The organism is Streptomyces sp. NPDC002701 (assembly GCF_042889045.1).
GTDB lineage: Bacteria > Actinomycetota > Actinomycetes > Streptomycetales > Streptomycetaceae > Streptomyces.
In genome coordinates, this window is record NZ_JBIAQL010000036.1 from 1 (window position 1) to 40,514 (window position 40,514).

Annotated in this window: 39 protein-coding genes and 5 pseudogenes; 27 read left to right on the plus strand and 17 right to left on the minus strand. The window is 67.6% G+C overall.

Going from position 1 to position 40,514, the window contains the following annotated elements:
* Nucleotides 1–146 precede the first annotated feature (146 nt).
* Nucleotides 147–590, plus strand: a pseudogene (locus ACFYXC_RS39270) (transposase); the annotation flags it as partial.
* A 47-nt stretch (nucleotides 591–637) separates the two neighbouring features.
* On the opposite strand, the gene ACFYXC_RS39275 reads toward ACFYXC_RS39270, so the two are convergent.
* Nucleotides 638–1,876: an NADH:flavin oxidoreductase/NADH oxidase family protein gene (locus tag ACFYXC_RS39275; protein ID WP_389557609.1), complete on the minus strand. Its 1,239-nt coding sequence runs from the start codon at nucleotides 1,874–1,876 to the stop codon at nucleotides 638–640.
* 120 nt (nucleotides 1,877–1,996) lie between these two features.
* On the opposite strand from ACFYXC_RS39275, the gene ACFYXC_RS39280 reads away from it, so the two are divergent.
* From ACFYXC_RS39280 to ACFYXC_RS39305, 6 genes are all read left to right on the plus strand, one after another.
* Entirely contained in the window at nucleotides 1,997–2,428 is a 432-nt protein-coding gene (locus ACFYXC_RS39280) for a MarR family winged helix-turn-helix transcriptional regulator (protein WP_389557611.1), read from the plus strand.
* Complete coding sequence (locus ACFYXC_RS39285) at nucleotides 2,385–2,888, plus strand: transposase (protein WP_389557673.1); 504 nt, start codon at nucleotides 2,385–2,387, stop codon at nucleotides 2,886–2,888. The genes ACFYXC_RS39280 and ACFYXC_RS39285 overlap by 44 nt, the downstream gene beginning before the upstream one ends.
* A gap of 329 nt (nucleotides 2,889–3,217) precedes the next feature.
* Complete coding sequence (locus ACFYXC_RS39290) at nucleotides 3,218–3,988, plus strand: response regulator transcription factor (RefSeq protein WP_389557613.1); 771 nt, start codon at nucleotides 3,218–3,220, stop codon at nucleotides 3,986–3,988.
* Nucleotides 3,975–6,050: a sensor histidine kinase gene (locus ACFYXC_RS39295; protein ID WP_389557615.1), complete on the plus strand. Its 2,076-nt coding sequence runs from the start codon at nucleotides 3,975–3,977 to the stop codon at nucleotides 6,048–6,050. Before ACFYXC_RS39290 ends, ACFYXC_RS39295 begins: the two co-directional genes overlap by 14 nt.
* A 123-nt stretch (nucleotides 6,051–6,173) precedes the next feature.
* A complete protein-coding gene (locus ACFYXC_RS39300) occupies nucleotides 6,174–6,563 on the plus strand; it encodes a sortase-dependent protein (RefSeq protein ID WP_389557617.1) in 390 nt (129 codons plus the stop codon).
* Nucleotides 6,564–6,664: 101 nt separating this feature from the next.
* The gene (locus ACFYXC_RS39305; protein ID WP_389557619.1) at nucleotides 6,665–7,288 is read left to right on the plus strand and encodes a class F sortase; all 624 of its coding nucleotides are present in this window, start codon (nucleotides 6,665–6,667) and stop codon (nucleotides 7,286–7,288) included.
* 58 nt (nucleotides 7,289–7,346) lie between these two features.
* Here the strand turns inward: ACFYXC_RS39305 and ACFYXC_RS39310 are convergent, their stop codons facing one another.
* Nucleotides 7,347–7,721 carry an ATP-binding protein gene (locus tag ACFYXC_RS39310; RefSeq protein WP_389557621.1) on the minus strand — a complete coding sequence of 125 codons (375 nt, stop codon included), beginning with the start codon at nucleotides 7,719–7,721 and terminating at the stop codon, nucleotides 7,347–7,349.
* Nucleotides 7,722–8,262: 541 nt separating this feature from the next.
* Here ACFYXC_RS39310 and ACFYXC_RS39315 point away from each other — a divergent pair.
* The 3 genes from ACFYXC_RS39315 (at nucleotide 8,263) to ACFYXC_RS39325 (ending at nucleotide 12,052) form a co-directional block, all read left to right on the plus strand.
* Entirely contained in the window at nucleotides 8,263–8,922 is a 660-nt protein-coding gene (locus tag ACFYXC_RS39315) for an HNH endonuclease family protein (protein ID WP_389557623.1), read from the plus strand.
* Between the two features lie 95 nt (nucleotides 8,923–9,017).
* Entirely contained in the window at nucleotides 9,018–10,685 is a 1,668-nt protein-coding gene (locus ACFYXC_RS39320) for an FAD-binding oxidoreductase (RefSeq protein WP_389557625.1), read from the plus strand.
* A gap of 299 nt (nucleotides 10,686–10,984) precedes the next feature.
* Nucleotides 10,985–12,052 (plus strand): C45 family autoproteolytic acyltransferase/hydolase, encoded by a 1,068-nt coding sequence (locus tag ACFYXC_RS39325; protein ID WP_389557627.1) that lies wholly within the window; start codon nucleotides 10,985–10,987, stop codon nucleotides 12,050–12,052.
* A gap of 30 nt (nucleotides 12,053–12,082) precedes the next feature.
* On the opposite strand, the gene ACFYXC_RS39330 is transcribed toward ACFYXC_RS39325, so the two are convergent.
* A complete protein-coding gene (locus ACFYXC_RS39330; RefSeq protein ID WP_389557629.1) occupies nucleotides 12,083–12,304 on the minus strand; it encodes a hypothetical protein in 222 nt (73 codons plus the stop codon).
* A 425-nt stretch (nucleotides 12,305–12,729) separates the two neighbouring features.
* On the opposite strand from ACFYXC_RS39330, the pseudogene ACFYXC_RS39335 reads away from it, so the two are divergent.
* Nucleotides 12,730–12,963 (plus strand): annotated as a pseudogene (locus tag ACFYXC_RS39335) (transposase); the annotation flags it as partial.
* A 56-nt stretch (nucleotides 12,964–13,019) separates the two neighbouring features.
* Complete coding sequence (locus ACFYXC_RS39340; RefSeq protein WP_389557631.1) at nucleotides 13,020–13,487, plus strand: HIT family protein; 468 nt, start codon at nucleotides 13,020–13,022, stop codon at nucleotides 13,485–13,487.
* Nucleotides 13,488–13,630: 143 nt separating this feature from the next.
* Here the strand turns inward: ACFYXC_RS39340 and ACFYXC_RS39345 are convergent, their stop codons facing one another.
* On the minus strand, nucleotides 13,631–14,191 hold the full coding sequence (locus ACFYXC_RS39345; protein ID WP_389557633.1) for a helicase associated domain-containing protein: 561 nt from the start codon (nucleotides 14,189–14,191) through the stop codon (nucleotides 13,631–13,633).
* A gap of 132 nt (nucleotides 14,192–14,323) precedes the next feature.
* Between ACFYXC_RS39345 and ACFYXC_RS39350 the strand changes: the two genes are divergently transcribed.
* The gene (locus ACFYXC_RS39350) at nucleotides 14,324–14,764 is read left to right on the plus strand and encodes a ricin-type beta-trefoil lectin domain protein (RefSeq protein WP_389557635.1); all 441 of its coding nucleotides are present in this window, start codon (nucleotides 14,324–14,326) and stop codon (nucleotides 14,762–14,764) included.
* A 212-nt stretch (nucleotides 14,765–14,976) separates the two neighbouring features.
* Here the strand turns inward: ACFYXC_RS39350 and ACFYXC_RS39355 are convergent, their stop codons facing one another.
* Complete coding sequence (locus tag ACFYXC_RS39355) at nucleotides 14,977–15,069, minus strand: flagellin (protein ID WP_389557674.1); 93 nt, start codon at nucleotides 15,067–15,069, stop codon at nucleotides 14,977–14,979.
* A gap of 122 nt (nucleotides 15,070–15,191) precedes the next feature.
* On the opposite strand from ACFYXC_RS39355, the gene ACFYXC_RS39360 reads away from it, so the two are divergent.
* Entirely contained in the window at nucleotides 15,192–15,851 is a 660-nt protein-coding gene (locus ACFYXC_RS39360; protein WP_389557636.1) for a hypothetical protein, read from the plus strand.
* A 151-nt stretch (nucleotides 15,852–16,002) separates the two neighbouring features.
* Here ACFYXC_RS39360 and ACFYXC_RS39365 read toward each other — a convergent pair whose 3' ends face one another.
* Nucleotides 16,003–16,410, minus strand: a complete 408-nt coding sequence (locus ACFYXC_RS39365) for a YidB family protein (RefSeq protein WP_389557638.1) — start codon at nucleotides 16,408–16,410, stop codon at nucleotides 16,003–16,005.
* Between the two features lie 8 nt (nucleotides 16,411–16,418).
* Here ACFYXC_RS39365 and ACFYXC_RS39370 point away from each other — a divergent pair.
* A pseudogene (locus tag ACFYXC_RS39370) lies at nucleotides 16,419–16,670 on the plus strand (transposase family protein); the annotation flags it as partial.
* A gap of 33 nt (nucleotides 16,671–16,703) precedes the next feature.
* Nucleotides 16,704–17,534, plus strand: coding sequence for a transposase (locus ACFYXC_RS39375; protein ID WP_389557676.1), 831 nt, complete (start codon nucleotides 16,704–16,706; stop codon nucleotides 17,532–17,534).
* A 639-nt stretch (nucleotides 17,535–18,173) separates the two neighbouring features.
* Here ACFYXC_RS39375 and ACFYXC_RS39380 read toward each other — a convergent pair.
* The 3 genes from ACFYXC_RS39380 to ACFYXC_RS39390 form a co-directional block, all read right to left on the minus strand.
* Complete coding sequence (locus tag ACFYXC_RS39380; protein ID WP_389557639.1) at nucleotides 18,174–18,797, minus strand: transposase; 624 nt, start codon at nucleotides 18,795–18,797, stop codon at nucleotides 18,174–18,176.
* A gap of 100 nt (nucleotides 18,798–18,897) precedes the next feature.
* Complete coding sequence (locus ACFYXC_RS39385) at nucleotides 18,898–19,935, minus strand: SWIM zinc finger family protein (RefSeq protein WP_389557641.1); 1,038 nt, start codon at nucleotides 19,933–19,935, stop codon at nucleotides 18,898–18,900.
* A 299-nt stretch (nucleotides 19,936–20,234) separates the two neighbouring features.
* On the minus strand, nucleotides 20,235–22,964 hold the full coding sequence (locus ACFYXC_RS39390; protein ID WP_389557643.1) for a DEAD/DEAH box helicase: 2,730 nt from the start codon (nucleotides 22,962–22,964) through the stop codon (nucleotides 20,235–20,237).
* Between the two features lie 1,075 nt (nucleotides 22,965–24,039).
* On the opposite strand from ACFYXC_RS39390, the gene ACFYXC_RS39395 reads away from it, so the two are divergent.
* The 5 genes from ACFYXC_RS39395 (at nucleotide 24,040) to ACFYXC_RS39415 (ending at nucleotide 26,951) form a co-directional block, all read left to right on the plus strand.
* Nucleotides 24,040–24,294: a type II toxin-antitoxin system Phd/YefM family antitoxin gene (locus ACFYXC_RS39395; RefSeq protein WP_389557645.1), complete on the plus strand. Its 255-nt coding sequence runs from the start codon at nucleotides 24,040–24,042 to the stop codon at nucleotides 24,292–24,294.
* Nucleotides 24,291–24,542, plus strand: coding sequence for a type II toxin-antitoxin system RelE/ParE family toxin (locus ACFYXC_RS39400; protein ID WP_389557646.1), 252 nt, complete (start codon nucleotides 24,291–24,293; stop codon nucleotides 24,540–24,542). Before ACFYXC_RS39395 ends, ACFYXC_RS39400 begins: the two co-directional genes overlap by 4 nt.
* A gap of 34 nt (nucleotides 24,543–24,576) precedes the next feature.
* Entirely contained in the window at nucleotides 24,577–25,053 is a 477-nt protein-coding gene (locus ACFYXC_RS39405; RefSeq protein ID WP_389557648.1) for a transposase family protein, read from the plus strand.
* Between the two features lie 305 nt (nucleotides 25,054–25,358).
* Complete coding sequence (locus tag ACFYXC_RS39410) at nucleotides 25,359–25,964, plus strand: lytic polysaccharide monooxygenase (protein WP_389557650.1); 606 nt, start codon at nucleotides 25,359–25,361, stop codon at nucleotides 25,962–25,964.
* Between the two features lie 381 nt (nucleotides 25,965–26,345).
* Complete coding sequence (locus tag ACFYXC_RS39415) at nucleotides 26,346–26,951, plus strand: class I SAM-dependent methyltransferase (RefSeq protein ID WP_389557652.1); 606 nt, start codon at nucleotides 26,346–26,348, stop codon at nucleotides 26,949–26,951.
* A gap of 236 nt (nucleotides 26,952–27,187) precedes the next feature.
* Here the strand turns inward: ACFYXC_RS39415 and ACFYXC_RS39420 are convergent, their stop codons facing one another.
* The 6 genes and pseudogenes from ACFYXC_RS39420 to ACFYXC_RS39445 all read right to left on the minus strand — a co-directional run bounded on the left by ACFYXC_RS39420 (nucleotide 27,188) and on the right by ACFYXC_RS39445 (nucleotide 31,355).
* Nucleotides 27,188–27,466 carry a DUF6207 family protein gene (locus ACFYXC_RS39420; RefSeq protein ID WP_389557653.1) on the minus strand — a complete coding sequence of 93 codons (279 nt, stop codon included), beginning with the start codon at nucleotides 27,464–27,466 and terminating at the stop codon, nucleotides 27,188–27,190.
* Between the two features lie 28 nt (nucleotides 27,467–27,494).
* Nucleotides 27,495–28,321, minus strand: a protein-coding gene (locus ACFYXC_RS39425; RefSeq protein WP_389557655.1) for an IS5 family transposase whose coding sequence is annotated in 2 segments (ribosomal slippage) — nucleotides 27,495–27,961 and nucleotides 27,961–28,321 — 828 coding nt in all. Because the reading frame shifts where the segments join, the coding sequence is not laid out codon by codon here.
* Nucleotides 28,322–28,339: 18 nt separating this feature from the next.
* Nucleotides 28,340–28,891, minus strand: a pseudogene (locus tag ACFYXC_RS39430) (HAD domain-containing protein).
* A gap of 28 nt (nucleotides 28,892–28,919) precedes the next feature.
* On the minus strand, nucleotides 28,920–29,615 hold the full coding sequence (locus ACFYXC_RS39435; RefSeq protein WP_389557657.1) for a class I SAM-dependent methyltransferase: 696 nt from the start codon (nucleotides 29,613–29,615) through the stop codon (nucleotides 28,920–28,922).
* Nucleotides 29,616–30,530, minus strand: coding sequence for an aminoglycoside phosphotransferase family protein (locus tag ACFYXC_RS39440; RefSeq protein WP_389557659.1), 915 nt, complete (start codon nucleotides 30,528–30,530; stop codon nucleotides 29,616–29,618).
* Between the two features lie 75 nt (nucleotides 30,531–30,605).
* Entirely contained in the window at nucleotides 30,606–31,355 is a 750-nt protein-coding gene (locus ACFYXC_RS39445; RefSeq protein WP_389557661.1) for a hypothetical protein, read from the minus strand.
* Between the two features lie 230 nt (nucleotides 31,356–31,585).
* On the opposite strand from ACFYXC_RS39445, the gene ACFYXC_RS39450 reads away from it, so the two are divergent.
* From ACFYXC_RS39450 to ACFYXC_RS39460, 3 genes and pseudogenes are all read left to right on the plus strand, one after another.
* Nucleotides 31,586–32,941, plus strand: coding sequence for a helix-turn-helix domain-containing protein (locus ACFYXC_RS39450; protein WP_389557662.1), 1,356 nt, complete (start codon nucleotides 31,586–31,588; stop codon nucleotides 32,939–32,941).
* A gap of 24 nt (nucleotides 32,942–32,965) precedes the next feature.
* A complete protein-coding gene (locus tag ACFYXC_RS39455) occupies nucleotides 32,966–33,484 on the plus strand; it encodes an NUDIX domain-containing protein (RefSeq protein WP_389557664.1) in 519 nt (172 codons plus the stop codon).
* A 415-nt stretch (nucleotides 33,485–33,899) separates the two neighbouring features.
* Nucleotides 33,900–34,787 (plus strand): annotated as a pseudogene (locus ACFYXC_RS39460) (IS3 family transposase); the annotation flags it as partial.
* A 294-nt stretch (nucleotides 34,788–35,081) separates the two neighbouring features.
* Here the strand turns inward: ACFYXC_RS39460 and ACFYXC_RS39465 are convergent.
* Both ACFYXC_RS39465 and ACFYXC_RS39470 read right to left on the minus strand, forming a co-directional pair.
* A complete protein-coding gene (locus ACFYXC_RS39465) occupies nucleotides 35,082–35,267 on the minus strand; it encodes a hypothetical protein (protein WP_389557666.1) in 186 nt (61 codons plus the stop codon).
* A 1,246-nt stretch (nucleotides 35,268–36,513) separates the two neighbouring features.
* Nucleotides 36,514–37,104, minus strand: a complete 591-nt coding sequence (locus tag ACFYXC_RS39470; protein WP_389557668.1) for a TetR/AcrR family transcriptional regulator — start codon at nucleotides 37,102–37,104, stop codon at nucleotides 36,514–36,516.
* Nucleotides 37,105–37,254: 150 nt separating this feature from the next.
* Between ACFYXC_RS39470 and ACFYXC_RS39475 the strand changes: the two genes are divergently transcribed.
* The 3 genes from ACFYXC_RS39475 to ACFYXC_RS39485 all read left to right on the plus strand — a co-directional run bounded on the left by ACFYXC_RS39475 (nucleotide 37,255) and on the right by ACFYXC_RS39485 (nucleotide 40,066).
* Entirely contained in the window at nucleotides 37,255–38,274 is a 1,020-nt protein-coding gene (locus ACFYXC_RS39475; protein WP_309032744.1) for an aldo/keto reductase, read from the plus strand.
* A 231-nt stretch (nucleotides 38,275–38,505) separates the two neighbouring features.
* Nucleotides 38,506–39,348: an IS5 family transposase gene (locus ACFYXC_RS39480; protein WP_389557669.1), complete on the plus strand. Its 843-nt coding sequence runs from the start codon at nucleotides 38,506–38,508 to the stop codon at nucleotides 39,346–39,348.
* Nucleotides 39,349–39,490: 142 nt separating this feature from the next.
* A complete protein-coding gene (locus ACFYXC_RS39485; protein ID WP_389557671.1) occupies nucleotides 39,491–40,066 on the plus strand; it encodes a peptidase inhibitor family I36 protein in 576 nt (191 codons plus the stop codon).
* Nucleotides 40,067–40,514: the final 448 nt, after the last annotated feature.

Here is a 40,514-nt window from a genome sequence, read left to right on the forward strand (position 1 = left end):
GCAACGTCGTGGAGCGGTGCTTCAACCGGTTGAAGCAGTGGCGCGGCATCGCCACCCGCTACGAGAAGACCGTCGAGACCTACCAGGCAGCCGTCGCTCTCGCCTCGCTGCTGATGTGGGCGCGACACTTTGACGACACCGCCTAGATCCACCTCGCCGGGGATGGCGGGCGACGGCCACTCGCGTTCCTGATCACGCCGGGCCAGTGGGGAGATGCCCCGCAGTTCGTCCCCGTCATGGAACGGATCCGGGTGGGCCGAGTCGATGGTGGTCGGCCTCGCGCCCGCCTCGACCACCTCGGCGACAGGGCGTACTCCTCCCGCCGTAACCGCCGTTACCTGCGCAGACGCCAGATCAAGCACACCATCCCAGAGCCGAAAAGCCGGCGGGTCAACCGTCAACGGCGCGGCAACAAGGGCGGTCGGCCCACTGGCTTCGACAAGTCGATCTACAAGAGGAGGAACGAAGTCGAGCGAACGATCAACGGCCTCGAGAACTCCTGGGCCGTGGCCATGAGGTACGACAAGAGGGCGTGTGTCTTCCACGGCACCGTAACCGTCGCAGCCCTGCGGCTCTGGCTCCGACCATGATGTGCCGGAGAGAACATCAGCACGTGGTGCTGCCTTCCTGCCAAGTCTCACGCTGTGTGCCATTTCAGATAGCTGCGTCGACGGCGGGTGCGGGCGAGCCGTTCGAGGAGGAGGGCGACGGCTGGGGAGTAGGGCGTCTTCGATGACTTGCCCGCTCCGAGACGGGCGAGGTTCCGCCACGCGACAGCCTGGACGGCTGCTGCTGCCAACATTTTGTTCCGGAGTCGGGTGTGGGGCGGGCGGGCCTGTGCATCGCTGCCGTCAAGCCACTGCCCAGGCAGAGTGGGGTCGATTGCCAGCGCCGTGGCTATACCTGCCATGGCGACTCCGGAGTCGATCACCTGTTGGGCGACCGCGCGGCGTCGAATTCCTCCGGTCAGCAGCAGGGGCAGCGGGGAGGTGGCGACGAGCTGCTCGGCGAGTTCAAGGAAGTACGCCTCGCGGGCAAGAGTGCGGCCGTCCGCGGGAGAGCCTGCTGTGGCCAGGCTCTCGATGCTGCCGCCGGACAGCTCCACCAGATCAGCCCTCACATCGGCGAGCATCTTGATCACGTCACGCGCGTCGTCGGTGTCGAATCCGCCGCGCTGGAAGTCCGCCGAGTTCAGTTTCACCCCTACCGCGAAGCCCGACCCGACGCGCTCGCGGACCGCGCTCACGACATCGAGCAGGAGGCGGGCGCGGTTGTGCAGGCTGCCGCCCCAGCGGTCGTCGCGCCGGTTCACCCGGGGAGAGAGGAACTGGGAGAGGAGGTAGCCGTGGGCGGCGTGGATCTCGACCCCGTCGAAGCCGGCCTGCTGAGCCCGCTGCGCGGTCACGGCGAAGCGCTCCACCGTCTCATCGATCTTCTGGACGGTCATCGGCTGGGGTGTCGGGTACATGCTGGAGAAGCCGCCGGCGTCGACCGGCACCGCGGAGGGAGCCCAGGTGGTGTCGGCCAGATCTTTGGGGATGACACGTCCGGGGTGGTTGATCTGCATCCAGATCTGTCCGCCTGCCGATTTGCCGGCCTGCGCCCAGCGCCGGAACGGCTCCAGCGGCGTGTCCTGTTCCAGGACGACGTCGCCGGGCTGGGCCACTGCTCTGCGGTCGATCATGACGTGTCCAGTAATCAGGAGCCCGGCGCCACCCGCAGCCCAACGCCGGTAGAGCGTGAGGAGTTCGTCGCTTGGCAGTTGCCCCGGTGCGGCGAGCAACTCTTCCATCGCGGCCTTCGCGATCCGGTTGGGCAGCGGAGTGCCGCTACCCAGGTGCAGCGGCTCGTTCAGCGCGGTCATCTCTTCTCCCATGTCAGCGACTCTGGAGCGCCCCAGTGGCGTCGGGCCGGGTACGGCGCGAGCAATGAATACTTCGAGACTCGAATAAACATAATACTTCGAGACTCGAAGCAAAAAGGCTAGTATGAGGGCATGACGCGAAGCGCGCTTGAGGCAGCGGTGGTGGCGAACCACGAGATCTTCATGCAGACCAGCGACCGGATCCAGGCCGTCCTGGCCGAACACGGTCTGACACACGCGACCGCTCAGGCGCTCTGGGCCATTGATCCGGCAGAGGCGCCGCCCTCGATGAAGGAATTGGCCGGGCGGTTGTACTGCAACGCACCCAACCTCAGCTTTGTCGTGAATCAGCTCACGGGTCGGGGACTCGTCGAACGTTCCGCCGACCCCGCCGACCGCCGGTCACGCGTGGTAGCGCTGACTGCGGACGGCCGGCGGGTACGGTCCGCAGTGATCGAGGCAATGCTGGCCTTGAGCCCCTTCGCCCGACTGCATACCGACGACCTACTCAACCTGGTAAATCTCCTGCGGAAGGTCCTCGAACCGGCCGCAGGCCCGGCGTGAGCTCTGGCGGGTTGCAGAATGCGCAAGATCCGCCGCCGCAAGCCAGCCGGACCAGCTATGGGTGGCGGACATGACATATGTCCGCACCTGGTCCGGCTGGGTGTATGTGGCGTTCGTCCTGGACGTGTACTCGCGGATGATCGTCGGCTGGCAGATCGCGAACCACATGCGAACAGAACTGCCGCTGGACGCCCTGGAGATGGCGCTGTGGAGGCGGAGGATCAAGAAAGACCCCGGCCTCATCCATCACAGCGACCGGTTGAATCCGCCCAATATACGAGCAGAGCCTTCGCTGAAACCTGCAGTTCAGCAGGGGGCCGTCAGATCATGGGCGAGATCGGGTCCAGTGCGGACAACGCCGCCGCGGAAAACTTCAACGCCGCCTTCAAGAGGGAAACGCTCAAGGGCCGTAAAGATTGGCGGAACGAGCACGAGGCGCGGCTTGAGGCCCTTCCGCTGACTGACCCGATACAACACCCGCTGCAGACACTCCCGCCTCGGTCAACTGTCCCCGATTGCCTACGAGAACGACTTCCAAGCAACTGCAACCACCCTGACCCAAGCCGCATAGACGTGTTCAAAATCCGAGGTCAAGGCCCGCCCCTGGCCACCCTGCGACCTTCACCCGCTCCTGGTTCGGGTGGGGCGGCGCCCTCTTCGCTGAGCTGCTCCTCGACCTCACGGGACACTCGACGGCAGCCCTGCACCCTCGCCTCTCCACCACCGAACCGCCGTCACGGTAAGGACATTTCCGATCTCCCGGCGCCGGCGGTCGCTACGATCTGCGGCGTGTGCGCAAACATTGTGGTCGCCGAAGACGACGCGAAGCAGGCGGAGCTGGTGCGCCGCTACCTGGAGCACGAGGGTCACGCTGTCACGGTCGTCGAGGACGGCCGGACGGCTCTCGAGACGGTCCGGCACCAGGAACCCGACCTGGTCGTCCTCGACGTGATGATGCCCGGGGCCGACGGTCTCGACGTCGTACGGATCCTGCGCGCCGAACGCCGGGAGGTGCCGGTGCTGATGCTGACGGCCCGCAGCACCGAGGACGATCTGCTGCTCGGCCTCGACCTCGGCGCCGACGACTACATGACCAAGCCGTTCAGTCCGCGTGAACTCACCGCACGGGTAAGGACTTTGCTTCGCCGCAACCGGCGCGGCCCCGACCCGGCTCCGGCGACCGTACTCGCCCCCGCTCCCGCCTCGGAGCCCGAAGCGGCTCCGGACGATGAGGTGTTGACGGTCGGCGTGCTCAGAGTCGATCCCGCGCGGCACGAGGTGTCGGTCGCCGGGACGCCCGTGGAGTGCACGCCCGGTGAGTTCCGTCTCCTCGCGGCGATGGCGGCCGAGCCCGGCCGGGTCTTCACCAGGGCACGGCTCTTGGAGGAGCTGCACGGCTTCGACAAGTACATCAGCGGCCGGACTGTCGACGTGCACGTCATGAACCTGCGCAAGAAGATCGAGCGCACCCCACGACGGCCGGCCCGCCTCATCACCGTCTTCGGCGTCGGCTACAAACTCACGGACCCCGCGAAGAACGTGCGCCATGCGTCGTCCTGACAAGGGAGGTGCGGCGGGGGCCGCCCGGCTGCCGCTGCGCAAGAGTCTGGCGGGGCGGCTGTTGACCGTGACGGCGCTGGTGGCCTCGTGCTCGGTCGCCGCGACCGCCTGGCTGGCCGTGCAGACGACCTCCGTCGCGATCCGCCAGGAGCAGGGGCAGAACCTCAAGTCCGACACGAAGATCTACAACACCCTCCTCGGCTACGCGGCCACCCACCCCGACTGGGACGGCGTCGACACCACCGTGCGAGATCTGGCCCTGGAGTCCGGGCGCCGGATCGTGCTCACCACGCCGGGCCGACGCCCGTTAGTGGACTCGGCCAACTCGCGCTCAGCGGGCGGCGGTTCGTCCGACGATCTGCTCGCTCAGCATGCCTCGGCGGTCGTGGATCCACGCTCCGTCGACACCGTGCTGGTGCCCGACGCGGCCAAGGCCGGCGCCGACCGCGTCGATCCACGGGCCGTGGGGCCCTTCCGGCTGCCCGCGAAGGAACACGACGCACTGCGGAAGGCCGCCGCCGGGAGGGTGGAGTGCCTCAGCCAGATGGGCATCGCCGCCGACGTCGTCGAGAGCCCGGGCGGACGGCCCAGCGTCCAGTTCGTGAGCGACGAGACCGAGGGGGGGACCGACAGCGTCACCGACCGTGACATGGAGGCCAAGTGCTTTGCGTCCTACCCGGTCGGTCCCACCGCGACCGAGCGGAAGGCCCTGAGCGCCCTCAACCACCTGGCCGACGCCTGTCTGAAACGACAGGGTCGCACCGCCGTGAAACTGAACCTGGACCTGTCCTGGGACCGGAGTTACGTATACGGGCGGGGCGACGCAGTCTCCGGCGCCGAGGACGGCCTCAGCGATCGGGAAGCGAAGGCCCTGGCCGCCAAGCAGGCGGAGGACGCCGCGACGGCCGAACGCGAAGCGGTTTCCGGCGGCGCACTCGACTACGCCCCCGCCGAGATCCGCGACAGCGCGTACGACCGGGCCGTAGCCAACTGTGTCGAAAGTGCCCGCCGGGAACAGCTCACGGGCTATGTCGCCGAGCCCGCACTCCTGTTCATCGACGGCCCCGGTGCCGCCGGCGTGCCTGGCTTCGACCTCTCCCGCGCCAACACCGCACGCATCGCGGGTGTCACCGCCCTGGTCCTCGCCCTCACCGTCGGCGCCTCGGTGCTCGCCGGAGCCAGGCTCGTACGCCCGTTGCACGCGCTCACCGGCGCCGCCCAGCGCATGCGGGAGGGCCTGGACGCGACGCCGGCGCCCGTGCCCGTCGTCTCCGACAATGAGATCGGACGGCTGACGGCGGCCTTCAACGACATGGCCGCGCACCGGGCCCGCCTGGAGGAGCAGCGTAGGGTGATGGTCAGCGATGTCGCCCATGAGCTGCGAACGCCGCTGAGCAACATCCGGGGCTGGCTGGAGGCGGCCCACGACGGGCTGGCCGTGCCGGACCCCGCGTTCGTCTCCTCGCTGCTGGAGGAGGCGGTGCAACTCCAGCACCTCATCAACGACCTCCAGGACCTGGGCGCGGCCGACGCGGGCGCCCTGCGGCTGCACCGGAAGCCGGTACGGATCGACGAGCTGCTCGGCCAGGTCGCCGCCGCGCACCAAGGGCTGGCCGAGACGGCGGGCGTCACCCTCACGGTCCTGATACCGCCGCCGGGCACCCCTCACCCACCGCTCCTCGACGCCGACCCCGTACGGCTGCGGCAGACCGTCAGCAACCTGCTCTCCAACGCGGTGCGCCACACCCCGGCCGGCGGCACGGTGACCCTGCGCCGGTACGTCACCGACCCGGGGGACGAGCTCGCCGTGGAGGTGTCCGACACCGGCAGTGGCATTCCGGCGGGCGACCTCCCGTACGTTTTCGACCGTTTCTGGCGGGCGGAGAAGTCCCGCAATCGCAGCACCGGCGGCAGCGGTCTCGGCCTGGCGATCGTCCTCAAGCTCGCCGAGGCCCACGGCGGCACGGTGGACGTGGCGAGCACGGAGGGGGAGGGGGCCACCTTCACCCTGCGGCTGCCGACAGCCGAGTCACGAAAGCCGGAGGGCCCCGGTCGACCCTGACGGGATGACGACAGCGCTCTGACAGTTTCCTCACAAGTGGCCGTCAGAGTGAAGCCATGCCCGGAACCTGGTGCGGATCGGCAACCAGGAACGACCAAGCCGGGCTGGAACTGGAGCCCTCACATGTCCCGCCGTCTCACCCTGCGCCCGCTGCGTATCGCTGTCCTGACCGGCGTCGCGGCCAGCGCGCTACTCGTCCCGGCCACCGCGGCCTTCGCCACCGATCCGACTCCGACGCCGGGTGCGACCGACTCGACCTCGGCCGACAAGGAGGCCCTGGCGAAGAAGAAGGCCGAGGACGCCAGGACGCTCAAGGAGGCCGAGGCCCGGAAGGCCGAAGCCCAGGAGGCCGGAGGCAAGGACTACCCGCGTGGCGGTGTCGCCGCGGGCGAGGCCCCCGCCCAGGACGACACCACCGGCACGCTCATCGGTTCGGCCACCGGCGCGCTGCTCCTCGCGGGCGCCGGCGCCTACGTACTGCGCCGCCGCACCACCGCCCGCGGCGAAGGCTGACCCGGCAGCACGACCTCTCGTACGAAACGGTGGCGCCGCCCTTCACCAGGCGGCGCCCTGTGCGTTCCGGCGAACCCTCGCAGCCTGTTCTGGAGCCCGAGTTGCCCCCTGCACACCGTCCGGCCCTGTCCCGGGCCCGCCTCGCGACTCTCACCCTGTTAACCCTCGTCACCCTGCTCACCGGCTGTTCGTCCGGCCCCGACCCGACGGTCCGGGTCGCCCCAACCGCCCCCACCGCCGCGTCGGGCGCTCCGAAGTCCGAGCGGCCTGCGGCCGACGCTCCGGCGGCCCCTGCCGAGGTGGCCGTTCCCTCCGTGGGGATCACCAGTTCGCTGATGGAACTGGGCCTCAACACGGACCGGACGGTCCAGGTCCCGCCGGCTGAGGAGGGGATGACCGCGGGCTGGTACACGGGCGGTGCGGTGCCCGGTGAGATCGGCGCGGCCGTCATTATCGGTCACAACGACACCCGCTTCGGCGAGGCCGTCTTCCACGACCTGAAGAAGATCAAGGAGGGTGCGGACATCACCGTCACCGACAATACGGGAAAAGCCCTCTACTTCACCGTCACGGCCACGGAGAGCGTCGCCAAGAACGCCTTCCCGACGGAGAAGGTCTACGGGCCGACCCAGGAACGTGCTCTACGGCTCATCACGTGCGACGGCGACTTCGACGCGCAGGGGCACCCTGTCGACAACCTCATCGTGTACGCGACAGCGAGCTGAGGGCCGTAGGCGTGTCCGTTTCGCCCTGTCGTCACGAGTAACGTCCGCAGCTCGATCGTCAGCGGCCGGTTCCAGGGAGCGCGCCGCCGAATGGTCGGTACGGGGTGGGGTTCGGTGGCTGGACCGTGGGCAGGGCGGTGCTGCTGTCCCACACCATCACCTCGACGGATCCCGCGACGACGGACAGAGTGAGCAAACAGGGGCCGGGCGCGTATTTGCGGGCGTTGGTCACCAGCTCGCTCACCACCAGCTGCACCATGCCCATGGCCCGCGGCGACACCGGCAACCCGTGCACAGCCTGTACTGATTCCAGAAAGCTGCGGGCCATGGCCCGGGCGGCAGAAATGTCCGCGCTGCTCTCGAAGACGGCGGAAGCCGACAGCGCCGGCTCTATGAGCGAGTGCTGTCCCTCGTCCTGCCCGGCCAGATCCACACCGTCCGCCTCACCGCCCAAGCCATCATGTGTCCACCCCGCATACCCCCGCGACACCATCACGCTCCCGCGCCACTGCGCCCGGTCGCAGCGGCCACCGCGAAGGTACGTGAGATCATCTTCATGGTCTTGGTAACGACCGGCTCACTCGTTCGGCACCTGAGTCCGCCTGGGGGCAGAAGCGCATGACGGTTCAACATCACGCACTCCCCTCCTGCGCCGCCCACGGCAGACCGAGACCGGCCAGCTGGGCTCGCCGCTGCGCATCCAGCTTCCCGATCCGGTGGCGGGTGTTGTCGAGCCATGCCCCAAGCTTCACCGCCTTTGAACGGCGCGCTGCGGCGACAACCTCTGCCACAGCGAGGGTCGGCCTGACCGTCCCGTCCTGAGCATGTGCCTTGTGGCTCGTCCCTGAAAGATCAGGGGCGGGCCAGCAGGGGGGATGCTCCGTACCTGGTACGGTATGACCATTGCACCCACACGGGCGGCGCACTGGGCAAAAAGGTGATAGCGCCCCTCCGCGGGCCGTTATCAACAGTTCATGCTCAAAGCCGTGCTGCGCGGCCTGGCCGCCGCCTCCCTTACTGTCCTGCCCCTCACCGTCTCGGAGCCCGTCCACGCGGTCGAGACGCTTCCCGTGCCCGAAGCCGTCGCCGGCCTGCCTCTGGGGTCGGAGTCCCGGGACGGCTACGACCGGGATGCCTTCCGCCACTGGAACGCCGGCGTCAAGCCCTCCGACGGCTGCAACACGCGTGCCGAGGTCTTGATCACCGAGGCTGTCGAAGCCCCTGCGGTCGGCCCCAACTGCCGTCTGACGGGTGGCCGCTGGTGGTCGTACTACGACCAGGTGTGGGTGACGTCAGCCTCCGGCCTGGACATCGACCACATGGTGCCCCTGGCCGAGAGCTGGGACAGCGGTGCGTCCGCGTGGACGGCGCAGCGCCGTGAGGCGTACGCCAACGACCAGGGCGTGGCCGCCAGCCTGGTCGCCGTCACCGCCCGCTCAAACAGGTCCAAGGCGGACCAGGACCCCGACCAGTGGCTGCCGCCTGCCGTCGGCGTGCGCTGCCGGTACGTCGCCGAGTGGGTCGCGACCAAGCTCCGCTGGAGCCTTACGGCCGATGAAGCCGAGGTGGCGGCCCTGCGCGAGGTGGCGGCGGGTTGCCCGGACCAGACCGTGACGTACGAGTCAGCCACATAAGGGACCTGCACGACCCGCCAGACGGGGGCCGACTCCCGCGCATGGCGTCGTCGCAGGCGATAGCGCCCCACTCCTCACATCCCCTTGGAGGTTTCATGCCGGCACAACCGATCGAAGTCTGCCCGGACGACGGCCGCTACGACGCGCTGCGCCGCGGTTTCAACCAGCGTTGGGTCGCCCGGCCCGACTACGTCGTGGTCGCCACGTCCACGGACGATGTGACCGCATCGCTCAGCAAGTTCCTGGCCGACCCGGCCAGCAAGGCGCGCCGGATCACGGTGCGTTCCGGCGGGCACTGCTACGAGAACTTCGTGTCCGCTGCGGATGTCGGGGTGATCATCGACGTCAGCCAGATGAACCGGGTGTACTTCGACACGTCGATGGACGCGTACTGCGTCGAGGCGGGGGCGACCAACTGGAACAGCACCAGCCAGCTCTACCGGCTGAGCGGCCGGGCCCTGCCCGGAGGCTCCTGCTACTCGGTGGGCAGCGGCGGCCACATCTCGGGCGGCGGATACGGTCTGCTCTCGCGGATGTCCGGCCTGACGGTGGACTACCTGTACGCCGTCGAGGTGGTCACCACCGCTGACGGCAAGACCCCGAAGGTCACGGTGGCCCGCAAGGACTCCGCAGAGCCCGCGCTGCGCGATCTGTGGTGGGCGCACACCGGGGGAGGCGGCGGCAACTTCGGCGTGATCACCCGGTACTGGTTCCGTGACCTGCCCGAACCGCCGGCCCAGGTGCTGCTGAGGTCGATCGCCTGGGAGTGGAAGGACTTCCTCGAGCGGCCCGATCTCTTCAAATCCCTCGTGCGCCGCTATGGAGAGTTCTTCGCCCACGAACGGGCCGGCACCGGACCGGCCTTCATCCACCACCACGACTACCGGGACATGTTCACCCTCCTCAAGCTCACCCATATGAGCGCCGGGAAGGTCGGCCTGATCGTCCAGATGGACGGCACCGAGGAGCACGCACCCGCGCGTCTGCAGGCATTCCTGGACTACATCACCGAGGGGTTCGTCTCCGAGGTAGGGCCGTACATCGCTGAGACGGCCCTGGACCAGCAGATGGGTGAACACGGTCCGCAGGCAGAGTTGTTCACCCCGACGCGGCTTCCGTGGCTGACCGCTACCCAGAGCCTGAACGACTCCGGCCCCAACCGCTGCGGCAAGTACAAATCGGCCTACCACACGGCAGCGTTCACCGAGGGCCAGATCGACGCCATCCACCGCCACCTCACCGACAAGCACTACAGCAATCCCGACGCCCTGCTCCAGGTCGACTCCTACGGAGGAGCGGTCAACGACGTGGCCCCGGACGCGACGGCGGTGCCACAGCGCTCCTCCGTCCTCAAGCTCCAGTACCAGGCGTACTGGACCTGGGACACCGACGCGGACGAGAACGGCGTCTTCGACTACCGGGATGCCGAGAAGGACCCGACGATCGCCGCTCCCCACCTGAAGTGGATCAGGAACTTCTACCAGGACGTCTACCGCTCCACCGGCGGCGTGCCTGCGGTCGCTGATCCGGTGCTGCCCGCATCTCTGACCTCGAACACCGATGGCGCTTACGTCAACTACCCCGACATCGACCTCAACGACGAGGCATTCAACACCTCCGGCCAGCCCTGGCATCAGCTCTACTACAAGAACAACTACGCCCGCCTGCAGAGGACCAAGAAGCAGTGGGATCCCCGCAACGTCTTCCGTCACGGACAGTCCGTCCAACCGCCCAGGCCGGCGACCACAACATCGAGGTCTTGAACCGGGCGGTGGTGACCATCGATCACTTCCGGAACAGTCGCCCGCACGAGGTGCTGAACATGAACGACTACGTCCTCGAAATCCAAGAGGAGCTCAACGTGTACCCGTGACCGGCCCATGGATGGGAGCGGCCCCGGGGACAGCGTGTCAGTGAGATGGGTTGGACAGCGTGATGTCGCGGCACGGTGATTCCGCGATGCAACGGGGCAGTGACCGCAGCGGTGCAGGGATGCGTCCGGTCAGGGGAGGGGGCGACAGTGGTACGCCAGGGGCGATGGGCCGGGCTGCGATGGCTCGTGGTGGAGGGTGCACGCCATGAGGTGTTCCGGTCCTTGGGGCAGTGGGCACGTACGGATATCCAGGCCGCGCTGACCGAGTCCGCGCCGGACCTCGACGTCATGCGCCGGTGGGCGGCCACGGTGGAGGGCACGGCGTACTTCAGAGCGGTGATGGCGGCCACCGAGCTCTATTACGGCACCCAGCTCGCCGAACTGGCGGCGCTTGCCGACGGTGCGGGCGTCCCGGTCGAAGATCTCCTGCTGACCAGTCTGCGCGGTGACCTGGGTACCGCAGCCAGGATGGGATGCAGCGATCTTGCGTGGCGGCGTGCGACGACTGTTGTAGCGCACAACGAGGACGGAGATCCCCTTCTGGACGGCCGTCTGATGCTGCTGACCTTGCTGGTTGAGGGCGAGGCTGCTGTCACCGCCCTGTGGTACCCGGGAACTCTGCCGGTCAATGCGTTCGTCGCCACCGGCCGGGGCTTGGCCTGGGGAATCAACCACATTCCCGCTGTCCATCCGTATCCAGGGGGCGCGGGCCGTCATTTCGTCGCCCGCGCCCTGCAGCAGGCCACCACGTTGGATGAGGCCGTGGCATATCTGCAGACGCACCCCAGTGCCGGAGGGTTCACCTACACCATTGCAGAGCGCGCCAGTGGCCGAGCGGCAGTGGTGGAAGCCGTGGCCGGGCAAGTCTCGGTCATCGAAGCCACCCCGGACGATCCGCTGCACTGGCATACCAACCACCTACGCCACATCCCGCGGCCACCCGACCTGCCTCCTGCCGGCCCGCAAGCCGACGAACTCCGGGACCGGTACGCCGAAAGTGTCGCTCGCGGCCGGGTGATGTCCAGCCTCACGCCGGGGCCGACCGAGCCGTCGAGCACCTGGTTCCTCCAAGCCCTGACCTCAGCGCCCCTGCCCCACGGTGTATACCGAGTCGCCGCAGGCCCGGACCCATTGATGACCCTTTGCACCGTCATCGCCGACATGAGTAACGACAGGATCACCATCCGCAGTAACACCGGACAGACCGCCACTTGCGCCCTTACCGATTTCGCCCACGGTGTGCCTGTCGACTCCTGACAGCGCTCGCTCTTCCGTCAGTGCGTGGTGCTACCCGTCCTCGTGAATCGAACAGCCGCCCGACAGCGATGCCTCCCGATGTGGTGAACATCTGCTGTCGTTCTCGTGGAATGAACCAGCGGCGATGATGGTCGCGTTGATGTCGTCGAGGCCGTTGTACCAGTCGGCGGGCGCATAGAGGCCAGCGGCGTCGGCAGCCCCTTCGGCTCTGCGCCTACCGGGCGGCCAACGCTGGCTGATCGAGAAACTCACCGCAGCCGGATTGGAGTCCGCAGCGTCACAGTCCTCAGCCTGGCCTGTCTCACCATGGGCTGCAGCGCCTTCGGCTGCGGCGGGCGGCACCGGCGACTTCCTGTCCCCGGCACAGCGACGCCCAGACGCCGCTGAGTCTCCTGCTCCCGCCACCCGGCTTCCGCGACCTTGTCCGCGGCCTGCTCCGCACTCAAACCCTCGCCCTGCTGCCGTACCGCAGAGCAGGCCCCGTCCTCGGCGCTCCACGAGAAAAAAAGGGGGGTGAGGTGCGGTGGGGTGGGGCTGGTGAGGGTGCTGTGGAAGTGATGATGGTGTTTGTGAGTGATAGCCAGGTTTGCGTGCGTCCCGTGATTGATGAGGATCTGGTGGCTGTGGCTGCCATCCACCGCCACTACGTCGAGAACACCGATATCTGCGTGCCGGAGACGGAGCGGACGATGGCGCAGTGGAAGGAGTTCGCGGACGACCTGCGCACGCGCGGTCTGCCGTTTCTCGCCGCAGGCATCGACCGCGGCCGCGACGCCGTCACTGCCGTTCTGACCCTGCCCTGGAGCTCAGGTGTGGTCGAGGGCCACGTCAACCGGATCAAGATGCTGAAGCGCCAAATGTTCGGCCGTGCCGGCTTCCAGCTCCTTCGGAAAAGAGTTCTCCTGGCGTGACTGGTGGCTGAGGCCGACAGGCGTTTCGCAGTGCGACAGTCCTACGATCTCAGTTCATGACGACTCCCGACTGCTACGCATGCGGCAAGGAAGCAGAGTTCGACGACCTTTCACCACGCGAGTGCGTGGTTCATGACCAGCACTGGCGGGTGGCCCACGCCTTCAACACCGCAGTGCCGGGCTGGCTGGTGCTGCTGCCTCGGCGCCACGTTGCCGCGGTTCACGAACTCACCAGCGCTGAGGCATCTGCCCTAGGGGTGTGGCAGGTCAAGCTATCCCAGGCTCTCCGGAGCATGACTGGCTGCGCCAAGACCTACATTGTCCAGTTCGCCGAAGCCGAAGGCTTCGCGCACGTGCACTTCCACATCGTTCCGCGCATGGCAAACCTGCAACCAGAACACCGTGGGCCGGGCGTCTTCGAGCTGCTTCGGCGACCCGAGCAGGAGCGAGTAACGGCTGACCAGGCAGACCAAATAGCCCACTCTCTTCGAGCTCAACTTCATCGGCACCCGAACACTCAGTAACCAGATCACGGAATGTGTGCCAGAACCTCGAAGCGGGCAACGTTTGTCGACGGTTTCGGGCAACGGTTGGCAATCAGACGGCCCCCAGTGTTCCCGGCAGTCCGACAGGCTGCCGGGAACACTGCTGTCCGCTGTACCAACGCCTACCAGCGCATGCCGAGGTCATCGAGCGCTGCCCGGCGTTGCGGGCTGAGCGTGGCGGCCCTGCGCCGGCTGTTGTCGATGAACGCTCCGAGCTTCACGGCCTCCTGCATGCCTTCCCTGCCACCGGTCACGTTGATCAGTTCGATTTGCTTGCGGGCGGGGCGCAGGTGCCCTTCGCGGGCGTGGAACTGGCGGGCGGCAGCAAGGTTGACCGCCCACCGCTCATCCTGCGACCGCCGTACCGGCACCACCATCTCGCCCTTTTCGGGCGGTTCGATGCTGAGGGTCTCCAGCAGGTACTGCTGTGCGGGCTTCAGCCGGTCCCACCCCGCCCGTTGCGCGGTGATCCAGGTTCCGAGGTCCTCGCCCTGGACGACCAGCTCGCCCGCCGCGGCCGGGAGGGCGGTGCCGGCCTTCGCGTGGGCAGGTGATGAGGCGGTCGTCGTCCGCGCCGGCCCGGTGCGGGCTTCAGCGCGAAGGGCGGCCAGGTCGTACGGCGGGGCCCGGCCTTTGACGCGGCGGAGCAGTAGGTCGGGCTGGCGTTCGCGCTGCTGCTGCATGACGCTCTTGAGACGGCCGGGCGCGTAGCCGATGGCCTATCCGGCGGCCGGTGCAGGCGCTTTACTGTTCAGTACCAGGGGGAGCACCGGACGAGGTCGAGGGAGACGGCGTTGCTGAAGAGGGTTATCGCGGTGAGTACGGCGGCTGTGCTGGCGGGGGGCCTGAGTACGACCACGGCGAACGCGGCCTCGGCCTACGTGCACTTCAAGAACAACGCTACGGGCCGCTGCCTGGACTACCGGGCCGACTACGGGCCCTACGCGACCGACTGCAACGGCGGCGGTTATCAGACCTGGCTGGTCAACAACGCAGCCTTCCAGCTCTCTGCCATGCGGCAGAATGCGGGCGACCGGCTCTGCCTGGTGGCCCGTAACGGTGCGGCCACGATGAAACCGTGCCTGTCCAGCGACCCGGCAGCCCTGTGGGCCCTGGCCCCCACGACCGCCGGTTACCAGCTGATCAACCACGTGACCGAGACCTGTCTCGGCGAAGGGGCGGACGCCAGGCACCTCGTCAAACTTGTCCCGTGCTCAGGCGGCCCCTCCCAGCAGTGGGAGTGGCAAACCACCTGACTCCCCTGTAAAGCGCCTCCCATTGGTCTGCTCCCGGACCCGTTGTCACGCCGACCCTGTGCCAGCGTTAGGCTCCCGGCGGGAAGTGTCACGTTCACCCATCTCGTTGTCACCGAATGGTGGCGTTTGTTGGCACCACCCGCCGAGGCGGGCTTACGGGTGAGCCGACGCGGGCGCCCCCGACTGTGGCTCCCGCGCCCGACGGTTCTGGCCTACTGGAGAAGCTTCAGAACGGCGCTCGGAAGCTGGTTTGCCTGCGCGAGGACGGATGTACTCGCCTGCTGGAGCGCTTCGTCGCCGCCCATCCTGGCGTAGAGGTGGAAGCCGGCCACGTCCACCAAGCCCTCGCCGGTTCGCTGCCGATCATGCCAAAGCTGGACCTATCCTGACGGGATTACGCGCTGCAAGGGTCCGGTAGCGTTGAGATGTGGAGATACTTGCGGGGCAGTGGTGGCACAACATCGACGTCTGGACGATCGTCATCGCAGCAGTCGTCTCCCTGCTTGTCGGCTGGATCGGGGCTTGGGCCACTCTCCGATCCAATAATCCAAAGCAGGAGCTCGGCTGGTGGGAGCAGTCCAACACTCCTCTGTTCGCGGAGTCGAGGTACGCCGGCCAGACTGGCCCACTGACGGTTCAACTCGGTCATACACGCCTTGAGAAGCCGCGCATCATCGATCTGGTGATCATGAACCTAGGCAGGCGCGACATCACAGCCGCCATGTTCCACGAGGGTGCGCCGCTACGGTTCTCGTTCGGCGCTCCAGTGCTTGTAATCTTGGAGTACGAATCGCGTCCGGCCGCCACCTTGGGCCAACTGATCGACACATACGTTGATATCGGCTCAATGCCCACCGCACCCACAGTCGGCGGTATCGAGCTTAAGCCGACCCTGCTGCGGAAGGGTCAGGTCGTGACGATCACGGTGTTGGTCGACGGCGGCAGAGCGGCAACACGGTGTACCGATTTCCCGCTGGTCGACGTCACGGAGGTGACGGAACCGCCCGGCACACGAGCACGGACGTTCGCGGGGAGCGTCCTTCAGGCAATAGCGGAACGCCTCTTCCCGCTCACGTTCGTCCGTTGACGACCTTTAAACCGTGGCGCGATCCTGGCCGCTAAGACATGGCGGTGCGGCTTCCGCGCTACCGGGGGTCACCCCCCACCCCCCGCCGGGCCCGTCGCTGCGCGTGCTACCTTCGCGCGCCCTCGCGTCGTGGCGCCTGTGCGGCTCCTCGTCAGGTTGCGAGCGAGTGGCCGGACCGACCCTGCCGCACGCGCACAGGTTGCGCTGGGGAGATGGCCTCCTGGGCCGCTTTGGCGGGGAGGGCATCAACCAGCGGCGGGATCTCCTCGGCGAGATTGGCCGCGACCTCCGCTTCACTCAGGCCGGCCTGTTCGGCCAGGGCGCTCAGCTCATCCGGTGCGATCTGGGCGGCGATCTCCTCGCCACTGATGGGCTCGTTGGCGCCCTCAGGGTCTTTGAGAAGTGCCGAGGTGGGCGGTTCGCCTGCTGAGTGCTGGATGTGACGGCTTGTCGACTTCTGCCGGCAGCCACCCTGGACGCAGAACAGGCATGGCCGCTGGTGATCATGTGGGTGTCGAGTCCGTATGAGCACCGAGCGAATCCATGCCTGCGCACCCATCTTCCCGCATGCCCTCATGTCTCCGGCAACTGGGGGACGCCTCCGGCCCAGCCCCGCTGGAGACAGCCGTCTGCCTGCGGACACATCTAGCCACGGTGCCTGACCCACGGGCACGTCGTGGCATCCGTCACCCATGGACGGCCCTGCTCGCCGCTGCGTCCGCCGCCGTTCTGGCCGGCGCCGCCTCGGTCACAGCGATCGGCGAGTGGGTTGCCGACGCACCGCAGCGCGTCCTGGCCCTGCTCGGCTTCCCTCCCGACCCGCCGCGGCACCTGCGGGTTGAGGGCATCGGGGTGACCGAGGTCAACCAGCCCGACAAGGTCGCCCGACGGCGCCACGGCAAGACCGACGCCATCGATGCCGAAGCCGCTGCCCGCGCCGTGTTGTCTGGTCGCGCCACCGCCGCAGCGAAGACGAGCGACGGCCCGGTGGAGATGCTGCGGCTGTTCAAGCTCGCGAAGGGATCCGCGATCAAATTCAGAACCCAGGCCATCAACCAGCTCAAGAGCGTCCTGGTCTGCGCCGATGCTGAACTCCGCGAGTCCCTGGCAGGGCTGAGCAACCCGAAGCTGTTCCAGCAGTGCGCTCTCCTCACACAGTCGGAAGTCTCCGGGCCGGCAGACGCCGCGCGGCACACCTTGAGACTGCTGGCCCGCCGCATCCAGCACCTGACCGAGGAGATCAACGACCTCAACAAGCGGATAACAGAAGCGATCCGAGCGAGAACTCCGGGCCTGCTCGACGTCCACGGCGTCGGCCCGGACACCGCGGCAGCCCTGCTCATCTCGGCCGGTGACAACCCCGAACGCCTCGACAGCGAGGCGTCCTTCGCCGCCCTGTGTGGCACCAGCCCGGTCGAGGCATCCTCCGGCAAGACCCAGCGCCGCAGACTCAACCGCGGCGGCGACCGCCAGGCCAACGCAGCCCTCTACCGCATCGTCCTCAGCCGCCTGCGCTGGGCAGGCCCTTCCCAGGACTACCTGCGGCGACGCCTCGCGGAGGGCAAGACCAAACGCGAGATCATCTGCTGTCTCAAACGGTACGTCGCACGAGAGATCTACCGGCACATCGCCCCCGCAAACACCGCGGCACACCCCACGGAACCAGCCCGAGACACCACTTGACATCTATAGGGGCATCAACGCTGCCGCGGAGAGCTTCTGGCCCTGCTCAAGGAGGAGATCGGCACCCGTACCTGGCCCGACCGGACCACCGCCCGCACGGAGGTCTTCTCCTTCATCGAGACCTTCTACAACTGCCGCCGACTGCGCAGGCACAAGACCTTCGGCTATCTCACCCCAGCCGAGACCAGGCAGCGGCACCAGCACGCCCTCGCATAACGATCACGTGTCCGAGATCACGGGGAAACTTCAGTCCGGGCAGCCGGCGCGAGCCGACCGCGGGGACGCCGGGCGGACGGACCCGCCGAGCCGCCGACACCGCTGGTGACCCGCAGCACACATTCGTGCTCCAGCCCTCGCAGGAGCCCGTGTCTTCACCGGTGATGCAGTCGCCCTGCGACGAAAAGCGATACAAGAAGCCAGCACCGTCGAACGAGCGATCAGCAGGCTGAGGCAGCCTCGGACCGTGGTTACTCGCTACGACAAGCGCAGCTACGTCTTTCTCAACACCGCCACCAGTACCATAGTTCTGCTCATCCGGCTTCGAAGTTGATCCGCCACCTCACAAAGAGCTCGGCCGGTACGCCAGAGCCTGGTCGACTACCTCATGAGCCAAAAGCTCCTGCTGCGGCGGCCAGAAGATCAAGCTACTTGCATGACCGGATGGGCATGCAAGGACTTAGTCCAGCCAGCCATCCGCTCTGCAGTTTCGTGCGAAAGCCGGTCTCCTTCTTCCCTTTCGGGAAGTGGCGGGTGGGGTGTACAGCACGGCGTGCCGAGGGTAGTAGACGCGCTCATCCGCCAGCAGGTGGTCACCGTGACGATGCCGCGGTCGATCTTCCCGACCGAGCCCAGGTACTGCTTGCCCACGTGGGCGGTGGCATTGCCGTCCTTGCGGTCTCCGCAATCGTCGATCACCAGCACCCCACCCGCGTGCGGGGTCGTGGCCGGATCCGCCAGCAGCAGGTCCACACGCCGGGCGTTCACCTTCTCCAGGTCCCATGTCGACTCGGACAGGAAGAACTGCAGCCGCTGCACCGCCGCATGCTGGGCACCGACCACAGGCTCCGTCCCGGCCAGGCAGGTCAGCGTCTTGTTGCGGTCCCGCGGCAGCAGCAGCCCGGCGAGATACTCGCGGAACCCTCGGCGCTGTGCCAGCGTGGAGAAGAGGTCATCGAAACACGCGGCATAGGCTTCCAGCGGGCCCGGAGCGGGCCCGGAGCGGGCCCGGAGCGGGCCCGGAGCGGGCCCGGAGCGGGCGGACACGGCACACGCTTGGCCATCACAGCCCCCGAATAGTGAGCAAAGCACCCGTTGTCTGGCCTGCTACCCCCCAACCCGCCGTCAACGAACCACCGTTAGCCAGTCATGTCTCCGGCAGGATTGGCAGCACAGCCTCCCGGGCGTCCTGGGAGGGCGGGCCGGCCGGCCACCACTGGCCGGACTGCTTGCGGAATGGGTACCAGCGATTGTCCGGTCCGTATCGCAACTCGATGTTGTGACCGATCAATTGGAGGCGGCCGCCGGTGCGGCGTAGCAGGGGAGGGCCTGGCAGGCCGGGAAGCGGCCGAGTAAGGAGTTGTTCGCGTGCTGCGGTCTCCGCGGCACGAGGGGGCACCTGGCCTCCGTCGAGGACGGCCAGTGCGGGTTGGTCCCCGTGCTTCCACGCCGCGCTCGCTCGCGCGAGCCGTGCACGCGCCTGGTCTGAACTGTTCAGCAGGCGGCCGACGACGTGAGGCTCGGCGTCCGCTCGTGCCGCGCGCCGGACGGTGTCCAGCCAGGGGTCGGTGTCGAGCCAGAGCCGGGCCGCGGGGGCGCCTTCGGTGGTGACCGCGTGGCTGTAGGCGTCGGCGGCACGATGGGCGGCGTCGTCGGCCAGCGTGCGCAGCCGGTCAGGGGCCACAAGGCTGTCCTTATGTCCCGGATCCGGGAACGGCCCGACGCTGACGGGCCCGGTCTGCGGGGCGGGGAGTTCCGGCAGGGGAGGCAGACCCCTTTTCTGCCTGGCTCGCGCGAACGCCTTGCCGGCCGGGACTCCGCGAGCCGTACCCGCCCTGGTCGGTTCCGTTTCTTCGGCGGTCTGTTCGGCAGCGGCGGCCTCGCGTTCGGCGCACCGGAGCGCTGCTTCCTCACACACGAAGTCGAAGTGGTGGCCGCGCAGGAGCAGGAGGGCGTCGGGGCGGGCATCGATGGCCCGGGCGTACTGGTAGGAGACCGCTGCCGCGTGTTTGCAGGGCAAGCCCCAGTCGGGGCAGGTGCACTCGTAGTCGGTGAGACCGGGCCTGGGTACCAGGGGGATGTCTTCGGCGAAGCTGACGCGCGCGGTTGCCTCGCCGAGTTCCCCGCCACACAGTTCGGCGGCGGCGTCGACGTCGTCCGTCCATACCTCGAGCAGCCGGTCCATCTGCGCCGGGAGCAGTTCGGGAACGCGGAGTGTGACCCGGTACGGGAGGCGGCCACTACCGGTGACGTGGGCGGACAGTTCGCCCGCGCGTACGGTGATGTCTCCGACAGCTCCACGCCGAGCATAGGTGCGAGCACGGTCGAGCCTGGCCGTGTGCCCGGAGTCCCCTCTGTGGGGACTTTCCAGGGCTGCGATCCACAGAATGCTCCACGGCCCCTCCGTCGGCTTTCGCTGTCCCGGTAGGGGCGGCGGCTTCGGAAGGAGCAGCTCGACGGGGCGCTTGCCTGTGCCGTTGCGGCTCATCCGCTGCTCCGGTCGGCGGTGGTGTGCAGGGCGACCAGGTCGGCTAGTTCGTTGTCGGTCAGGTCACTGATCGCGGCCTCTCCCTGGTGCGCGCCGAGGATCGAGTGCGCTAGGTCGCGCTTGGAGGAGATGAGCTGTGCAATGCGCTCCTCGACGGTGCCTTCGGTGATCAGCCGGTGGACCTGGACCGGCTGGGTCTGGCCGATACGGTAGGCGCGGTCGGTGGCTTGGTCTTCGACGGCGGGATTCCACCAGCGGTCATAGTGGATGACATGGGATGCCCGGGTGAGGTTGAGGCCGGTGCCGGCTGCTTTGAGAGAAAGCAGGAACACCGGAACCTCACCCTTTTGAAAGGCGCCGACCATCTCCTCGCGTCGGTGCACCGGGGTCCCGCCGTGCAGCAGGCGCGTCCGCACACCGCGCCGGGTCAGATGCGCCTCTAGCATCCGCGCCATCCGCGTGTACTGGGTGAAGACCAGAGCGGACGCGTTCTCGGCCAGAAGGACGTTGATCAATTCATCGAGGAGCTCGAGTTTGCCGCTGCGCCCGGTGAGGCGGGCCGCCGTGTCCTCCTTCAAGTAGTGGCCGGGATGGTTGCAGATCTGTTTGAGGGCAGTGAGGAGTTTAAGGACCAGGGCGTGCCGGGTGATGCCCCGTGCGTCGCGGATCTCGTCCATCGACTCCCGTACCTGCGCCTCGTACAGCACGGTCTGCTCCCGGGTCAGCCGGACCGGGTGGTCGGTCTCGGTCTTGGGCGGGAGCTCGGGGGCGATGCCTGGGTCGCACTTGCGGCGGCGCAGCACGAAAGGGCGGATGAGGCGGCCGAGCCGTCTGGCGGCCGCCGCGTCAGCCTCGGCCTCGCTGCCGCGTGCTGCACGTTCAGCGGCCCGGCCGTAGCGGTCCCGGAAGGAGGTGAGCGGGCCGAGCAGACCGGGCGTAACCCAGTCCAGGAGCGACCAGAGCTCGGTGAGGTTGTTCTCCACCGGTGTGCCGGAGAGCGCTACCCGGGCCTGGGCGGGGAGGCCGCGCAGAGCCTTGGCGGTGACCGAACCAGGATTCTTGGCGTGCTGCGCCTCGTCGGCGACGACGATTCCCCACGGGCCGGCCTCGCAGAGGTCGGACAGGTCACGGCGGAGTGTGCCATAGGTGGTGAGGACGATCTCCCCGGGCCGGACGTCACCGAGGTCACGTGCGGGTCCGTGATGACGGCGCCAGGGCGTACCGGGCGCGAACCTGTCGATCTCCCGCCCCCAGTTGCCGAGCAGCGAGGCGGGACACACCACCAGGGTGGGGCCGCAGGCCGTCCTCGGATCCTCCTGCCGGCGCAGGTGGAGGGCGATGGCGGTGATCGTCTTGCCGAGCCCCATGTCGTCCGCGAGGCAAGCACCCAGGCCCAGACGGGTGAGCCGGTCCAGCCAGGCCAGGCCGCGCAGCTGGTATCCGCGCAAGGTGGCCCCCAGCCCAGCAGGAGGCAGCAGCTCGGCATCCGTAACGTGCTCCGGTGCGGTCAGCCGGTCGTGGAGAGAGGCAAGCCATCCGTTCGGTCGCACCGGGGTGACGGATCCGTCGTCGCCCGCCACCTCGCCCGTGAGAACGGCCGTCAGCGCCTCCAGGGCGCCCAGTTCGCGTGGTCGGCCCCGGGCCTTGCGCACCAGCGCCTCGTCGACGACGACCCACTGGTCCCGCAGCCGCACCAGCGAGCGCCCAGCCTGTGCGAGCCGGTCTAGCTCCGCAGGGGTGAGAGCGCGGTCGCCCACCGCCAGCTCCCAGCGGAAGGAGAGCAGCGAGTCAGGTGTGAAAAAGCCCGATCCCTCCGGTTCTTCGTCCGGCAAAGCGCTCGCGGGCTCGAGAACTGCCTGGACGACGAGGTCCCGGACCAGGTCCTTGGGCAGGTGCACCGCCACGCCCACCCGCGCCAGGGCGCCGATGCCGTCGTCCAGCAGGGCGAGAAAAGCATCGTCGTCCACGTCCAGTGTGTCCGGCCCGGCCGGTTCCAGCAGTTTGGCGAGTGCGGGCCAGGCATCGGCGGCCGCACGCAGCGTCGCGTTGACCCGCGCACGGTCACGAGGACCGAATCCGTCCACGGTCCCACACCGCACCGCGGCCAGGTCCGCGAGTAACAAGGGATCCGCCAGCGAGCGCACCTGGGGCACACACCGCACCGCCGCTGAGAGGCGGTCGGTGGCGCCCGTGCCCGTGCCGTCGCCGGCACTGTCGAAGAATTCCTCTGTGTCCGGCAGTTCAAGCCGGAGGGAGAGCTGGATACCGGCGTCTCGACCGTCGGCGACCTTGGCGGCCCAGCCCCACAGCCCCGGCAGATGTCTGGAATCCCGGCTGGCGAAAGCGGCCTGCCCCGCAGCGGCGGCAGCAGCGGGCGTGCGCGGCAGCAAGTCGGCCACCGCGTCCAGGAACAGACGCAGCCGGTCGTAGGGATGCGGCAGCAGCAGCGGAGTACGTCCACGCCCGGCCTGCTGCAACGGAGTCGCGTACGCGGCAGGCTCAAGGGATTCGGCCAGGGCCCATACCCAGCCGGCGTCCTCGTGCGAGAACGGCCCCAGCCTCCAGGCGTCGTACCCACCGGCACTCAGCCCGGGCAGTAACAGCCCTCGGCCGGCCATGTGCAGCGCGTAGAGGGCCGCGTGGCGCCATGCGGCACCTGTCGCGGTAAGCCGCTCCGGCGGCTCATCGAGCAGCAACGGCAGAACGTTGGCGAGCGGACCCACCACCGCAGGAACGGTCTGCCGCCGCCCACCGCGACCGTGCGGCAGGACCACCAGGAACTCTTCGGTAGGAGCACCGGCTGGCAGCGGCCCACCCCGGGCGTGGAAAACCATCCGTCCGGAGCGCGGGGGATCGCCCGGCAGGAACACAGCCGTGCATCCCCTCAGATCCCCCCACCACACCGGGTCGAACGCCACGGTCCCGGGAAGGGGCGGTACCTGCTCCGGCTTTGGAGCGACGGGCGGGTCCACAGCCTGCCGTTGCGGGGAAGGGATACGCGCTCTGGACAGATGGGGATCATCGATCTCCCGACCGTCCATGCCAAAGTACTGAGCGCTCTGCTCCTGGCCTTCGTCGTTCATGGTCACCACGCGGTAGACCGTGGCCATCGTCTGGTTCCTTTGCCGATGTCCCCCAGCCGCACCTGCCGCCGGTTTTCCTACCAATTGTCCCAGCCGCGAGTCCAGCGACCGGCTTGCCTCAACGCTACCGGAATAAAAACCTTGCAGTGAAGCTCTCCGCGATCGTGGACACTCGGTCGCGTGGCGCGGCCTACCGGCCAGCACTCGATCGGCGTTGCGCGGCACTTGAGGAGACAGCGTCCTCCTCAGGCACCCGCCAGACGTGAATGTCCAAGCCCGCGGACGCGCTGTTCGTGAGCGCAGCAGACCCTGCCACAGGGAGTGAGGCGCTGTCAGGGCGATGATCGGCCAGCCCCTTCAAATAGCGGATGCTGGGCTGGTTGAGCGCAGCACTGCCAGGCAGTGAGATCCGGCGTAGTGGGAGGAGGCACCTACCGCGGCCGTGGCGCGTGTGCGGGGTCACCTGCCCGGGCTGCGACTCACCCTGTGAGAGCCTGGGCGGCCCGCACCGGTCACGGGGCGAGCCGGGCAAGGAGTACAGCTGTCTTCGCGAATCCCGCCACATTTAACGAACTACCGGTAGGAATCAGTGATCCACCACCCTGGCGCAGACGAGGGCGGATGATCTGACTCCTTCCGTACTGCTCCCAGCGATCAAGAACCAGTCTTCTGAGCGGTAAGGAAGCCACGCGGGCGCGTGAAATGTACGGTTCTGTGCATGAGTGACATTCTGCCGATCGCCGAGGCCCGGGCGAAGTTCGGATCACTGGTCCGTCGCACGTCCCACGCCCGCGAACGCATCACGATCACCGAGCACGGCCAGCCTGCGGCCGTGCTCATCAACCCCCAGGAGCTGGCAGACCTGGAGGACGCGCTGGCTCTGGCCAGGTACCGCGAGCGTCAGTTGGTCGGCGGCGCCGTAGCCGTGCCCCACGATGACGTCCGTGCCCGTCTGGGCTTGGAGCGTGGGTGACCTTCTCGATCGTCTGGGACGAGCCCGCCACCGACGCGGCCGCCCGGTTCCTCGAGGGCGACGCCGACGGACTGCGCCAGCTCATGGACGCCGTCGACCTGCTCGCCGACCAGCCCCGGCCCGAGGGCAGCACCGCGTACGGCTCCATGGACTTGCGCCGGATGCGCGTCGGGCGCTACCGGGTCATGTGTGAGATCACCGAGGTCACCGTCGCCATCGTGGTCATCCACATCGGCCGCCTCGGCTGACACCGGCAACAGGCGGTGAAGGGCCGGACCGACCGTGATCCGGCCCTCAGGCGATCTGGCGCAGAACGCCGTCAAGGCCACAGCGGTCACGGGTAAGCAACGCCGCGTGCTGTGGTGCAGCCCTGCTCGCCCCGCAAGCTGCGCGGACATCACGCACGACCGCCAGCTGGGCCTGGTCACGCTCCTGGCCGACTGGCCCGCGCTCGAGATCCTCGCCGATGCCGACTACCAGAGTCTGGGGGCTCAGACCGGAGGCCGGGTGGTGGCACCGCCACACCGTAAGTTCAAGAAGAACGCCCCTCAGCGGTACGGGGAGATGTGTGAACGCCGGCGCACGGCCCACTCCTCGCGCCGTGTCAGCATCGAGCACGGCATCGCCCATCTGAAGAACTGGAGGGCCCTGGCCCGACACTTCGGCCGCCGCGAGCGCCTGGCCGACACCCTCCAGGCCGTCGCGCGCCTACTGTCCCACCAGCAGACCGCGGCCCTCCACTCGACGCGGCAAACGTGAGCACAGGCCCCACCGAAGTTCTCGACGTCTCACCGCCTGTCGTGCACGTTGGTACTGCAATGGTGCCTGTCCTCATCTTTCCGGTCCCGGGAATAGTTCTGGCCCCCGGCTTACGGCAGATTCCCTGCTCGCCGTCCACACCTGTCATCAACTCTGTTTGTTTCATTGACATTTCGACCAGGAGACGTACGGTTGGGAGCGCTCCCATGACAGTTTTGCAACTGGAAGGAGTTCCCCCCATGCGCAAACAGAGTCCGTTAACCGGGCGTTCACGGCCCCTCCGTCGGCCGCTCCAGGTGCTCGTCATGCTGTTCGCCGTGGTTGTCGGCGCACTGACCTGGTCGGCCCCCGCCCAGGCTCATGGCACCGTCGTTGACCCCGCCTCCCGCGCATACCAGTGCTGGAAGACGTGGGGCAGCAACCACACGAACCCGGCTATGCAGACCGAAGATCCCATGTGTTGGCAGGCATTCCAGGCTAACCCCGACACCATGTGGAACTGGATGAGTGCGCTCCGCGACGGCCTCGGCGGCCAGTTCCAGGCGCAGACCCCCGATGGGACGCTCTGCAGCAACAACCTCTCGAGGAACGCCAGCCTGGACAAGCCCGGGCAGTGGAAGACCACCACTGTCGGCAACAACTTCTCGGTCCACCTGTACGACCAGGCGTCCCATGGTGCCGACTACTTCAAGGTCTACGTGAGCAAGCAGGGCTTCAACCCCAAGACCCAGACCCTGGGCTGGGGCAACCTCGACTTCATCACGCAGACCGGCCGCTTCGCCCCGGCGCAGGACATCACGTTTCCCATCCAGACCTCCGGCTACACCGGACACCACATCCTGTTCGTGATCTGGCAGGCTTCCCACCTCGACCAGGCATACATGTGGTGCAGCGACGTGAACTTCGGCTGAGCCGGAAAGCGCCGCACACGGCACCGGTCTCTGCCGAGCGCCGGCAACCCGCCGCCCGGCCGGCCGAACTCTGTCGGGGCAGGGACCGATTTTGGTCACCCTGCCCCGACAGAGCTTCCTGCGCTCCTTTGGGACTGAGCTGAACTGGATCTTGTAGCAGCCCTGAAGCCAGGCATGCTCGCCTCGGCAGATGGGAGAACACAGGTCCGATGCCTGCACCACGGAAGTACCCCGACGGCCACTACCTCGGGCACATCTACGACAAGACCGGGCGCCGTACCCGGATCGGGGTGGCTGTCTTCGCCATGGAGCTGGATGTCACGACGTGCCACGGCATCGTGTCAGGCCGTCCCGCAGCATGGCGGACCTATAGTTGGGTTCGTGAGCCGTTGGAGAGAGTTGACCGGGGAGATGTCCGGACAGGGCTACGCCGCACGGTTCGCAGCCCTGGCCCGTAGCGGGCAGGACGTGCACGGTGAGGCACGGTTCTGCGCAGCTCTCGTGCCTGCCGGAGCGCGGGTGCTGGACGCCGGGTGCGGCACCGGACGGGTCGCGATCCGGCTCGCGGAGCTCGGGTACGACTGCGTCGGGGTGGATCTCGACGCGTCGATGCTGGCAGTGGCGCGGCAGCAGGCGCCGGAACTGCCCTGGTTCCAGGCCGATCTGACGGGGTTCGAGTCGGCTCGGCTCGGCATCGCGGCGGACTTCGATCTCGTGGTCGCGGCAGGCAACATTTTCCCGTTGCTCGCCGCCGGCACTGAGGCCACGGTGGCCAGCCGCCTGACCGCGGCCTTGCGTCCGGGCGGTCTGATGGTCGCCGGCTTCGGCCTGGACGAAGCCCATCTGCCCGTGCCTCCGAGCATCACGCTGTCGGAGTACGACGACTGCTGCGCCGCAGCCGGCCTCACCCTCGTCGACCGCTTCGCCACCTGGGATGCCGCCCCCTACGACGACGGCGGCTACGCCGTCAGTGTCCACCGCCGGTGACGGTGTGAGCGTTCGGCCTGCGGGCCACGCGCCCCGACATCGTCGCGTATGCAGCCCACGACCAGCTCATTTCCCGATGTCACGCACTGCCGAGCCGCGTAACGGCTGTCGACGAGACCTCCGGAGCCGCAGTCACCGGTTTCACCGCACGGGGTGTGTCCGATCGCGGCACTCCGATCGTCCGAAGACAAGGGCCGAAACTTCTGGCGCCGTTCGCCAGTACGAGCGGAAGATTGTTAGGAGTCGGGCTCGTGGCGAAGGTCGAGGAAGCAGCGCAGTCTTACGCCGGGCTCGCCGGGCTCCCGGGTTGTCCGGTCTGCGGGGCGATGGCGTGGTGAAGCTTCCCCTTGATCTTGGACACCTGGAGACTGGGACATGAGGTTCCAGAGGAAGTAGCACCCGCTGTCACGATTCGACGCAACTGGTCCACCCACACGATGGCTAAGGGCGTGCAGAGAATCAACTTGTGGGTTTCTAGCCTTGACAGCGCAGGTCAGCGCGTTGCCCGCATACATGTTGTTCTCCGGCAGGCCCTAAGAACTCCTAACAAAGTGAGAGGTTGATCAGTCGGCGCCAGCAGAGGATGCCGCAGGCCAGGCTGAGGAAAGCTTCGTGGATGTCGTCGCGGATCTCCCAGCGGATGCGCAGTCGGCGGAACCAGTGCAGCAGCGCAAAGCTCTGCTCGACCACCCAGCGGTGCACGCCCAGTCCGGAACCGTGCTCGACGCCGCGCCGCGCGATGACCGGAGTGATCCCCAGGGCCCGCACCTGCTTGCGGTACTTGTCGTGGTCGTAGCCGCGGTCGGCGTAGAGCGCGGCCGGTCGTTGTCGGGGCCGCCCGCGCCGGCCGCGTACAGGCGGGACGGCCTGGATCAGGGGGATGAGCTGGGTGACGTCGTTGCGGTTTCCGCCGGTCAGCGATACCGCCAGCGGGATGCCGTGCCCTTCGGTGATCAGATGGTGCTTGGAGCCTGTTCGGGCACGGTCGACCGGGCTCGGTCCTGTTTTGGGCCGCCTTTGAGGGCCCTGACGTGCGAGCCGTCGATCACCGCCCTCGACCAGTCCAGCGCGCCGGCGGCATTCAGCTCGGCCAGGAGCGACTCGTGCAGACACTGCCAGACTCCCGCGTCGTTCCAGTCACGCAGACGTCGCCAGCAGGTCATTCCGGAGCCGAAGCCCAGCTCCTGGGGCAAAAACTCCCACGGAATACCCGTGTACAGCACGAACAGGATGCCCGACAGCACCTTCCGGTCGTCCAGACGCTTGCGCCCCGGGTGGTGTGTGCGACGCGGTACAACCGGCAGCAACGGCTCGATCCGCGCCCACAGCTCATCCGCCACGATCCACGGCGGCTGTTCACCCCTTCTCATGTGCAGGCTAACAACCCATCAGACACCAACATTCCAAGGTAAGTTGCAGCTTTTTGTTAGGAGTTCTAAGTCCAGGTGCTGGGCCTGCAGTCCGGCATGAGGGTCCGGCTCGATCAGGAGGGTCGCCGCGCCACGGGCGGTGCGCGCGGCAGCCCAGTCGTGGTCAAGGCTGGTGAAGTCGTCGTCGATCCAGATGGCGGGTGCGTCGCCCAGCCAGGTGCCGACGTAGTCGCGTTTTCAGAGGTAGCCATCGGGGTGGCTGGTCGTGATCTGTGGCCGCGGGAGGTCGACGTACGGCAGTGGCGGGAGGCCGAGAAGTGGGCCGATCAAGGTTGCAGCGTCTCGGCGCCAGCCGGTGCACCAGACCAGGTTGACCAGGCCGGTTCGAAACACGTCCATCAGTAGGGGGCCGTGTTCGGGGTTGAGCCAGACAGCGACGGAGTCGTCGGCACGTCGGCCGGCAGGGACGACGTCGTATCGGACATGCGAGGCCGGGGTGGACGCGTCGTCCGCCGGGAACGGTATGAGGACGCCGTCGACGTCGAGGAGCAGGTAGGGCGTGGTGCGCATCGGTTCCTCCAGAGGGCTGGAGCAGAGGTCAGAGCTTGCAGGCAGTGATCAGCAAGGTCGCGGGCCAGCAGCCGAGGCGGGCGTCGTGGAACTCCTGGGCCGAGGTGACCCAGAGGCCCGCCCGGCGGAGGTGTGTCTCCCAGCGGCCCGCGTCGAAGTCCCAGCGCGCGACGGGTAGTCGAGTGCGGTCGGGGAGCATGACGTGGTCGCGGCGCGGCCGGTCGTCCTGTGACTGGTGGCGACCGCCGCGCTCGGGGTGAGGCACGGTGAAGGCCAGAGTGCGGCCGGGTTTCAGATGCTGGGCGATGGCCGGGAGCAGGAGCTCGGGAGCTACGAGGCCAACGGCGCCGAAGACCGAGTAGATGGCGTCGAACTGTTCGTCGCTTGCTTGCAGGTCGTGCAGGGCGTGGCCGGCGACGAAAGTGAGGTTGGCGAGTCGGCCGTAGTGGGAGCGGGCTCGGCGGATTTGCAGGCCGACGAGGTCGAGGCCGGTGACGCGTGCTCCGTGCCGGGTGGCGAGGTGGGCGACGTTGTGGCCGGGGCCGCAGCCGAGTTCGAGCACCCGTTTCCCTCGGAGGTCGGGCCCGAGGATCTCGGCGCCTGGACCGCTGCCGGGCCTGACGGTCCATTCCATGCGGGCCGGTACAGCAAGTGCTCGGGCGGGGCCCGCGGCGGTTCGCTGGAGTGCGTGTGCGTGCCAGGGAGATGCCTGAGCGAGTGGCATCTAGACCTCCAGGAGCCGGAGGGCGTCGGTGAGGTGGCGGCGTACGACCTTGATGTACGTGGGGTCCGTGGCCGGGTCGTTGATCCACCGGATGGCCTGCTCCATGAACCACTCCACCGCCCACATGCGATGCCATCCCAGTGCCCACTTCTCCGCAGCGAGACCGCCGCGCTCGGCGAGCGCATCAGGGGTGCCGCCCTCGGCGACGTAGGTCTCCACGAATACGCGCAGGCGTACGGGGTCGGGCTCCTCAAGGGTGCCGTGCCAGCTGGCGAGGTCGAGCAGACCGGGGCCGGTGAAGGAACGGGCGAAGTCCAGCAGACGCCAGCCGCGTTGGCCGATGTGGAGGCTGGTGGGGTGGAACTCGGAATGCACCCAGCCGAACGGCGCCACCGTGGCCTCGGTCGAGCGTGCTGCGGCGGCCTGGGCGAAGCGGTCGAGTGCCGCCTCAATGTCGTCCGCGCCCTGCCATCGCTCGGCTTTGCGGAGCCGGTCGAGGTGGTCCAGTGCCTGGCCGGGCAGGGAGCGCAGGGCTTCTTGATCAAGGATGGGCAGGGACGCTGCCCTACGAGTGGAGTGCAGGACAACGGCTGCGGCGGCACCGTCAAGGTCGTCGGCGTCGCGGATGGGGGCGCCGAGGTCTTCCAGCAGCATCCCGAGCCAGCCGTCCAGTACCGCGGAGGCGTGCACCTTCGGGACCGGGACGCCGAGGGTGTGCGCCAGGCAGAGGGCCTGGTCTTCGCTGTCGAAGGGCTTCTTGGCGTACTTGAAGATGGCGGTGGCCCCGTCGGAGAAGGTCAGGCGTTCGACGCCGGACATGGACCAGACGCGCACCTCTTCGCGCGCTACGGCGGAGGGGCGACCGGCAGCAGTCAGCACACTTGCCAAGAGATCGGCATTGAGCGACTCGTCCATGAAGGACTCCTGTGATTGGGGGCGTCCGGGGCGGCCGACGGCGCCGGCCCGCCCCGGAGCCGGGTCGGGCGCTGGCTATGCGGCGGGGGCTACGCGGTGGGCGTAGACCTGCTCGATCCATCCAGCCTTGAACTCGGCAAGGTCGTCGCGGAAGGTGGCCATCGAGGCACCGTAGGGTGCGACCACGCCGCCGGACTGGTCCGGCACGGACTGGCAGCCATGCACGAGCCGCCCGCCGAGCGCGGCGTGGGCCTTGATGGACTCGATGCGGCGGTGCTCGTTGAACCAGCCACCGTGGTAGACCTCGTCGAGCAGGCCGCCCATCTCGTCGGACAGGTCGAAGACGACGGAGGTGGCGGCGGGGAAGAACCAGCACGGGCCCACGTTCGAGATGTGCCCGTCCAGCTCGACCTTGTTCAGCGCCATCAGCGTGGCGGCCTCACGCAGCATCCGCAGGTGGTCGGTGGTGATCCGCGGCAGGCCGAGGCTTGCGAGGTGTTCCTCGCGGAACAGGTAGGCGTACACCTCGTACGCGATGGCCAGCACCTGGGCCGCATCCGAAGTGGGCCGACTGTGCTGCTTGATGAAGTCGAGCGCGAGCTGCTCGACCGCGCTCTCGGTCGTCTCGTCCACGTCCAGGAGCTGTGACTTGACCAGCTCCCTGTCGGCGACGAGCCAGGTGTGGGACTCGAAGCGGAAGAAGTACTCGGCCGGGTCGATGGTGATGCGCCGGCCGTCGACCTGAATGCCGGGCAGTCGGCTCCAGCACGTGTCGAACGCCTCGGGCAACTCGACTGTGATGGTCATGGTCTCGATGGTGGTCACCGTGTCTCCGTCTCTGAAGGGCCGGGAGCGGGCATAGGAATGCCCGGACCCCCTGCGGGTGTACGGAACTTCGGGAGCCGTCCGGACCAAGAGGGAGCCTGGATCACGGGCGGAACCTGAAACCGTGCCGGGCGGCTGCGATTAAGTGAACCGTTCGTCACGCAGCGTGGGTACGGTGAGAGCCAGGCAAAGCGGTATACGCGGTTTACAGCTCCTGATCGGAGGCGGTCGTGGCAGCCCAGCGAGCATCCAACTCCCGCCTGCGCGAGGTCATCGAAACGATCGGCTGCACGTACGAGGCCCTGGCGAAGGATGTACGGCGCATCGCCGCCGAGAACGGCGAGATCATCCAGACCAACAAGTCGGCCATCTCCCACTGGGCCAACGGAACTCGCCAGCCGAGCGGCCGAACGAGTCAGTACCTTGCCGAAGCGCTGTCCCGCCGAGCTGGCCGCATCGTCACACCGACCGAGATCGGCGCGGGCACGTCTGACGGCAACGAGCAGGACGAAGCCGACCCGGTCTTGGCGGTGACCGATCTGGGCCGCGCCGACGTCGAGCGCCGCCGCTTCCTCGCGGTCGCCGCCTTCACCACCGCAGGCGTCGCCATGCCGCTCGCTTACGATCACGAAGCCACCGCCCGCATGCTCCGTGCCCGTACCGGCTCCGGGCTGGTCGGTGCGCAGGACGTGGACGTCGTACGCGAGATCACCGCCGCGTTCAGCGCGGCCGACGAACGCCTCGGCGGCGGCCACGGCCTGACCACCGTCACTGCCTACCTGGCCGACACCGCCGCTCCCCTGCTCCGCGGACGATTCACCGCAGAGCCCTTACGCCAGGCCGCGTTCGGCGCAGTTGCCGAACTCGCCTACCTGGCAGGCTGGAAGCACCATGATCTTGGCCAGGAAGGCGCTGCCCAGCGCTACTACCGAGTCGGCTACCAGCTCGCCTGCGAGGCTGACCCGCACGGCCACGCCGCCTGGATGATGCGTGCCCTTGCCCACCAAGCCCTCAGCCTCAAGCAGCCCCACTACTGCATTGCCCTGGCCGAGGCTGCGCTCGCCCAGGGTGTCGGCCACATCGACGGCCAGACCGAGGCCCTGCTCCACATCACCCACGCTCGCGCCTACGCCGCCACCAGCGAGAAGCCCGCCGCCGCCCGCGCTCTGCTCGCCGCCGAGGACGCTCTCCTGCGCGAGGACGGCCCTCAGCCCAGTTACTCCCGCGTCAGCGGCCCTGCAGCCGGCACTGTAGTCAGCCACACCGCGCGCACGCTGACCGACCTCGCCGACCACGTAGGTACCGAACAACAGCACCGCGACGCCTTGGTCCGCTGGGACCCCGTGAAGTACAAGCGGGTCCACGCCCTCACCTACGCCGACCTGGGCGACAGCCTCGCGGCCCAGGCACGAGCCGACGAGGCCGTCGCCGCCTGGTCGCAGGCGCTGACTCTCATGGAGGGCATGACCTCCGACCGCACTCGTAAAGCGATCACGTCACTGCGATCCACCCTCGCGATCTACCAGCGGCGCAAAGTCCCCGGAGCCACCGAACTCGCCCGCCGCGCACGCGAAGCACTCGCCTAACATGCCCACCAACCGGCCGATGAGATGAAGGGACGCACAGTGGCTCAACCGACCACCGACGACCAGCCCAAGGCCCTCAAGCCCGCCCTCGAATCTATGACCCTGCTGGTCGCCGCCGTCATCGTCCACGACCAAGCCACCAACCGCGTAGTGCTCCTCCAGCGCAGCGAGAACGCCAAGTTCGCCCAAGGCATGTGGGATCTGCCCGTCGGCAAGAGCGAACCCGGCGAGCCCATCACCGAAACGGCGGTGCGCGAGCTCTACGAGGAGACCGGCCTAACGGTGAAGCCGGAATCTCTCAAGATCGCCCATATCATCCACGGGGCCTGGGGAGTTGAAGCCCCCAACGGCTTCCTGACCGTCGTCTTCGCAGCCCATGAGTGGACCGGCGAGCCCGAGAACCGTGAGCCGCGCAAGCACGCCCAGGTCCGCTGGATCGACGTTGACGCCATCCCCGAGGAGTTCGTGGACACCACCGCCAGTGCGCTCCACCGCTACCTGGACGGGGGCCCGGAAGTTTCCCTGAACGGCTGGGGGCAGTAGCGCCATACAGACAGCTGACTCACACGCGCAATGAGCCTTGTCGAGGTCCTTCTCCAGATGGGCGTCGACAAGACCAGGTCGCCGGAGACGATCACCAGGATGCTGCCTGTGTGGACCGCGGTCTGCTTGACGACGCACCGACCGTGAAAGCGCTACCGTCGGGCGAGGCGCTATCACAAGTGCCAAGCGCGGATCTTCGCCCACAACGAAGCGTCGCTGGTCCTTCATCGTCGGCTCGGCTTCGTGGAGGAGGGGCGCCTTCGCGACCACGACTGGGAGACCGAGACCATGCACGCCCACGGCTGGGCACGCGCCACCGAACCCGAAACGCCGAGCGCCCCACACCGGCGCACCCCCGCCTGGTACCGCGCGGGACAGGGTGAGCAGCGCCTCCTAGACCCCTCCAGCGTGAGGCCGCTGGGACTTCATCTCCGACCATCGCGCCGTCTTCGGCGTGCAGCGGATCTGCCGGGTCATGGGCGTCTCCTGTTCCGGCTACTACCGGCACCAGGCCACCGCGCAGGCACGCGCCGTGCGTCAGGCCGAGCAGGCCGCCGCGGTCGCTGAGATCCGGCAGATCCACGCGGAGTACCACGGCGCCTACGGCGCCCCGCGGGTCCATGCCGAGCTCCGGGCCCGGGGCCGCAAGGTCAACCGCAAGCGCGTCACCCGGCTGATGCGCGTCAACCATATTGTCGGCCGTCATCTGCGTCGGAAGAAGCGGATCACGATCCGGGACAAGACGGCCCCGCCCGCACCGGACCTGGTTATGCGTGATTTCACGGCCACGGCGCTGAACACCAGGTGGTGCGGCGACATCACCTATGTCGCTGTCGGCTCGTCGTGGATGTTCCTGGCGACGGTCATCGACATCTGCTCGCGCCGCGTGATCGGCTGGTCCATTGCCGACCACATGCGCACCCAGCTGGTCACCGACGCGCTTGAGATGGCGGTCGCCGCCCGCGGCAGCCAGGTCGACGGCGTCGTCTTTCACACGGTCAGGGGCGCCCCGTACGTCAGCCGGGCCTTCGCCGAGGTGTGCCGCCGGCACGACATCCGCCGCAGCATGAGACGTATCGGCTCGAGCTACGACAACGCCCTGGCCGAGTCCTTCTTCCAGGGCCTCAAACGCGAGTTGCTCCACGGGCGACGCCTCACCTCGAAAGCTCAGACACGCCTGGAGCTGTTCCGCTGGCTCGCCTACTACAACCGGCGCCGCCGCCACTCCGCCCTCGGCTACCTCTCACCGTCCGAGTTCGAACGACAACTGATCTCGTCACAGACGCTGTCACTCGTCGCATGAAACCCGGCGTCTACTCCCGAGGTTGAGCCTCAACTGATCGCCTACACCACCAGAAGGGACATCACCCGCAGAGATCGTCGGCACCCGTAGCCCTGACCAGCTCAGCTCGATCATTCTGGCCCGCATCACCACGTCCCGCGGCGCTTTCCGCGCCCGCGACAACCGGCGAACAAGGACTCGCTCGTCCTCGTCACACTCCGGCCGTGCCCATAGAACCATCGTCGAGCACCGCCCCGGAGCACCCTCAAATACTCCGCCACCAGGACATATACCTAACGAAAGAGGAATCCAGCACTAGGGTGTGGTGAGCCGGTTGAAGGCAGAGGGCGCGCCGGCGGCGCCGGGACCGAAGCGGGCGCGGGCCCGGTCAAGGACGGCTTCCAGATGGTGGAGCTTTTCGTCGCGGCCGTCGAGGGTGAGCTGCTGAGTGGCACGGGCGGCCGGACGGAGTCGTTCGGCTCGCAGGGCGATCCCTCGCATGAAGTTTCCCGTGATGCGGTTTCTCTCTCTCCCTGTTGGGTCGGCGACCCGAGCCAGCCACCAGCCCGACCGGTCCTGCAGACGGGCGCCCGGCCTGCGTTTTTCCTGTTCAAGTGGTGTTAGACGAGTTCTGGATCTTGGCGATCTGTGGCGGCTGAAAGCGGGTTGTGGCGGTAGTGATGCTGACCTAACGCTGACTTTACTGACGGAGTGTCAGTTCCTATGTGCAGCTGGATGAGGGTCGGTAACAGTGCCATCATCGGCAGTATCGACCTTGCTGCAGCGAAGGTCACGTGCAGGGCTGTGCGAACAGGGCCGGTTCGGTGAGGGAGGGGGGGGCGGTGGACTTCGTCATGAAGTTGCCTACCTGAGGGCGCTGGCCTGCGTCTATACGGCCGTCCGTGCTTTTGAACTGCGCCGATACGTGTTTCAGTGCCTTTGAGGTTCGTCCCGTGTTACGCAGTCCGTTTTCCCCACGCGCTCCCCAGCGCCGTCCATCCTCCCCAGATTCTCCCCAGAGTCGATCGTGCCGTGAGGAGGCGGTGGTGGGGGAGCCGGTCGATCTGTGACACCGCTGTAGGCACGGTGAGCAACTGACGGTGGTAGGAGAAATGTCGCCCACCAGCAGATTCTTCGTCTACTGGTGGTACAGCCGTTGCATACATCTGGCCTGTATAGATGCCCTGTCGGTAGGTGAGTTGGCAGGATCTGGTCCGCGTACGGTCCGGATTTCGGTGCGCGACGTAGCGGTGGTTGAGGTGGCGTCTGCTGGCGGACCGGAGTGGGGTGCCTCGCACACGGGCGAGAGTTCTGCTCCAGCCCGTCCTTGCCCCCGCTGCCGCTGTAGGGCGCGTGCAGGGCCGAACACGCAGTCAGTGATCCTGCAGACGAAGCATCGACGATTAAGAGGTCGCACAGATAGGCAGGTTGGGGAGTCCCTGGCGACAAGGCGGACACCGGTCCTGGTGATCACGAAGTTGCGACGCTCTGTGATCACTGGGCAGACCTGCGCACGTGCTGCCGTCATGCTCGAGTCTGAGCCCAGGTGGTGGCCGGTTTCAGCTGAGGGTTTCGCCGTCGTCGATGGTGATGTATCTGACCGGTGACGTAGTTGTTGACCATGGGGAAGAGGGCCGCGGTGGCGGCTTCCTCGGTGGTGCCGAAGGCGACCGAGGGGAGCGGTCGATCCGGGGTGGCGGTGATCGCGCGACCTCCTGGCAGAGCCGCACGCGCGAGGTCGCCGAGGTCAGTGGTGTGGTCGGCGTAGCCCTGCGATGAGCAGTTCGGTCATCCGGCGTGCGTCGTAGCGGGGAGCGCTGTCCGCGCCGATGCAGAGGTTACCGACGCCACGCATGAGCTGATACGCGTCGATGTCGGGGCGGATCTCGCCGGCGACGGCTGCGGCTTCGAGCAGTTCGGTGCAGACGGGTAGGAGACGGTCGAGGAAGTAGGCATGCAGCGCCTCGAAGCCGGCGTTGTCGGCCTGTAGCACAGAGGCGAGTCCGTGTTTGGCCACCAGGAAATCGACGAAGAGGTTGATCCACTTCCCTAGGGCTGTGTGCGGAGAGCTAGTCGCCAAGAGGGCCGGACCGGCATCGGCGCAGGCGTCGACTTGATGCCGGTAGACGCCGATGATGAGGTCCGCTCGCGTCGGGAAGTGGCGGTAGATCGTCCCCAGCCCGACGCCCGCCTTGGCCGCGATGTCGCGTACCGGCGCGTCCACGCCTGACGTGACGAAGACCGCGGCGGCCGCATCGAGCAGGGTTTCCTTGTTACGTCGGGCGTCCTTCCGCCCCGACGGGGCCGCCTGTCCTGCGCCCTCGCAGCTGTCGCTCACCACGCGTTCCTTCCACTCACCGCTTGCAAAAACGGAACCATGTTCCGTATCGTTCCGGAACGAGGTTCCGTTTTGCTCATAATGCCAGAGCAGGAACCCGGTAACCAAGCCATGTAATGCACCACGCTTCCCCCATGAGGAGACACGATCATGCAGTACCGCACCTTGGGCCGCACCGGTGTGCAGGTCAGCACCCTCGCGCTCGGCGCGATGAACTTCGGAAAGATCGGGCGCACCACCCAGGACGAGGTCACCGCCATCGTCGACGCCGCGCTGGAGGCGGGGATCAACCTGATCGACACTGCCGACGTGTACAGCGGCGGCGAGTCGGAGGAGATGGTCGGCAAGGCCATCGCCGGGCGCCGCGACGACATCGTGCTGGCCACGAAAGCGACCATGCCGATGGGCGACGAGCGCAACCGCCAGGGCAGTTCGCGCCGCTGGCTGGTCACCGCGCTGGAGGACAGCCTGCGTCGGCTCGGCGTCGACCACGTCGACCTTTACCAGATCCACCGGTGGGATCCGAACACCAGCGACGAGGAGACCCTGTCAGCGTTGACCGACCTGCAGCGCGCGGGAAAGATCCGCTACTTCGGCTCCTCGACCTTTCCCGCCTACCGCATCGTGCAAGCCCAGTGGGCCGCCCGCGAGCACCACTTGAGCCGTTACGTCACCGAACAGCCCAGCTACTCGATCCTGCAACGCGGCGTCGAGACCCATGTGCTGCCCGTGACAGAGCAGTACGGGCTCGGCGTCCTGGTGTGGAGCCCACTGGCCTCGGGCTGGCTGTCGGGCGCGATCCGCGAGGGCAGGGACATCACCACCAGCCGCTCAACGTTCATGCCGCAACGCTTCGACACCACCACCCCCTCCAACCGGGCCAGGCTCGACGCCGTCGAGCGGCTGGCCGGAGTCGCCGACGACGCCGGCCTGACGATGATCCAGCTCGCGCTTGGCTTCGTGACCGCGCACCCCGGCGTGACCAGCGCGCTCATCGGCCCCCGGACGCCGGACCACCTGCACTCGCAGCTCGCCGCCGCAGACACCAAGCTCCCCACCGACGTACTCGACGCGATCGACGCCATCGTCGCCCCCGGCGCCGACCTCGCCGCACACGAGAAGAACGACACCCCGCCCGCGCTGCTCGACCCGTCCCTGCGGCGACGCTGATCGTCCCAGCGACAGCCTCCATCCTCTGGCGCGACATCACGAAGCTGCAGCAGTAGACGGCGATAGCACATTCCGCTTCATAGTCTGCCTATGGGACTTCCATCACCTGGCGGCCCATCAGTAATCCGCCGCACTCACGCAGACAGGCGGCGTGGGAAGTCCCCGGCGACAAGGCGGGCCCAGGACCCGGTGATCATGGAGTTGCGACGCTCTGTGATCACTGGGGGACCTGTGCCCGTGCTTCCATCATGGCTGACTGACCCGCTCTGGGACCAATTCGCGGCGTTCTTGCCTGAGCGCCCTACGGTCGATCCGTCCCACCCGCTGGGGTGCCACCGCCGCCGCATCAGCGACCGGATCGTGTTCGACAAGCTGTTGCAGCTTCTGCGATTCGGCTGCTCCTACCAGGCGATCTCCGACACGACCTGCTCGGCGACCACCATCCGCAACCGCCGCGACGAGTGGATCCGGCTCGGCATCTTCGCCCGGCTCAAACAGATCATGCTGGAGTCCTACGACCGGATCGTCGGGCTCGTGCTCGACCAGATCGCCATCGACGGCTCCATCACCAAGGCCCCCGGCGGCGGCGAGGTCGCCGGGCCCTCACCGGTCGATCGCGGCAAGCAGGGCTTGAAACGCTCAGGCATGACAGATGGTTACGGGATCCCACTCGGCCGGGTCCTGGCCGGGGCGAACCGCCACGACTCACCGCTTCTCGCGCCGACCCTGGACCTGCTGGACGACCTCGGGCCGCTGCCCGACGACATCACAGTCCATCTGGACGCCGGCTACGACTCGGACATTAGCCGCACCGAACTCGCCGCCCGCAACCTGCACGGCCGCATCGCGCACAAGGGTGAGAAGGCGCCGATCCAGGCGAGCCAGCGGTGGCATGTCGAGCGCACGCGCGCCTGGCAGAATGCCTTCCACCGCCTTGCCCGCTGCTACGAGCGCCGTGCGACCGTCATCAACGCCTTCTTCGACCTCGCGGACACGATCATCACCATCCGTAGCCTGATCCGCCGAGCCTGGACCACCCACCGCTGGGACGACCGCCCCAAGCGACGCCCATGAGCGCCCGCCTATCTGCGGGAGCTCTAAGTGACCAGTGTTGTTCGGTCGTGCCCGAAATGCCTGGTGCCGGCCGAGGGGTGCCACGGATCATGAGTGTGTCGTCAGGAACGACGGCTCTGGCCGCACTCTAGGGAGAGAACGCATGAATGCACTGCACTCGCGCAAGCCGTTGAGCATGCGCTGTGCCTCGCTCGCGCTCGGACTGGTGGCCGCGTCCGTGTTCACGACGGCTCTGGCCTCGCCGTCGATCGCCGCGCCGGCACGGACCGACTCGTCCGCGCAGACGGCGGACGCCAGAATAGAGCGGGAGATCGCGGGCCTGCTCCGGCATAACGAGGGCGCCGAGCGGGTGGGGAAGGACCGGGTGCGGCTGGAGCCGGGCGTGGAGATGACCGTCCCGTCGTCCACCCGCGCGGCCGCCGGCATGAGCGACTGCCAGGGCGGTTACGCCTGTGTGTGGGAACACGGCAACTACAGCGGCTACCGCCTGGACTTCTACAACTACGGCTCCTACCAGCTCGCCGACTACGCCCTACCCAGCGGCGGCACCTGGCAGGACAAGGTCAGCTCCTTCTTCAACAATCAGACCGGAGGCGCCTGGATGGTCGGCAGGGACTGGATCGGCCAATGGGAGTGGATCTTCGGTGGACCGGGTGCGTATGCCGAGCCCCAGGTGAGCGCCAACGACCGAGCCGATGTGATCGAGCTGTACCCGTAGCCCAAGCATGAGAACGCGGCGCGGCGCGGCATGGTGCAGCGCCACTGTCCATCGTCGCCAGGTGCCGCGGGCAGCGGGCCCTACCCAAGGACCCGGGACGCCAGGTAGAAAAGCGCGGACGGCTGCTGCCGCCCGCTGTCCCTGGTCCTCGCTTTAGGTCGGCGTGCAGACTGCACCCAGTTCATCGCCGTGCTAGAAAAGATTGTTGTCCCCAGCCCGGCCTGGGAAGGTCCTGTATGAAGCCGGACAGTCTCGCGGCCGACAATGCCTAGAGCAACCGCCTTGTCCGTAAGTGCCTGCGGCGAAGGGCATCCGCCGCACGATCCCAGAGAAGACTGACAAACCACCCCGCGTAGGGCCTGTTGCGAAAGTGCTGGTCATAGCCACTCGTTGATGGCTGCGACCAGCACGGTCGCTTCGTAGCGGACGGCGAGTTTGTCGTACCGGG

What these genes read in the sequence shown, in the direction of transcription:
- ACFYXC_RS39435 (WP_389557657.1), bottom strand. Translation starts at nt 29,615, where the DNA reads ATGCCACTCGCTCAGGCATCTCCCTGGCACGCACACGCACTCCAGCGA.
- ACFYXC_RS39295 (WP_389557615.1), top strand. Translation starts at nt 3,975, where the DNA reads ATGCGTCGTCCTGACAAGGGAGGTGCGGCGGGGGCCGCCCGGCTGCCG.
- ACFYXC_RS39345 (WP_389557633.1), bottom strand. Translation starts at nt 14,191, where the DNA reads ATGCAGCAGCAGCGCGAACGCCAGCCCGACCTACTGCTCCGCCGCGTC.
- ACFYXC_RS39455 (WP_389557664.1), top strand. Translation starts at nt 32,966, where the DNA reads ATGAAGGGACGCACAGTGGCTCAACCGACCACCGACGACCAGCCCAAG.
- ACFYXC_RS39385 (WP_389557641.1), bottom strand. Translation starts at nt 19,935, where the DNA reads ATGGACCGGCTGCTCGAGGTATGGACGGACGACGTCGACGCCGCCGCC.
- ACFYXC_RS39355 (WP_389557674.1), bottom strand. Translation starts at nt 15,069, where the DNA reads ATGGGCGGCGACGAAGCGCTCCAGCAGGCGAGTACATCCGTCCTCGCG.
- ACFYXC_RS39475 (WP_309032744.1), top strand. Translation starts at nt 37,255, where the DNA reads ATGCAGTACCGCACCTTGGGCCGCACCGGTGTGCAGGTCAGCACCCTC.
- ACFYXC_RS39465 (WP_389557666.1), bottom strand. Translation starts at nt 35,267, where the DNA reads ATGCGAGGGATCGCCCTGCGAGCCGAACGACTCCGTCCGGCCGCCCGT.
- ACFYXC_RS39365 (WP_389557638.1), bottom strand. Translation starts at nt 16,410, where the DNA reads ATGGGTGCGCAGGCATGGATTCGCTCGGTGCTCATACGGACTCGACAC.
- ACFYXC_RS39485 (WP_389557671.1), top strand. Translation starts at nt 39,491, where the DNA reads ATGAATGCACTGCACTCGCGCAAGCCGTTGAGCATGCGCTGTGCCTCG.
- ACFYXC_RS39315 (WP_389557623.1), top strand. Translation starts at nt 8,263, where the DNA reads ATGCTCAAAGCCGTGCTGCGCGGCCTGGCCGCCGCCTCCCTTACTGTC.
- ACFYXC_RS39275 (WP_389557609.1), bottom strand. Translation starts at nt 1,876, where the DNA reads ATGGGAGAAGAGATGACCGCGCTGAACGAGCCGCTGCACCTGGGTAGC.
- ACFYXC_RS39395 (WP_389557645.1), top strand. Translation starts at nt 24,040, where the DNA reads ATGAGTGACATTCTGCCGATCGCCGAGGCCCGGGCGAAGTTCGGATCA.
- ACFYXC_RS39300 (WP_389557617.1), top strand. Translation starts at nt 6,174, where the DNA reads ATGTCCCGCCGTCTCACCCTGCGCCCGCTGCGTATCGCTGTCCTGACC.
- ACFYXC_RS39420 (WP_389557653.1), bottom strand. Translation starts at nt 27,466, where the DNA reads ATGTATGCGGGCAACGCGCTGACCTGCGCTGTCAAGGCTAGAAACCCA.
- ACFYXC_RS39410 (WP_389557650.1), top strand. Translation starts at nt 25,359, where the DNA reads ATGCTGTTCGCCGTGGTTGTCGGCGCACTGACCTGGTCGGCCCCCGCC.
- ACFYXC_RS39320 (WP_389557625.1), top strand. Translation starts at nt 9,018, where the DNA reads ATGCCGGCACAACCGATCGAAGTCTGCCCGGACGACGGCCGCTACGAC.
- ACFYXC_RS39340 (WP_389557631.1), top strand. Translation starts at nt 13,020, where the DNA reads ATGACGACTCCCGACTGCTACGCATGCGGCAAGGAAGCAGAGTTCGAC.
- ACFYXC_RS39280 (WP_389557611.1), top strand. Translation starts at nt 1,997, where the DNA reads ATGACGCGAAGCGCGCTTGAGGCAGCGGTGGTGGCGAACCACGAGATC.
- ACFYXC_RS39440 (WP_389557659.1), bottom strand. Translation starts at nt 30,530, where the DNA reads ATGGACGAGTCGCTCAATGCCGATCTCTTGGCAAGTGTGCTGACTGCT.